Annotated in this window: 55 protein-coding genes and 1 tRNA gene (2 of these 56 only partly in view); 21 read left to right on the top strand and 35 right to left on the bottom strand. The window is 60.3% G+C overall.

The annotated features are described in order from the left end of the window. The 3 genes from ED655_RS00560 to ED655_RS00550 all read right to left on the bottom strand — a co-directional run. On the bottom strand, positions 1–438 hold the beginning of the coding sequence (locus tag ED655_RS00560; protein ID WP_122048680.1) for a pyridoxal-phosphate-dependent aminotransferase family protein. Its footprint begins 690 nt before the window's first position; the window shows 438 of its 1128 coding nt (coding positions 1–438); it begins with the start codon at positions 436–438; the stop codon falls past the left edge of the window. Positions 439–479: 41 nt separating this feature from the next. Next, a complete protein-coding gene (locus tag ED655_RS00555) occupies positions 480–1730 on the bottom strand; it encodes an allantoate amidohydrolase (RefSeq protein WP_240993426.1) in 1251 nt (416 codons plus the stop codon). A gap of 133 nt (positions 1731–1863) precedes the next feature. Then, complete coding sequence (locus ED655_RS00550; protein WP_162993327.1) at positions 1864–3027, bottom strand: FAD-dependent monooxygenase; 1164 nt, start codon at positions 3025–3027, stop codon at positions 1864–1866. Positions 3028–3124: 97 nt separating this feature from the next. On the opposite strand from ED655_RS00550, the gene ED655_RS00545 reads away from it, so the two are divergent. After that, the gene (locus ED655_RS00545; protein WP_122048586.1) at positions 3125–3775 is read left to right on the top strand and encodes a TetR/AcrR family transcriptional regulator; all 651 of its coding nucleotides are present in this window, start codon (positions 3125–3127) and stop codon (positions 3773–3775) included. 80 nt (positions 3776–3855) lie between these two features. Here ED655_RS00545 and ED655_RS00540 read toward each other — a convergent pair whose 3' ends face one another. The 9 genes from ED655_RS00540 to ED655_RS00500 all read right to left on the bottom strand — a co-directional run bounded on the left by ED655_RS00540 (position 3856) and on the right by ED655_RS00500 (position 14002). Next, a complete protein-coding gene (locus ED655_RS00540; protein ID WP_122048585.1) occupies positions 3856–4770 on the bottom strand; it encodes an FAD-binding protein in 915 nt (304 codons plus the stop codon). Between the two features lie 2 nt (positions 4771–4772). After that, positions 4773–5522 (bottom strand): electron transfer flavoprotein subunit beta/FixA family protein, encoded by a 750-nt coding sequence (locus ED655_RS00535; protein WP_062165572.1) that lies wholly within the window; start codon positions 5520–5522, stop codon positions 4773–4775. 59 nt (positions 5523–5581) lie between these two features. Then, complete coding sequence (locus ED655_RS00530; protein ID WP_205835955.1) at positions 5582–7225, bottom strand: electron transfer flavoprotein-ubiquinone oxidoreductase; 1644 nt, start codon at positions 7223–7225, stop codon at positions 5582–5584. A 24-nt stretch (positions 7226–7249) separates the two neighbouring features. Then, positions 7250–7963 carry a tRNA (guanine(46)-N(7))-methyltransferase TrmB gene (trmB, locus tag ED655_RS00525; protein ID WP_122048584.1) on the bottom strand — a complete coding sequence of 238 codons (714 nt, stop codon included), beginning with the start codon at positions 7961–7963 and terminating at the stop codon, positions 7250–7252. A gap of 9 nt (positions 7964–7972) precedes the next feature. After that, a complete protein-coding gene (metK, locus tag ED655_RS00520) occupies positions 7973–9160 on the bottom strand; it encodes a methionine adenosyltransferase (RefSeq protein WP_062165570.1) in 1188 nt (395 codons plus the stop codon). 146 nt (positions 9161–9306) lie between these two features. After that, on the bottom strand, positions 9307–10050 hold the full coding sequence (gene dapB / locus ED655_RS00515) for a 4-hydroxy-tetrahydrodipicolinate reductase (protein WP_122048583.1): 744 nt from the start codon (positions 10048–10050) through the stop codon (positions 9307–9309). Between the two features lie 5 nt (positions 10051–10055). Continuing rightward, positions 10056–11198 carry a molecular chaperone DnaJ gene (gene dnaJ / locus ED655_RS00510; protein ID WP_023978273.1) on the bottom strand — a complete coding sequence of 381 codons (1143 nt, stop codon included), beginning with the start codon at positions 11196–11198 and terminating at the stop codon, positions 10056–10058. Between the two features lie 182 nt (positions 11199–11380). Further along, the gene (gene dnaK / locus ED655_RS00505) at positions 11381–13285 is read right to left on the bottom strand and encodes a molecular chaperone DnaK (protein ID WP_122048582.1); all 1905 of its coding nucleotides are present in this window, start codon (positions 13283–13285) and stop codon (positions 11381–11383) included. Positions 13286–13414: 129 nt separating this feature from the next. Continuing rightward, positions 13415–14002, bottom strand: a complete 588-nt coding sequence (locus tag ED655_RS00500) for a nucleotide exchange factor GrpE (RefSeq protein ID WP_062165566.1) — start codon at positions 14000–14002, stop codon at positions 13415–13417. 261 nt (positions 14003–14263) lie between these two features. Here ED655_RS00500 and ED655_RS00495 point away from each other — a divergent pair, with 261 nt between their 5' ends. Then, positions 14264–14977 (top strand): response regulator transcription factor, encoded by a 714-nt coding sequence (locus ED655_RS00495; RefSeq protein WP_023978270.1) that lies wholly within the window; start codon positions 14264–14266, stop codon positions 14975–14977. A 6-nt stretch (positions 14978–14983) separates the two neighbouring features. Further along, positions 14984–16783 (top strand): ATP-binding protein, encoded by a 1800-nt coding sequence (locus tag ED655_RS00490; RefSeq protein WP_255493461.1) that lies wholly within the window; start codon positions 14984–14986, stop codon positions 16781–16783. Between the two features lie 11 nt (positions 16784–16794). Here ED655_RS00490 and ED655_RS00485 read toward each other — a convergent pair whose 3' ends face one another. The 7 genes from ED655_RS00485 to mlaD form a co-directional block, all read right to left on the bottom strand. After that, positions 16795–17148 (bottom strand): UrcA family protein, encoded by a 354-nt coding sequence (locus ED655_RS00485; protein ID WP_122048581.1) that lies wholly within the window; start codon positions 17146–17148, stop codon positions 16795–16797. Between the two features lie 438 nt (positions 17149–17586). After that, a complete protein-coding gene (locus ED655_RS00480; protein WP_062165564.1) occupies positions 17587–18087 on the bottom strand; it encodes a disulfide bond formation protein B in 501 nt (166 codons plus the stop codon). Then, entirely contained in the window at positions 18084–19427 is a 1344-nt protein-coding gene (locus ED655_RS00475; RefSeq protein ID WP_122048580.1) for an alpha,alpha-trehalose-phosphate synthase (UDP-forming), read from the bottom strand. The genes ED655_RS00480 and ED655_RS00475 overlap by 4 nt, the downstream gene beginning before the upstream one ends. Further along, complete coding sequence (otsB, locus tag ED655_RS00470; RefSeq protein WP_122048579.1) at positions 19427–20170, bottom strand: trehalose-phosphatase; 744 nt, start codon at positions 20168–20170, stop codon at positions 19427–19429. Before otsB ends, ED655_RS00475 begins: the two co-directional genes overlap by 1 nt. 193 nt (positions 20171–20363) lie before the next feature. Next, on the bottom strand, positions 20364–21266 hold the full coding sequence (locus ED655_RS00465) for a DUF2155 domain-containing protein (protein WP_162993326.1): 903 nt from the start codon (positions 21264–21266) through the stop codon (positions 20364–20366). A gap of 10 nt (positions 21267–21276) precedes the next feature. Next, positions 21277–21483 (bottom strand): hypothetical protein, encoded by a 207-nt coding sequence (locus ED655_RS00460; protein WP_062165560.1) that lies wholly within the window; start codon positions 21481–21483, stop codon positions 21277–21279. Further along, a complete protein-coding gene (gene mlaD, locus ED655_RS00455) occupies positions 21480–21980 on the bottom strand; it encodes an outer membrane lipid asymmetry maintenance protein MlaD (RefSeq protein WP_023978262.1) in 501 nt (166 codons plus the stop codon). Before mlaD ends, ED655_RS00460 begins: the two co-directional genes overlap by 4 nt. Positions 21981–22198: 218 nt before the next feature. Between mlaD and ED655_RS00450 the strand changes: the two genes are divergently transcribed. From ED655_RS00450 to ED655_RS00430, 4 genes are all read left to right on the top strand, one after another. Then, positions 22199–23749, top strand: a complete 1551-nt coding sequence (locus ED655_RS00450; protein ID WP_122048577.1) for a TSCPD domain-containing protein — start codon at positions 22199–22201, stop codon at positions 23747–23749. A 38-nt stretch (positions 23750–23787) separates the two neighbouring features. Next, positions 23788–24264, top strand: coding sequence for a RidA family protein (locus ED655_RS00445; protein WP_122048576.1), 477 nt, complete (start codon positions 23788–23790; stop codon positions 24262–24264). Positions 24265–24448: 184 nt separating this feature from the next. Beyond that, positions 24449–25618 (top strand): GNAT family N-acetyltransferase, encoded by a 1170-nt coding sequence (locus ED655_RS00435; RefSeq protein ID WP_122048677.1) that lies wholly within the window; start codon positions 24449–24451, stop codon positions 25616–25618. 190 nt (positions 25619–25808) lie between these two features. Beyond that, complete coding sequence (locus ED655_RS00430) at positions 25809–26045, top strand: hypothetical protein (RefSeq protein ID WP_122048574.1); 237 nt, start codon at positions 25809–25811, stop codon at positions 26043–26045. Between the two features lie 116 nt (positions 26046–26161). Here ED655_RS00430 and ED655_RS00425 read toward each other — a convergent pair whose 3' ends face one another. Together ED655_RS00425 and ED655_RS00420 are read right to left on the bottom strand one after the other, a co-directional pair. Continuing rightward, positions 26162–28201 (bottom strand): M1 family metallopeptidase, encoded by a 2040-nt coding sequence (locus ED655_RS00425; protein WP_122048573.1) that lies wholly within the window; start codon positions 28199–28201, stop codon positions 26162–26164. A gap of 216 nt (positions 28202–28417) precedes the next feature. Further along, positions 28418–29650, bottom strand: a complete 1233-nt coding sequence (locus ED655_RS00420; protein ID WP_240993425.1) for a glycosyltransferase family 32 protein — start codon at positions 29648–29650, stop codon at positions 28418–28420. A 416-nt stretch (positions 29651–30066) separates the two neighbouring features. Here ED655_RS00420 and ED655_RS00415 point away from each other — a divergent pair, with 416 nt between their 5' ends. From ED655_RS00415 to ED655_RS00405, 3 genes are all read left to right on the top strand, one after another. Continuing rightward, positions 30067–30465, top strand: a complete 399-nt coding sequence (locus ED655_RS00415) for a hypothetical protein (RefSeq protein WP_122048572.1) — start codon at positions 30067–30069, stop codon at positions 30463–30465. 82 nt (positions 30466–30547) lie between these two features. Then, positions 30548–32956 (top strand): TonB-dependent receptor family protein, encoded by a 2409-nt coding sequence (locus ED655_RS00410; RefSeq protein WP_240993424.1) that lies wholly within the window; start codon positions 30548–30550, stop codon positions 32954–32956. A 9-nt stretch (positions 32957–32965) separates the two neighbouring features. Continuing rightward, the gene (locus ED655_RS00405) at positions 32966–34327 is read left to right on the top strand and encodes a PepSY-associated TM helix domain-containing protein (protein ID WP_162993325.1); all 1362 of its coding nucleotides are present in this window, start codon (positions 32966–32968) and stop codon (positions 34325–34327) included. On the opposite strand, the gene ED655_RS00400 is transcribed toward ED655_RS00405, so the two are convergent. The 3 genes from ED655_RS00400 to ED655_RS00390 form a co-directional block, all read right to left on the bottom strand. Then, entirely contained in the window at positions 34313–34903 is a 591-nt protein-coding gene (locus ED655_RS00400) for an SCO family protein (protein WP_162993324.1), read from the bottom strand. The genes ED655_RS00405 and ED655_RS00400 overlap by 15 nt on opposite strands. 218 nt (positions 34904–35121) lie before the next feature. Further along, a complete protein-coding gene (gene ahcY, locus ED655_RS00395) occupies positions 35122–36411 on the bottom strand; it encodes an adenosylhomocysteinase (RefSeq protein WP_062165552.1) in 1290 nt (429 codons plus the stop codon). Between the two features lie 147 nt (positions 36412–36558). Further along, complete coding sequence (locus tag ED655_RS00390) at positions 36559–36930, bottom strand: hypothetical protein (RefSeq protein WP_122048568.1); 372 nt, start codon at positions 36928–36930, stop codon at positions 36559–36561. 209 nt (positions 36931–37139) lie between these two features. Here ED655_RS00390 and ED655_RS00385 point away from each other — a divergent pair, with 209 nt between their 5' ends. Next, positions 37140–38225 carry a CorA family divalent cation transporter gene (locus ED655_RS00385; RefSeq protein ID WP_035444349.1) on the top strand — a complete coding sequence of 362 codons (1086 nt, stop codon included), beginning with the start codon at positions 37140–37142 and terminating at the stop codon, positions 38223–38225. 134 nt (positions 38226–38359) lie between these two features. On the opposite strand, the gene ED655_RS00380 is transcribed toward ED655_RS00385, so the two are convergent. The 3 genes from ED655_RS00380 to ED655_RS00370 form a co-directional block, all read right to left on the bottom strand. Beyond that, positions 38360–38644 carry a hypothetical protein gene (locus ED655_RS00380; protein ID WP_122048675.1) on the bottom strand — a complete coding sequence of 95 codons (285 nt, stop codon included), beginning with the start codon at positions 38642–38644 and terminating at the stop codon, positions 38360–38362. Positions 38645–38705: 61 nt separating this feature from the next. Beyond that, on the bottom strand, positions 38706–39638 hold the full coding sequence (gene trhO / locus ED655_RS00375) for an oxygen-dependent tRNA uridine(34) hydroxylase TrhO (protein ID WP_122048674.1): 933 nt from the start codon (positions 39636–39638) through the stop codon (positions 38706–38708). Between the two features lie 351 nt (positions 39639–39989). Next, positions 39990–42338: a TonB-dependent receptor gene (locus ED655_RS00370; RefSeq protein WP_240993423.1), complete on the bottom strand. Its 2349-nt coding sequence runs from the start codon at positions 42336–42338 to the stop codon at positions 39990–39992. Positions 42339–42517: 179 nt separating this feature from the next. On the opposite strand from ED655_RS00370, the gene ED655_RS00365 reads away from it, so the two are divergent. From ED655_RS00365 to ED655_RS00355, 3 genes are all read left to right on the top strand, one after another. Beyond that, the gene (locus ED655_RS00365; RefSeq protein WP_122048672.1) at positions 42518–43348 is read left to right on the top strand and encodes a tetratricopeptide repeat protein; all 831 of its coding nucleotides are present in this window, start codon (positions 42518–42520) and stop codon (positions 43346–43348) included. Between the two features lie 98 nt (positions 43349–43446). Then, complete coding sequence (locus ED655_RS00360; RefSeq protein WP_122048567.1) at positions 43447–44316, top strand: aldose 1-epimerase family protein; 870 nt, start codon at positions 43447–43449, stop codon at positions 44314–44316. Positions 44317–44473: 157 nt separating this feature from the next. Continuing rightward, positions 44474–45421, top strand: a complete 948-nt coding sequence (locus ED655_RS00355; RefSeq protein WP_122048566.1) for a S1/P1 nuclease — start codon at positions 44474–44476, stop codon at positions 45419–45421. 60 nt (positions 45422–45481) lie between these two features. Here the strand turns inward: ED655_RS00355 and ED655_RS00350 are convergent, their stop codons facing one another. Next, on the bottom strand, positions 45482–47410 hold the full coding sequence (locus tag ED655_RS00350; protein WP_122048671.1) for an alpha/beta hydrolase family protein: 1929 nt from the start codon (positions 47408–47410) through the stop codon (positions 45482–45484). Between the two features lie 168 nt (positions 47411–47578). On the opposite strand from ED655_RS00350, the gene ED655_RS00345 reads away from it, so the two are divergent. From ED655_RS00345 to ED655_RS00335, 3 genes are read left to right on the top strand one after another with little or no spacing between them, the layout of a single operon-like run. Continuing rightward, on the top strand, positions 47579–48163 hold the full coding sequence (locus ED655_RS00345) for a DedA family protein (protein ID WP_122048565.1): 585 nt from the start codon (positions 47579–47581) through the stop codon (positions 48161–48163). Continuing rightward, positions 48160–49107: an SDR family oxidoreductase gene (locus ED655_RS00340; protein ID WP_122048564.1), complete on the top strand. Its 948-nt coding sequence runs from the start codon at positions 48160–48162 to the stop codon at positions 49105–49107. The genes ED655_RS00345 and ED655_RS00340 overlap by 4 nt, the downstream gene beginning before the upstream one ends. After that, complete coding sequence (locus ED655_RS00335; protein WP_240993422.1) at positions 49104–49412, top strand: hypothetical protein; 309 nt, start codon at positions 49104–49106, stop codon at positions 49410–49412. The genes ED655_RS00340 and ED655_RS00335 overlap by 4 nt, the downstream gene beginning before the upstream one ends. 176 nt (positions 49413–49588) lie before the next feature. Here the strand turns inward: ED655_RS00335 and speE are convergent, their stop codons facing one another. The 4 genes from speE to fbaA all read right to left on the bottom strand — a co-directional run bounded on the left by speE (position 49589) and on the right by fbaA (position 52654). Beyond that, a complete protein-coding gene (gene speE, locus ED655_RS00330; RefSeq protein WP_122038487.1) occupies positions 49589–50461 on the bottom strand; it encodes a polyamine aminopropyltransferase in 873 nt (290 codons plus the stop codon). A gap of 83 nt (positions 50462–50544) precedes the next feature. Next, positions 50545–51021: an adenosylmethionine decarboxylase gene (speD, locus tag ED655_RS00325; protein ID WP_023978244.1), complete on the bottom strand. Its 477-nt coding sequence runs from the start codon at positions 51019–51021 to the stop codon at positions 50545–50547. 206 nt (positions 51022–51227) lie between these two features. Then, positions 51228–51539: a hypothetical protein gene (locus ED655_RS00320; RefSeq protein ID WP_122048563.1), complete on the bottom strand. Its 312-nt coding sequence runs from the start codon at positions 51537–51539 to the stop codon at positions 51228–51230. A 5-nt stretch (positions 51540–51544) separates the two neighbouring features. Beyond that, complete coding sequence (fbaA, locus tag ED655_RS00315) at positions 51545–52654, bottom strand: class II fructose-bisphosphate aldolase (RefSeq protein WP_031240430.1); 1110 nt, start codon at positions 52652–52654, stop codon at positions 51545–51547. Positions 52655–52905: 251 nt separating this feature from the next. On the opposite strand from fbaA, the gene ED655_RS00310 reads away from it, so the two are divergent. The 3 genes from ED655_RS00310 to ED655_RS00300 all read left to right on the top strand — a co-directional run bounded on the left by ED655_RS00310 (position 52906) and on the right by ED655_RS00300 (position 55460). Beyond that, positions 52906–53568, top strand: a complete 663-nt coding sequence (locus ED655_RS00310) for a TetR/AcrR family transcriptional regulator (RefSeq protein WP_162993323.1) — start codon at positions 52906–52908, stop codon at positions 53566–53568. A 134-nt stretch (positions 53569–53702) separates the two neighbouring features. Beyond that, positions 53703–54488, top strand: coding sequence for a glutaminyl-peptide cyclotransferase (locus ED655_RS00305; protein WP_205835954.1), 786 nt, complete (start codon positions 53703–53705; stop codon positions 54486–54488). Positions 54489–54683: 195 nt separating this feature from the next. Beyond that, positions 54684–55460 (top strand): IclR family transcriptional regulator, encoded by a 777-nt coding sequence (locus ED655_RS00300; RefSeq protein ID WP_162993322.1) that lies wholly within the window; start codon positions 54684–54686, stop codon positions 55458–55460. A 140-nt stretch (positions 55461–55600) separates the two neighbouring features. On the opposite strand, the gene ED655_RS00295 is transcribed toward ED655_RS00300, so the two are convergent. Continuing rightward, complete coding sequence (locus tag ED655_RS00295) at positions 55601–55909, bottom strand: YggT family protein (protein ID WP_307723612.1); 309 nt, start codon at positions 55907–55909, stop codon at positions 55601–55603. A gap of 163 nt (positions 55910–56072) precedes the next feature. Here ED655_RS00295 and ED655_RS00290 point away from each other — a divergent pair. Next, positions 56073–56148 (top strand) — tRNA-Ala (locus ED655_RS00290). Between the two features lie 43 nt (positions 56149–56191). Here ED655_RS00290 and ED655_RS00285 read toward each other — a convergent pair. After that, positions 56192–57118: an aspartyl protease family protein gene (locus ED655_RS00285; protein WP_122048560.1), complete on the bottom strand. Its 927-nt coding sequence runs from the start codon at positions 57116–57118 to the stop codon at positions 56192–56194. A 5-nt stretch (positions 57119–57123) separates the two neighbouring features. Further along, positions 57124–57671, bottom strand: the 3' portion of a protein-coding gene (locus ED655_RS00280) for a tyrosine recombinase XerC (RefSeq protein ID WP_122048559.1). Its footprint extends 388 nt past the window's final position; only the last 548 of its 936 coding nucleotides appear in the window; the start codon falls outside the window, past its right edge; the stop codon is at positions 57124–57126.

Raw genomic sequence — 57671 nt, 5'->3', positions numbered from 1 at the left:
TGCACCGACACCTTCAAGCGGCTGCGCCGTGGTGGTGGAGGTGTCGCCATGAATGGCGGCAAACACGGCGGGACGATGCTCGGCCAAAGCGGCCTCGATCTGATCGAGCGTGGCTACCTGACCCCATTCCAGATCGATCGTGGCAATCTCGGCACCAAGGCGCTCGGCAATCTCGCCCAGCAACATGCCAAAACGCCCGGAGCGGATGAGCAGAACCTTGGCGCCCGGCTCGATCAGTGAGGTCAGGGCGGCCTCGATACCGGCGCGAGCTGAGCCATCGATCAGGAACGTCCAGCGGTTTTCGGTCATGAACACCTGACGATAAAGCGCCATCGTCTGGTTCATGTAATCGGTCATCTCGGGATCGAACTGGCCGAGCATGTCCGCCCCCATGGCCCGCAGCACGCGCGGATGCACATTGATGGGGCCCGGCCCCATCAGAAGGCGCTGCGGCGGGTTGATCTCACCGAAAAAACTGCTCACATCGTTTCTCCAAGTCGCGTGACGAAGGTCACCAGGGCCTGATGCGCCGCCTCGACATCGGCGTCATCGACAGATTCTGCGGGGTTGTGGCTGATCCCGCCCTTGCAGCGGATGAACAGCATGGTCATGGGGGCGAGATTGGCCATGATCATGGCATCATGCCCGGCCTGGCTGAGCAGCATGGGGGGCGTGGTGCCCTGCCGTTCTTCCACGGCGCGGCCAAGCAGGGATGTCAGGCGTTCATCGCAAAGCGCGCCAGCCAGATCCTGTATGCGCTCGATATCGAGACGGATGCGCCTGCGTGTGCAGATGGCCTGCAGCGTGTCACTGACTTCCTGGGCAGCGCTTTCACGCACACCGGGTGTCACCGCCCTGATATCGATGGTCAGAGCGACCTTGCCCGGCACGATATTGGGGGCGCCGTTCTCGACAGTCAGCCAGCCCACTGTGGTCACGAGATCGACCGGGTCCTGTGCGCCGATGCGCTCGATGGCCGAAATTGCCTCGGCGGCGGCGGCCAGGGCATCGCGACGTTCGTGCATGGCCGTTCCGGCGTGGTCGGCCTCGCCTGTCAGCGTGACGCGGAAGCGATATTGAGAGGCGATGCCCCGCACCAGGCCGAGCGGCAGACTGGCGCGCTCCAGATGGGGGGCCTGCTCGATATGCGCTTCGATATAGGCGAAGACGTTCTGCCGTCTGGCGGTATGAAAGCGCGAGACATCCAGCCCCCAATCCGCAAGGGCCTGACGCAGTGACACGCCATCGCGATCGGTGATGCTGTCATCGATCTGCTGCTTCATGCCGGCAGCAGAGCGCGAGCCCATCATATAGGTGGGAAAACGGGAGCCTTCCTCATCTCCAAAACCGATGACCTCAAGCGCAAAAGGCAGTCTGAGGCCGCGCTCGTTGAAATAGGCCACGGTCTCGATGCCGAGCAACACACCCAGCATGCCGTCATAGCGCCCACCATCACGCACGCTGTCCACATGCGAGCCAATCAGCAGAACGGGTGCGTCGGGTGTCACACCCGCATAATGCCCGACGAGGTTTCCCACGGCATCGGTTTCAACACTCATGCCCGCCTGGTCCATCCACTGGGCCAGTCTGCCAATCGTGGCCCTGTGCGCCGGGCCGAGATAGGGGCGAAAGAGTCCATCACTCTGGTCGCTATAGGGAGCGATACCGAGTTCGTCGCAACGCGCCCGGGCCCGGGCGCCGCCTGCCTGAATGTCCATGATCTGGGTCATGTATACAAGCATGTCCCATGCGACCCGGAAAAACAATCGAAAGCTGTCTTCAGAGAGAGATTCGGTCAATCAAGACGCATCCGCGTCATGAGCGCGAATGCAAGGGTAGAGATATCGCGGAAAAGCAGGGGCTTTAGCGAGCTGATTTCCGGTCGACTCTGCCTTCTTTATTCCTGAATCGACGCATGACCTGCCAGAGCATCCTGCGCGCCCGAAGCGACAGGATTGTCGAGGGGACGAAAAGCTCGGCTCTGATACGAACGAAGCGTTGATGCCTGCGGATGAAGGGACGCATTCCGGCTTCGAAAAACCTCAGGGCGGCTTCTGTATCGTCTGGGTACGCGGCGAGCGCAGCACCCAATGCGACACCGCCCATCATTCCGGCAGAAGCGCCCATCCCGGAGTAAAGTGTCAGACACCAGGCGGCATCTCCCAGGAGTATGACGCGACCTTTCGACCAATGGGGCATTTTGATCATCTGTACGTCGTCGGACAGGTAATCATCGCTTTTCTCGAGATCCTCGAGTGCTGCTGAAACGACACCACCGACATCGAGACCGCTGAATATCTTGCGCAAGGCAGATGCCGGTGCCTTGCGTACGAGAGGATCATCTTTTTTCCGACGATAGGAAAACAGGGCTGTGCTCGGTCTTCCTTCAAGAGGAAAAATGGTGAGTGTACGACGCGTATCGGCAATCATGAGTCCGTCGCCGGGCTCCAACCCGGGGACAGGACGCAAGAGAGGGAAAGCACAGAGGCTTGTTTTTAAAGGGTGGACGAACCTCCGATCCGGTCCGAAAATCATGCGGCGCACCTGTGAGTGGACACCATCTGCGCCGATAACGAGATCATATGTCTCTTCATCTGCGTCGGTGCCACACATGTTCAATCTTACGACCACGCCGTTCGGAGCTGCCTCGATCAGGGTCGGGTAGCTCTCGAAGCGGATCTCGACACGCCCTTCGATGGACTGCCAGAGAGCTTCTTCGATATCGCCACGCATCACGGCAATCGGCGTTTCTGTTTCACCTGTCAGGTCGGCAACAACCTTCCGGCTGCCATCCCTGCGGATATCCCAGAACCGCAAGCGCGCCGGGGTACGTTTTTCCATTCTGTTCAGAACACCGAGTTGACGTGCCGCTTCCCGGCCTTCGTCACGCAGGCCAATGAAATATCCGCCCTTGCGCCTGTCGGGAGCGCGTTCGGCAATAACCGGAACCCAGCCTTGCCTCATCAGCGCTATGGCCGCAGACATGCCTGTAATACCCAGCCCTACGATAAGCGCGCGTTTTGTCATGACAGCCTGTTCCAATCGGGGTTATCCCTTATCTGAACATTGAATAGATCGAGCATTACATCAATCTGAACGGTGTTCAATAGAGAGGAAGCAGACGTTGTCCCGTGCGCGTTATCATCATGGCGATCTGCGTATCGCCCTCATCGAGGCGGCAGAAGAAATCATCTGCGAAACAGGGGTGGAGGGGTTTACCCTACGCAAGGCGGCTGGCCGGGCCGGGGTTTCTCCCGGAGCGCCATCGCATCATTTCGGTGATATGAAGGGCCTGCTGACGGCAGTGGCTATTCGCGTATTCAACCTTCTTCGGCAGGCTCTCGATATTCTGCCGCAGACAGATCATCCAGCATCTGACCTGAAATGTCTTGCAGAGGGATATGTCCGCTTCGCGGCTGAGCACCCTGGTTTTTTCAGGCTTATCTGTCGTGTGGATCTAATCGACTGCCGAGATCCTGCTTTTCTGGAAGCGTCTTATACGGCCCTGTCGCCCCTCACCCGCGCCATCGCCGTCTATTATGGTCACGAGATGCCTGAGCGTTCTGACAGAAACGGTCAAAGCAAGAACGGGCGGTTGCTGCGGCCTTATCATGTCAGTGCCATGGCGACCGTGCATGGACTGGCGCATATGGTGCTTGAAGGACGGCCAGCCCTCGTGTTTGAAACCGAGGATCCGGTGCGCACCTTCATGGAGACGGCATTGCCGGATATACTTGCCGCATCCTGGCCGGACAGGGAGACCGTCTTGCGCTGAAAATCGCCAGCAGACGCTTCAGGACAGGCGCGGTAACATGAGCCTGCCCATCCCGGTGGGGCGGGCAGGCTCGAAGGCGATCAGGCGCCCAGTTCGGCCTTGAGCTGGGGCAGGATCTCGAACAGATCGCCCACGAGGCCATAATCGGCCACGTTGAAGATCGGGGCTTCGGGGTCCATGTTGATCGCCACGATCACGCGGCTGTCCTTCATGCCTGCCAGATGCTGGATGGCGCCTGAAAGACCGACAGCGATATAGAGATCGGGCGCCACGATCTTGCCGGTCTGACCGACCTGCATCTCGTTCGGGGCAAACCCGGCATCTACCGCCGCGCGCGACGCACCAATGGCAGCGCCCAGCTTGTCAGCCACAGGCTCGAGCAGCTTGAAATTGGCTGCATCCTTCAGGCCGCGCCCACCCGAGATCACCACACGAGCCGATTCCAGCTCGGGGCGGTCGGAATGAGTCAGTTCGATGCCAACATATTCGGCGTCCGGCACCTCGACTGCAGCAGAGACGGCTTCGATCGGCGCCGAGGCGTCGCCCAGCTTGGCGGCCTCGAAATTGGCGTTACGCACGGTCAGCACCTTGATCGCATCGCGCGACCGCACGGTGGAGAGTGCGCTACCGGCATAGATCGGACGCACGAAGGTATCGGCGTCGATGATCTCGACCACTTCAGTGATCGGCTGCACATCCAGCAGACCAGCCACGCGGGGCAGGGTGTTCTTGCCATAAGCCGTCGCGGCGGAAACGATATGATCGTAATCCTTGGCGCGATCGGCAATCAGGGCGGCAATGCACTCGGCCAGATGCGGTGTGGAGTCTGCATGAAGAACGCGGGTGATCCCCTCGATCTTCGCAGCTTCCTGGGCACCTTCTGCGCCGATCAGCAACACATCGACAGCACCGAAATGGCGGGCTGCGGCAACAGCAGAAAGGCTTGCCTTCTTGATGGCAGCGCCTTCGGCTTCGATCAGAACCAGAGTTGTCATGATCAGATCACCTTCGCTTCGTCACGCAGCTTGCCAACCAGCTCGGCAACGCTCGATACCTTGATACCGGCCTGACGCACGGGCGGCTCGACCACCTTCACTGTTTCCAGACGCGGCGTGATGTCCACGCCCAGCGTATCGGCAGCGATAGTTTCGAGCGGCTTTTTCTTGGCCTTCATGATGTTGGGCATGGTGGCATAGCGCGGCTCGTTGAGGCGCAGATCGGTGGTGACCACCGCCGGGAGTGCTAGGCGCACTGTTTCGAGGCCGCCATCGGCTTCACGCACCACTGTGATGCGCCCGTCCTCGACGGCAACCGAGCTGGCAAACGTGCCCTGCGGCCAGTTGAGACGTGCCGCCAGGATCTGGCCGGTCGCATTCATGTCGTCATCAATGGCCTGCTTGCCCATGATGACCAGACCGGGGTTCTCGCGATCGACAATGGCCTTGAGCAGCTTGGCGACAGCCAGCGGCTCCAGCTCGGCGTCGGTCTGCACCAGAATGGCACGATCGGCACCCATGGCCATGGCCGTACGCAGAACGGGCTGGGCCTCGGCCACGCCGATGGTCACCACCACGATTTCGGAGGCAGCGCCTTTTTCGCGAAGCCTGACGGCTTCTTCGACAGCAATTTCATCGAAGGGATTCATCGACATCTTCACGCCTTGCGTGTCGACGCCGCTGTTATCGGCCTTGACGCGGGGCTTGATGTTGTAATCCACCACCCGCTTGACCGGGACCACTATCTTCATCTGTTTCTCGCCGATCCTGGAATTTGTCGTCAGGGTTCATACCTTATTGCGACTCAAAATCACATACCGACAGGATAATTCGGTCCACCGGCCCCTTCGGGCACACACCAGTCGATATTCTGCGTCGGATCCTTGATGTCGCAGGTCTTGCAGTGCACGCAGTTCTGCGGGTTGATCTGCAGGCGCATGGTGCTGTTTTCCTCCAGCGCCTCATACACACCGGCCGGGCAGTAGCGGCTTTCAGGTGAGCGAAAAATGCCCCAGTTGACCGGCAGCCATTTCGACGGGTCACGCAGCTTCAGATGGACCGGCTGGTCCTCCTCATGATTGGTGCCCGACAGGAACACCGATGAGGTGAGATCGAAGGTCAGCGTGCCATCCGGCTTCGGATAGGCAATGGGCTTGCACTGCTCGGCAGGCTTGAGCGCTTCATGATCCGTATGACGGAAATGCAGCGTCCAGGGTGCGCGGCCACGGAAAATCAGGCTGTCGATCCCGGCATAAAGCGCGCCAAGGCGATTGCCCCAGCGGGCAAAGGCAGGGCGCACATTGCGCGCCTCGAACAGCTCCTTGAACAGCCAGGAGCTCTTGAAGCGTCGCGTGTAGCTCGTTGCCTCGCAGGGGCCTTCACCCCCCAGCGCCTCGGCCACAGCTTCGGCGGCCAGCATGCCGGATTTCATGGCTGTATGCGTGCCCTTGATCTTGGGCATGTTCAGGAAGCCTGCGGAATCACCCGCCAGAACGCCACCCGGAAAGGACAGGCGCGGCAGGGATTGAAAGCCACCCTCTGACAGGGCGCGCGCGCCATAGATCAGACGGCGACCGCCTTCGAGATGCTTCGCAAATTCAGGATGGGTCTTGAGGCGCTGCATCTCCTGAAAGGGAGAGAGCCAGGTATTGCTGTAATCCAGCCCGGTGACAAAGCCGTAGGAGACGAGGTTTTCGCCGAAATGATAGAGCCAGGCGCCGCCATAGGTGCCGTCATCCATCGGCCAGCCAAAGCTGTGCTGTACGAAGCCGGGCTTGTGCTTCTCGGCGGGAATTTCCCAGACTTCCTTGATGCCCAGCCCATAGGTCTGCGGGTCCACACCCTGACGCAGATTGAACTGCTTCATGACGCGCTGGCTGATCGAGCCGCGCACGCCCTCGGTCAGGATGGTCTGTTTTGCCCGCAGGATCATGCCGGGTGCGAAGTTCGGCCCCTGCTCGCCCTCACGCGTGACGCCCATATCGCCGGTGATAACACCGCACAGGCGGCCATCCTCGATATAGGGTTCGGCGGCGGCAAAGCCGGGGTAGATCTCGACGCCCATTTCCTCGGCCTGGGCGCCGAGCCAGCGGCAGACCTCGCCCAGGGACACGACATAATTGCCATGATTGGCCATGGCGGGCATGAGCTTGTCGATGAAGGGAATGGCGAAGCCGCGCTTTTCGGTCAGGAAAAGCACTTTTTCTTCCGTCACCGGGGTTTTCAGCGGTGCGCCGCGTTCCTGCCAGTCGGGGAAGAGCTCGGCCAGGGCGCGGGGTTCGATCACCGCACCCGAGACGATATGCGCCCCGATTTCGCTGCCTTTTTCAACAAGGCAGATCGTGGCTTCCGGCATGAGTTGACGCAGTCGGATGGCGGCGGAAAGGCCGGCGGGCCCTCCGCCGACGATCACCACGTCGAATTCCATTTCCTCGCGTTCGATTTGCGTGCTCATGCGGTGTTCCGATCCAACTCGGTATCAGGCACCGCGGCGCGTGAACGTCCAGTAGAACGGCACGCGGCCTTCGCGGTAGGCCTTGGCTTCATAGCGTGTGGGTGACCAGCCTTCGGGGCGCTCGCCTTTGGCAGGCGGGGGCGCCTCGAACAGATTCTGCGCGCCCATGATCTCGAACACCCAGTCCTGATAGACGGGATGATCGCTCGCAACGCGCCAGACGGCGCCGGGCTTCAGCAGGCGGGCCAGTTCGCGAATATTCTCCGGGTGGATGAAGCGACGCTTGGCATGGCGTGCCTTGGGCCACGGATCGGGGAACATCAGATAGGCGCGGTCGAGGCAGTTATCGGGCAGGGATTTCAGCAGCTGACGCGCATCATCGGGCCAGATACGGAAATGATCCGGCGGTGTGATCGTGTCCTCTTCGCCTTCCGGCACGATGCGGGACATGAGCGAGCACAGCCCGTTCTCGAAAACCTCGGCGGCAATATAGCCAACATCCGGATTGCGCTGTGACTGATCGAGCGCATGTTCGCCGCCGCCGAACCCGATTTCAAGCCAGACGCCCTGAACAGGAGCGCCAGTGAAGGCGGCCTGCGGAGCGGCGGCCTGATCGGGGTTCAGACGGAGCCTGGGCAGAGCCTCATCGAGAAGGCGCTGCTGGCGGGCGCGGAGCGGGTGCCCGCGCTGGCGGCCATAAAGCCGCTCAGGCTGGGACTTGAGAGAGGTGTCAGACAGTTGGGGACCTCAGCGGTTGAGGGCACCGCGCAGCGAGCTGACCAGATCGGTCTGCTCCCACGTGAAGTTGTCCAGCACCGGATCGGGCACGCGACCAAAATGGCCATAGGCCGAGGTCGGCACATAGATCGGACGGTTCAGGCGCAGATGCTTGCGGATGCCGCGCGGCGAGAGATCGACCATTTCGTTCAGCAGCTTGCCGAGACGGGCTTCGTCGATATCCTTGCCCGTGCCATCGAGATCCACATAGACCGAGAGCGGCTTGGACACGCCAATGGCGTAGCTGAGCTGGATGGTGCAGCGATCGGAAAGACCGGCAGCAACCACGTTCTTGGCCAGGTAGCGCGCGGCATAGGCAGCCGAACGGTCAACCTTGGTGGGGTCCTTGCCCGAGAAGGCGCCGCCGCCATGAGGGGCTGCACCGCCGTAGGTGTCGACAATGATCTTGCGACCCGTCAGGCCGGCATCGCCATCGGGACCACCGATCACGAAGTTGCCCGTCGGATTGACGTAGAATTCTTCTTCCGGGCACATCCAGCCTTCCGGCAGGACTTCACGGACCACTTCGCGCAGCATTTCGCGAATTGTGTTCTGGCGCATGCCTTCGATATGCTGCGTCGAGATCACGACCGAGGTTGCGCCAACGGGCTTGCCATCGACATAGCGCAGCGTGACCTGGCTCTTGGCATCCGGCAGCAGGCCGACGCCCAGAGCATGGCCGCTCTTGCGGTAGTCACGAACCTTTTCGAGGATCGACTGCGCGTAATAGAGCGGGGCCGGCATCAGGTGCTCGGTCTCGCGGGTGGCGAAGCCGAACATGATGCCCTGGTCGCCTGCGCCTTCGTCCTTCTCGCCAGCGCTATCGACGCCAACAGCGATGTCGGCGGACTGCGCGTGCAGCAGGGAGGTGATTTCGGCGTTCTTCCAGGAGAAACCTTCCTGGTCGTAACCGATATCCTTGATGGCGTGACGGGCGCGCTCGATCAGCAGCTCGCTGGTGATCGAAGCCGGACCACGAACTTCACCGGCCAGAACGACACGGTTGGTGGTGCAGAGGGTTTCGCACGCAACGCGGGCTTCCGGGTCTGCTTCCAGATAAGCGTCCAGAACGGTATCGCTGATACGGTCAGAGACCTTGTCCGGATGACCTTCAGAAACGGATTCCGATGTGAAGAGAAATTCGCCGTAGTTACGCACTCAGGGACCTCGCAGGGAATGAGTGAAAGAAAGGAGTACGGACGTGCGACAACCTGCGCCCGACCCGCAAGAGAGGGCTGTCCTTAGAGGCATACAGCCGCAGGGGTCAAGCGTTTGTTATGTTTCAGACGCAAGGCACGCCTGTTTCAGCCGCCGAATATTTCCGTCATCTCATATAACCCGGCAGGTTTACCTGCCACAAAGCGGGCAGCCTTAACAGCACCCTGGGCAAAGACCCGTCGGTCGAAGGCACGATGCGACAGGGTGATCTGTTCTGTGCCTGAAGTCAGGATCAGGCTGTGCTCGCCCACAATCTGCCCGGCCCGCAGTGAGGCAAAACCGATAGCCTCCTCACCCCGTACGCCTGAGCGATTGACTTCCATGACGTCGTTCAGCGCGACACCACGGCCCTCGGCAAGACGCTCACCAATGGCGAGGGCCGTGCCGGACGGGGCATCGCGCTTCTGACGGTGATGCGTTTCCAGAATCTCAGCATCATATTCATGGGCCGGAAGTCTGGCGCCGAGCTGACGTGCCAGATCGAGCAACATGGTCAGGCCGGGTGCAAAATTGGCAGCTCGCAGCACCGGGATCCGCGTTGCGGCTGTGCGAATGGCCAGTTCTTCCGCCGCGCCGAACCCTGTCGTCCCGATCACCCAGCCGCAGCCAGCCTCCGCAAAGGCTTCAGCATTGGCCAGTATTGCAGCCGGGCTGCTGACATCGATCACAACATCGCTGCACGCCGCCAACTGAGCCGGATCTGTCATGATACGCTTCTGCGGATCGGCCTTGCGTGCCAGCCCACCGGACAGCTCAAGCCCGGATGCCGCGACTTCCTCGACGCAAAGCGCCCCGAGGCGACCGGTGATACCTGCAATGCCGATACGCATGGCTCTTACTTCCCTTCGAAGAAGTCCTTGACCTTGGCGAAGAACCCCGTGTGCTCGGGATTGGCCTTTTCCTGCTCCTGAGCCTCACCAGCCTCGGCCTCGAAAGCCTCGAGAAGTTCCTTCTGGCGGGCGTTGAGGTGATGCGGCGTCTCCACGGCAACCTGGATATACATATCACCCCGTGCGCTGGAACGCAGCACCGAGAAGCCCTTGCCACGCAAGCGGAAATTCTCGCCCGATTGCGTGCCGGCGGGGATCTTCACCTTGGCGCGGCTGCCATCGATGACAGGCACCTCGATTTCCGTGCCGAGTGCCGCCTGCGTCATGCGAAGCGGCACACGGCAATAGATGTTGGCGCCATCGCGCTGGAAGATATCGCTGCCACCCACCGCGACATGCACATAGAGATCGCCCGGCTGGATACCGCTGCCACCGGCTTCGCCCTCGCCCGTCAGGCGGATTCGTGTGCCATCTTCCACGCCGGCGGGAATGGGAACCTCGATCGAACGTGTCTGCTCGGTTGTGCCGCTTCCCTTGCAGCTTTTGCAGGGATTGCGCACGACCTTGCCCGAGCCCTTGCAGGTGGGGCAGGGACGCTCGACCAGAAAAAAGCCCTGCTGTGCACGCACGGCACCAGCGCCATGACAGGTCGGGCAGGTAACATCGCCGGGGTTGCTGTCAGCCGATCCCGTACCATGGCAGCTTTCGCAGGCGACGCGGGTACGGATCTCGACCGGCTTCTTGACGCCTTCATAGGCTTCGGAAAGCGAGATTTCGACCTGAACCTGAATGTCGTTGCCCGTGCGACGACGACCGCCACCACGACGGCCCCCCATCATGTCGCCAAACATCTCAAAGATGTCATCGAGGCCACCGCCGCCGAATCCGCCCCCGAAACCACCACCGCCCATACCGCCATTTTCAAAGGCAGCATGACCGAAGCGGTCATAGGCAGCACGCTTCTGTTCGTCTTTCAGAACATCATAGGCTTCGTTGATTTCTTTGAACTTGTGCTCGGCTGTTTCATCGCCCGGGTTACGGTCGGGGTGAAAGCGCATGGCCTGCTTGCGATAGGCCTTTTTGAGCTCATCGGCAGAGGCTGTGCGGGAGACTTCAAGAACAGCGTAGAAATCGATCTTGGTGGCCATGGGAGTCCTCGTCAGGAGATCCAGGGATCAGAATATGCGGCCTGTAATGACCAGCGGGGGCAATCAAAGCAACGCGGGTAGAACCGCGCCGGGCTGAACGGCGAAACGCCCGCCCTTCCCTCAGGAAGGACGGGCGTCAAAAGCATCAAGCCTCTGGAGGGGCGAACCCCTCCTCGGGGAGATCAGTGCTTCTTGCTGTCGTCCACGTCCTCGAAATCGGCATCGACGACGTTTTCGTCCTTGGCAGAATGGGCTTCGCCACCGGCGGCACCCTCTTCAGCCTGAGACTGGGCATACACAGCCTGACCGATCTTCATGGCAGCCTGGGTCAGACGCTCGGTCGCCGATTTCAGGGCCTCAAGATCCGTGCCGTTCATGGCTTCACGGGTCGCAGCCACTGCCGATTCTGCCTCAGCCTTGTCAGCTGCCGGAACCTTGTCGCCAGCTTCGGTCAGCGACTTTTCAGTCTGATGGATCAGGGCCTCGGCGCTGTTGCGCTGCTCGACCATCTCGCGCTTGGCCTTGTCTGCCGTGGCATTGGCCTCGGCTTCCTTCACCATACGGTCGATATCGGCATCGTTCAGACCACCAGAAGCCTGGATCTTGATCTGCTGTTCCTTGTTGGTCGCCTTGTCCTTGGCCGACACGTTGACGATACCGTTGGCATCGATGTCGAACGTGACTTCGATCTGCGGCACGCCACGCGGAGCCGGAGCAATCCCGGTGAGGTCGAAATTACCAAGCAGCTTGTTGTCTGCCGCCATTTCGCGCTCGCCCTGATAGACCTTGATGGTCACGGCGCTCTGGTTGTCATCAGCCGTCGAGAAGGTCTGGCTCTTCTTGGTCGGGATCGTCGTGTTGCGATCGATCAGACGGGTGAAGACACCGCCCAGAGTCTCGATACCCAGCGAAAGCGGGGTCACGTCGAGGAGCAGAACATCCTTCACGTCGCCCTTGAGCACGGCGCCCTGAACAGCGGCACCAATAGCCACCACTTCGTCAGGGTTGACGTTGCGGGCCGGTTCCTTGCCGAAGAACTGCTTAACCGTCTCGATGACCTTCGGCATACGCGTCATGCCACCGACGAGAATGACTTCGTCGATTTCAGCCGGGGTAACCGAGGCATCCTTGAGCGCGGCGCGGCACGGGCCGAGCGTACGCTGCACCAGATCTTCAACCAGGCTTTCCAGCTTGGCGCGGCTCAGCTTGACCACGAGATGCTTCGGACCCGAGGCATCAGCCGTGATGAAGGGCAGGTTGATCTCGGTTTCCTTGGAGGAGGAAAGCTCGATCTTGGCCTTCTCGGCGGCTTCCTTCAGACGCTGCAGAGCCAGCTTGTCGCCGCGCAGGTCGATGCCCTGGTCGCGCTTGAACTCGTCTGCAAGGTAGCCAATGATACGGTTGTCGAAGTCTTCACCACCAAGGAACGTGTCACCGTTGGTGGACTTCACTTCGATCACGCCATCGGAAATCTCGAGGATCGACACGTCGAACGTGCCACCACCAAGGTCATAAACGGCCACCGTGCCGGAATCGCGCTTGCCAAGGCCATAGGCCAGAGCGGCAGCGGTCGGCTCGTTGATGATACGCAGCACTTCAAGACCGGCGATACGACCGGCATCGCGCGTTGCCTGACGCTGGGCGTCATTGAAGTAGGCCGGAACCGTGATGACGGCCTGGGAAACGGTCTCACCGAGATAGGCCTCGGCGGTTTCCTTCATCTTGCCCAGCACGAAGGCGGAGATCTGCGACGGGGCGTAGTTCTCGCCGCGGGCGCGGACCCATGCATCGCCGTTATCGCCACGTACGATCTCGTACGGGACCATTTCCTTGTCCTTGGCGACGGTCGGGTCATCATAGCGACGGCCGATCAGACGCTTGACGGCATACAGCGTATCGGAAGGGTTGGTGACAGCCTGGCGCTTGGCGGCCTGTCCAACCAGACGCTCACCGTTGGCGGTGAAAGCGACCATGGACGGCGTGGTGCGTGCGCCTTCGCTGTTCTCGATGACCTTGGTCTCATCGCCTTCGCGGATCGCGACGCAAGAGTTCGTGGTGCCAAGGTCAATACCAATGACTTTGCTCATATTTCAGTCCTTTCAGCGGCGTCATCCGGCCCATTCAGGCACCGGGCAACGCCCTTGTTTTCGTCTCCCTGCCTCGGCAGGGGCGGGTTACAGATAAAATCTAGGAGCGCATGACGAGGGTTTCAAGCCTCATTCTGCGGCTTTGTTGCCGCCCTTTGCCACAACGACCATGGCGGGCTTGAGCAGACGGCCATTAAGCGTCCAGGTGGGGGTCCAGGCCTGCATTACCGTACCATCCGCGTGTTCGTCGCTCGGCTGCTCGGCCATCGCCTGATGCAGATTGGCATCGAATACCTCGCCCACCGGATGCTGGCAGGTAATGCCATTGCGTTCCAGAATGCCAAGGAAAGAGCGTTCCGTGCTCTCGAAGCCCTCGCGCAGCTTGGCGACGAGCCCTTCTTCACCCTCGGCCTTGGGCGGCAGGGAGGCAAGGCCACGCTGCAGGTTTTCAGCCGCTTCGACCACATCCTTGGCGAATTTCTGCACCGCATACTGGCGGGCATCTTCCACTTCGCGCTTGGCGCGGGTGCGGTAATTCTGCATCTCGGCTTCGGAGCGCATCCACTTGTCGCGGAATTCCTCAACCTGGGCTTCCAGCTCGGCAATACGGGATTCAGGCGTCTGGCCTGCCGTATCGGTGGTGGCCTCTGCCGCTTCGGCGGTCTCGGGTGCCGGGGCGTCGTTCTGCGCGTCGTGCAGCGTGTTCTCAGTCGTCATCGTGGTCGCAACCTCGAAAAATCGGGCCCGGTCAGGCCGGGCAGCAAAAGGTCGGCTTCAGCGTACTCCCCCGCAACGGGGCGAGCATGACCGCCAGAAGCCACGGAAACACTCGGGTCGACCATCCAGCGATGTCCGACCGTTTTCGGCAGCCCCGTCTTGGGCGCAGCCGCGTGGTAAGATATAGGTGGCTGTGACAAGCCATATGCCAACCCCCCTTGGATTGGCAACAGGCAGAAATTGAAGGCGGATACATCGCGCATGGAGACGACAAAGCACACCATCGCCCTGGTGGATGATGACCGTAACATCCTCACTTCGGTCCAGATGACGCTGGAGGCCGAAGGGTTTGTTGTGCACGCCTATACCGATGGCGAAGCCGCCCTGCAGGGCATATTGGCGCGTCCTGTCAGTCTGGCCGTGCTGGATATCAAGATGCCGCGCATGGATGGTATGGAACTCTTGCAGCGCCTGCGGGCGCGCTCATCCCTGCCGGTCATTTTCCTTTCCTCAAAGGATGAGGAACTGGACCAGCTCATGGGTCTGCGCCTTGGGGCGGATGACTACATCACCAAGCCTTTCTCGCAGCGCCTGCTGCTGGAGCGCATCCGCGCCCTGCTGCGCCGGCAGGACGCCAGCCGCGCCGAGGGCAGCGGCACGTCAGGCGCAGGCGCCGCTATCGTGCGTGGCAGCCTCACCCTTGATGAGACGCGCCATCAGTGCCTCTGGGCGGGGCAGGATATCATGCTGACCGTCACAGAATTCCTGCTGGTCAAGGCGCTGGCTCTTCGTCCGGGCATGGTGAAATCACGCGACCAGCTGATCGATGCGGCTTACGGCGAAAATATCTATGTGGATGACCGCACCATCGACAGCCACATCAAGCGTGTCCGCAAGAAGTTCAGGCAGATCGATGACAACTTCAACCAGATCGAGACCCTGTACGGCATAGGATATCGCTACAAGGAAGACTGAGCCAGAATGCCGCAGCGTGAATCATTCGGCAGGCGGTCGCGGCGCGGTGCGCCGGGCGGTATGTCACAGGCCTTCAAACGCCTGCGTCGGCGCTCGTTTCGCCATGGTGACACGCTGGCGCTGGAGGCCGGACGCGAGAGCCGCCGGACGACACGTCGCTTCCGTCTGCCGCGTTTCGCCTCGCCGCTCATGCGGCGCATCTTCCTGCTCAACACGCTGCCTCTGGCCATTCTGGCCGTCACGCTGCTCTTCCTGAACGACTTCCAGAACAGCCTGCTTGAAACCGATGTGAATGCCCTGCGCGAGCAGGCCCATATCTACGCGGCGGCCATGGGGCAGATTGCCGTGGTGCGCGACCCGGCCCGTCATCCCTTTCCCGGTGCCGAATTCATGCTCGACGGGGCGCAGGCGCGGCCCTTGTTGCTTCGGCTGACGGAACCCAGCCCCAATGTGCGCGCGCGCCTTGTCGGGCCGGATGGTACGCTGGTGGCCGATAGCCTGAACGAAGCCGCCCTTGTGCGCCGCGACCGCAAGGGGCAGTCGGGGGCGGGCGAGCCCGCGCCGCCGCCACGCTGGCAGCCGCCACGCAATAACGGCATCGAAATTGCCTATGAATGGCTGCTTTCCCTGCTGCCGCTCTCCTCCCGCGAGGGGATTGTCATGCTGGAAACGCAGGACGCGCCGCCGCCTTTGCGCTCGGCAGGCGAATATCGGGGTGCCGAAGCCGCGCCCTATATCCGGCGCACCCCCGAGCATGAGCTGGTGATCACGGTGGCAGAGCCGGTCATCCATGACGGTCAGACCGTGGGGATCATCCAGCTTACACGCCAGGCCCAGGAGGTCGATCGTTCGCTGTTTGCCGTCCGGTCCTCCATACTCTCGCTGTTTCTGGCGGCAATGGCCGTGACGGTCCTGCTGTCATGGTATCTCTCGATCACCATCGCCCGCCCGCTGCTGCGTCTTGCGGTGGCGTCGCATGACATGCGCGATGTGGCCGGGCGCGCTGACAGCGTGCCGGAATCCCTGCTGGTACGCCGTGACGAAATTGGCGTGCTTGCGCGAGCCCTGCGTGGCAGCGTGCTTGCCCTATGGGCCCGCATGGACGCGATCGAGCGCTTTGCGGCCGATGTAAGCCATGAAATCAAGAACCCGCTTTCATCCATCCGCTCGGCCATCGAGACGTTGCCGCGTATCGAGAACCGTGAACGGCAGACGCGCCTGCTGGCGATCATCAACAACGATGTCCGCCGTCTGGACCGGCTGATTACCGACATTGCGGATGCGAGCCGTATCGACGCCGAGCTGTCACGAACACGCTCTGAACCCGTGGCGGTCGGTATGCTGCTCTCCATCCTGACGGAGATGCATCAGACAACGCGCAAGCCCGAAGACGCGATCATCATTCTTGATGACTCACACGACGATGCCAATCATCCGCTGCGTGTACTGGCTGTCGAGGACCGTCTTGTTCAGGTCCTGCGCAATCTTATTGGCAATGCCATTTCATTCTCTCCCCCGCGCGGGCACATAACGCTCTTCATGCGCCCCGAGGACAGACAGATCCGTATAACGGTGAGTGATGAGGGGCCGGGTATTCCGCCTCTCAAACTCGAGGATATTTTTGACCGATTCTATTCGGAGCGACCCCAGACCGAGAATTTCGGCCAGCATTCAGGCCTGGGGCTGGCGATCAGCCGCCAGATTATCGAGGCCCTTCACGGGACGCTCCATGCCGAGAACCGTTATGACGAAACGGGTCGGATCATAGGCGCCCGTTTCGTCATCCTGTTGCCACGCGCGCTGTAGCGCCTTTTCGCTCACGAACGGGCCAGACGCGTCTGGCCGGCCAGGGTGCGGCGGGCATAGATGTTGCGCATCTGCTGTACGCCGTTTTCATAGGCGGCCTGCGTGCATTCCTCGATATCGGCTTCGCGGCGATCGCTGGCGCCTACCGTGCGTTCACAGATATCGGCCGCCTTGACACGAATGGTATCGGCAACGCGATTCCAGTCGCGGTCAGATTTGAGGTTGGTGTTGGAAACATCAATCTGAGCCGTCTGGTTTGCTGCGGCCTGGACGTTCTCGACCACAATGTCTTTCGCCAGGGCAGGCTGGGCAGCAAGAGCGACGAGGCTGGCAGCGGCGATGAAGGACTTGGTGAATGCGAACATGATTGAAATCCCTATGTGCCTCAGGCCCTTTGCCTGATGGTCTGATTTCTTTCATGCAAGCACCGTGCCAAACTCGATTTACGGGCGTTATTCCGGAGTTTTTTTGTTGTTATGGCGATTTGTGTGCGACAAATCGCCTCTGAATGGTGTCATGAATTATAATATGGTGAAAAACACCCAATATTTTTGCGATCGCAATTGGGAGATAATACTCTCACCCGCCTAAGATGAAAATTTGCAGAACAGTGAACATGGACGGCGAGGTGCCAAATGCTTCAGCTCCGATGATCAGGGCGGGGATCGTAGGTGCAGGACCCGTTGCGGATAGAGGTTGACGCTCTTCCTGCGCGGCCTCGGCACCGGACAATCCCCTGAGCCCTGCCAGCCTCTATCCGTTTCGACAGGGATTGGGTGTCTCAGGCAGAAACAGCGACCGGTTCAGCGTGCCGCGTGCCAGCGCCGGGCCTGAAGCACGACGCTATAGCTGACAAGGATGAACAGCAGCGCGGCGGCAATACCGCCAAGGACCGTCATCGAAACAGGCAGATGAAAGAGATAGGTCGGGTCATCGCAGGGTTTGGCGGGGCGAAGAGGCATACTGGCCATACGCTCGCGAAAGCTGGCACCTGCGTGAAATACGGGTGCGTGACAGGCAGGAAGCGGGCTTTCCCACCATTTCTGCTCAACACCATTATGGAGCCCGGCCAGCATGACGGCTGCAGCGAGGGCTGGCAGACTCAGGACCGTGGCCCAGAACCCGACCATACCCGGGATGAGCAGGGCCAGAACGCCAAGAAAGGCGACGATGCGCCACGGCGCCCGTTCGATAAGGCAAAGCTCGCATGGGGCATAGCCGAGCACGTGCTCGGCCCACCAGGCGACGCCAATTGCGGCCATACCGGCGAAAAACAGTAATCCACCGGTCAGTCGAGCAATCATTCCTGTCTTTCGGTCTCTCTGAGCATTTCAAGAAAACGATCGGCCCAGTTTGCTGCGGTATTCTGGGTGACATCGTAATGCAGAGCCTGCCAGCGTCTTTGTCGCTCTTCAAGACTCATTGTGATCCCGGCATGGATCGCATCGGCAATGCCCTCGTGATCATACGGGTTCACCATGAGGGCCTGCTCCATTTCGGGCGCAGCGCCGGCGAGCGAGGACAGGATGAGGGCACCCGGGTTATCGGCGCTCTGCGCGGCGACGAATTCCTTGGCCACAAGATTCATGCCATCGCGCAACGGGGTGACCAGTGCTACATCGGCAATGCGGTGGAAACCGGCCAGAACCTCGCGCGGGACAGACTGGGTAAGGTAGCGAATGGGTGACCAGTCGAAATTACCATGCATGGCATTGATATGCCCTGCCATCTCATCAAGCTCGCGACGCAGCGCACGATAGCTGGCAACACCGGCGCGTGAGACGGGTGTGATCTGCAGGAGAACCGTCTCACCCTTATGCTCGGGGTAGCGGTTGAGAAAAGTCTCGTAGCCGTGGATGCGCTCCGGGATCCCCTTGGAGTAGTCGAGGCGATCCACACCAAGAATGAGCTTGCGGCCACGAAGGGACGCATGAAGGCGCTGAACCTCCTCGGCCATGACATTCTGTTCGGCCTGCTCGCTGAATTCGACCGGGTCGATGCCAATCGGGAAATGAACGGCGCGGTTGGGCAGATTATTGGCTTCGAAGCACCCGTTCATGTTGCGGGCGTCTTCCTCGGTCTGCACACCGATAAGGTCATAGGCAGCCATCTCACGCAGCATTTCCTCGGCGCAGGGAAGCACACGTGTCACGCTCCAGGGCGGGAATGGAATATGCAGGAAAAAGCCGATCTTGGCCTTTACGCCACGCCGACGCAGCTTCGCGCCCAGCGGGAAGAGATGGTAGTCATGCACCCAGACCATATCGTCATCACGCAGAAGCGGGACGAGCTGATCGGCAAAGAGGGCATTGACCTCGCGATAGACCTGATAATCGATCCGTTTGTAGTCGATGATCCCGATACGATAGTGGCAGAGCGGCCAAAGCAGTCCGTTGGAGAATTTCTCGTAGAAATGCTCGTACTCGCTGCGCGTCAGATCGATCGTGGCATAGGTGCAGCTCTCATGGGTGTCGAGCTTGGGTGTCTGCTCGCGGGACTGCGTGGTGTGGCGGCCTGACCAGCCAAACCAGAGGCTCTCTGTGCCACGCACGGCATCGCGTACGCCCACAGCCAGACCGCCTGCGGGCTGGCTGCGCTCACGCGGGGCAGGGACACGGTTGGAAACAACGACGAGGCGACCCATCAGGCAGTCTCCACATAACGGGCAAGCCATGCCCTGAATTCATGGGCGGTCGGGAAGTCATCAGGAATGAGATAACCGAACCCGCCAAGGGCCTTGGCGGCCCGAACGCCGTCCATGTCAGTCACGTCGTCACCGACAAAAACCGGCACGCGTCCGGCGAAAGGAGGCTGCGCCATCAGAGCCTCGACGGCATTGCCCTTGTGAATACCGGCAAGGCGGATTTCCCAGGCCATCTTGGACGGATGGATTTCAAAATCATCCTGACCCGCCAGCCATGCGATGATTTCCTGCTCGAAAAGGCTGCCAGCGTCGGGATTGCCGCGATAATGCAGCACGAGCCCCGCCTTCTTGCGTTCGAGCGCCGTATTGGGGAAACGCCCTGTCAGGGCTTCGGCGCGGCTTTGCCATTCCGGGGGCAGGGGCGTTGTGACAACAGGTTCTTCCTGTCCATCGAGGCTGCGGCGCAGGGTAAGCCCATGCTCGCCTGCAACAGCGGTCGGGATACCGGGCAGAAAATGGTCGATCTGTTCGATCGGACGCCCGGTAACGATGGCAAGCGCACCGCCGCAACGGTCTCTGAGGCGCAGCAGCGTCTCGATCAGGCCGGGCTCGACCTGAACAGAAGCCGGTGTGGGGGCAATATCGACCAAAGTCCCGTCGAAATCGAGCAGAAAGGCTGCGTGATCCGCAGAGGGTGCGATTGGGCCAGATGACGGAGTCGCCGTGGGAGAGGGGGTTGTCATGTGTTTGATAACTTCCTCATTGATACGCGGTTGCACCGAAATACAGGCACAGCTGCGTTATCAGCCCCAAATCTGATCAGAATATGGTCGTCATGTCATTTTGTTGCTTTGCGCCCGATCCGCGACACTGGATCGGTCCTGTCGGACGGCGTGGCGACTGGGCGCCACGCTGTCAATGGGCAGGCCTGCGATGTTACTGTCCGTAGGGCTGGGGGGGCGGAAGGGGCTGACCACTGCCATTCGATGGCGCGCTGTTTGATACCGGCCCGCCTGAAAGGGGCGCCAGTTGCATGGGACCACCCTGATCGGCGCCGGACGAAGGAGACTGGGGGGGACGAGGGAGCGATTGTCCCTGGCTCGTCTCGTTGCGGGTGGGCTGATTGTAAGCCCCTCCCATAGGGTGTGAGCTGTTTGCAGGGTCACCGAGCGGCGTGAGGCGGGTCGGCCCGGCCGAAGCGCCACTGGCCGGGTTGCCACCATTTGCCGGAAGTGTGCCGGAGCGCACAGGCAACGTGGCAGAACCCTGCGACGGATCGTTCAGATCGCCCGGCTGGCTCTGCGCGCTATCAGGCGTATTCGCGCCCAGAACAGGCACGACCGGCTGCGGCAGGGGGGCGAGTGTGGGGTCGGCCTTTGGGCCGGAGCATGCAACGACCGAAATGCCGTAGAGCGCGCTCTTATAGGTGCCGAGTGAAGGTTCCTGCGCCAGAATCCAGCCCGTGTAATGGGCACCGGGGTCCGTGTCGTCACTGGTGGTGATGAGGGCTGCCGCATTGCTCGGCAGGGTTTCGGGACGTTCGACGCAGCGCGTGACGCCAAGATGCAGGCTGCGATATTGCGCCTGCCCGCCAACCGGAATGGTCATTGTCTCGATATGGGAGTCGGTCCGGTTGAGAACGCGGATCACGGCCTCACCGCGACCTTGCCACAGACCAGCCGGATACATCACCGGAGGCGCCACGGCTTCCGCCGCCAGAGCGGGCATGGAAGAGGCGGTCATCAGGGCAATGACAGCCAGAGGCGCGAGGCCGGACAAACGCAGGACGCGCTTGTGGCCCTGTGTCTGGAAAAGAGCGTGTATCCCGGTGCGTTTCATAGGGCGCATTTCATGGATTGAGTTCTTCCAGCGCGTCGATCATGCCAGCCAGATGGCGGCGCATGACATCGGGGGCAACGCCCATCAGCAAGGCATCTTCGAAAACGTCCTGCAGCGTCTGGCGCAGCTCGGTGTCGTTTTCACGCAGGACCTTGAGTTTCTCCACGCAGGCAATGGGGGTGCCGTTGCGGTCGGTCCAGGGCGTCGCCTCGCTCATGGGGTGGCGGCCTTGCGGCTCTTGTCGAGCGAGTCCGTCACCGAGAAAATGAACTTGCTCAGAAGCTGTTCAAGGCTGATGGCCCCCTGGGTCTGCCCTACGACGGAGCCGGGTGTCAGGTTCTTTTCATCGCCGCCGGGGGAGAGAGCAATATACTTCCCCCCAAGCAGGCTGTCAGACGTCACGATGGCGGCGCTGTCGGTTGGCAGATTGATGCCATTGCGTACCGTGAAGCTGACCTGCGCACGATAGCTTTTCGGATCGACCTGCTCGGAGGTGACGTGGCCCACTGTAATGCCGGCCAGACGGACATCCGACCCGACCGAAAGACCATCGATCTGGTTGAAAACGGCCTTGAGCATATAGCCGTCGCTGCCACCCTGATGACGGCCCAGAACGGCAAGGGCAAGCAGGGCTGCCAGGATCGCAAGAACCACGAAGCCGGTCGTCAGTTCGAGAAGATCGCGACGGGGGCGCACGCCAGACAGTGAACTCATGAGATTTGGCAACTCGCAGGCTTGGACCCTGGAAAGGGTGCGCTGTTGAAAGACAACCCTGCCAGTCCTACAGGCTTCGCTCGCAAGCGTCTATCACCCTGCCCTGGCGGGGGGCGGGAATGTTATCCACCATATCCCCATTTTGCGGACCATTATCCCCTGTGGGCGGTGCCGAAACACCCTTTTCCCGGCCCGAGTCGATGCCTAGATTCAAGGGTATGACAACGCTTCTCCATTGGAACGGGGTGCGTATGCGCACAACGCATGTCGCTGCCGATCCGGACGATCTCGCCCTGCGCGCCGTAACCCTTCCTGCAAGCTGGGAAGACGAAGCGGCGATAGCGCTTTTGCAGCTTTCGGCATCGACTGGCGCCCTGCGCCTTTCGAGCGAGGCCGCACGCTGGCTCGACCGGCTGACCAGCCTGCCTGCCCTGCCGGGTGAGTCTGTGGGCAGCGCCGGTCTTGGTGCTGCGTTGGCAGCCGCGTTGCTGGAACGACAGATGGCGCCGATGGCACCGCTTTGGCAGGGGCAGGTCGATCGTCGCAGCGGGTTCGTGGTCAATCTGGCGGCTTTTGTTCAGGAGGGTGATTTCAACGGCGAGGCCTTTGTCACGCTCATTCGCCTGGCCTGTAGCGCCCTGCGCCGCCTCCATGCGGTCAATGGCCCCATGCTCAACGGTGAATTGCCGCTTTTCGACGGTCCTGCCACCGCAACACCCGAGCAGGAGGCTCAGGGTGGCCCCGCAGGGACGCTGCTGCTGACCAATCTGGATAGCTGTCTCGCCCTTATGGGGCTCGATTATGACAGTGAGACCGGGCGTGATGCCGCCTGCTATCTGTGCTGGCTTGCCACCTCCCTTGCGCGTCAGGGTGCAGGGCCGGTGCCGCTGCCTCCTGTCTCCTGCCCGATCCCGGGACTCGAAGTCACAGGGCGCCAGATACGCGACGAGATGGAGGATACGCTGCCCGATCTGCCCAACAGGGTGCTGATCGAGACCGGTTTTTCCCAGCCCGGCCCTGTCGATGCCCTGCTGGGCGTTGAAGCGTGTGGTCTGGCTCCCATCTTCTCGCCGTTGCGTGCCGATGGGACGCTGCGTGCAAGTGCCCTGTCACGGCTGGCTCATCGCGGGTTGACGCTGGAAGGTGCATTCGCCCGTGCGGTTCTGGGCGAAAACCCCCTGCCCCAGCCCGGACCCGATGCCCATCTGTTGATGCATCGCGCCCTGACCGGGTTTGTCGATCGTATGCCGGCGCGCCCTGACCCGGCGTCGCCCCTGCCTTTGCGTGCGCGTCTGGAGCGCGGTGTGCGTCGCCCCCTGCCGGCCCGTCATGGCGGGTTCACGCAGCGCAGCGCGATTGGCGGGCATCGGCTCTATCTGCGGACGGGTGAATATGAGGATGGCTCGCTGGGCGAGATCTCGCTTACGCCCGGTCGTGAGAGTGCGATGGTGCGTGGCCTTCTTGAAAGCGTCGGACAGGCCGTGACCATCGGCCTTCAGCACGGTGCCCCGCTGGCGGCGTATGTCGAGCAGTTTGCCCATACGCGCTTCGGGCCTGCCGGTACGGTCGAGGGCGATCCTGTGGCGGCTTATGCCTCATCGCTGCTTGATTATGCCTTCAGGGCGTTGTCAGATAGTTATCTGGGCAAGCGTCTGCCCGACAGCGCACCAGAAGATCCTCACGTGATCGAGGAGGATCCGATGTTGCCGCTCGATATTCCGGGTGATCTTCCGCCGCGTGAGCGTGGCAGGCTGCGACTGGTCAGCTGAGGGAGATCCCCTCAGCCCCTCTGCAAGGAGACAAGCCGATGTCACAGACCCCTGACGAAACCCCGACCGCACGTCTGACCGCTCTTGGGCTTGAACTGCCCAAGGCCGCAGCCCCGGTAGCAACCTATGTGCCTGTGGCACGCACGGGCTCGCTTCTGGTCGTTTCCGGGCAACTGCCGCTTTCAGGTGGTACGCTCAAGGCCACGGGCAAGCTGGGTGAGGATGTTGCGGCCGAGCTGGGGCGTGAATGTGCTGAGCTCTGCTTTCTCAACATTCTCGCACAGGTACAGGCCGAACTGGGCGATCTGGCCCGCGTGAAGCGTATTGTGCGTCTTGGCGGGTTCATTGCCTGCACGCCTGATTTCACGCAGCACGCCACCGTCATGAATGGCGCCTCCGATCTGGCGGTTGCTGTGTTCGGTGACGCCGGACGTCATGCCCGTTCCACCATTGGCGTACCCTCCCTGCCGCTGGATGCGCCGGTCGAGGTTGAGGCGCTGATCGAAATCGCCTGATCACCCCCTCAAAAAGCCCTGCGGGCGTGGCAAGCCTGTTGCCGCGCCTGACAGCGCTTTTCCGGACTGCCTTGCGTTCGTCCGGTACTTCTGACGAGCGCGCAGGAAGCGCAAAGCCACGTTTTGCAGCCTGACGATGCCGGGCAAGGTTGTTTTGTCTCCAGGCCCGGACCACATGCTGCCCATGACAGACTGGTCCCTGACGCTTCATGCGTCCATTGCCGAAATTGATGCCGCTCTCTGGGATCGCTGTGCCGGGGACGATAACCCCTTTCTGTCCCACGGTTTCTTCCTGACGCTTGAGGAAAGTGGCTCTGTCGGGGCCAGAACAGGGTGGCTGCCGCGTTATGCGGCGCTCAGGAACGGCGAGGCGCTGGTTGCCGTAGCCCCCCTGTTTCTCAAGGGTCATTCCTACGGAGAATATGTTTTCGACCAGAGCTGGGCGCGCGCCTATGAGCAGGCGGGAGGGGATTATTATCCCAAGCTTCAGATCGCCGTCCCGTTTTCTCCCGTCAGCGGGCCGCGCCTGCTCATCGACCCGGTCCAACTGACCCATGATCACCTGACGGAAGGGACAGTACGCGGGGTTTTTGGCGATGCGCTGCGTCAGGCCTGTCAGGAGCTGGGTCTGTCCTCCATTCACATGACATTCTGCACCGGTCAGGAGCAGGAGGCTCTGGCCTCACATGGCTGGATGGAGCGGCTGGGCCTGCAATATCACTGGCATAACAATGGTTATCAGGATTTCGAGCAGTTTCTCGAAGCCCTGGCCTCGCGCAAACGCAAGGCGATCCGTCGTGAGCGGCGTGATGCACAGGGATGCGGGCTGGAATTTCGCACCTTGCGCGGGCCGGAAATCACCGGCCGCGACTGGGACCGGTTCTATGGATTCTATCAGGCGACCATCGACCGCAAATGGGGACAGGCCTATCTGACCCGCGCTTTCTTCTCGGGTCTGTCAGAGCGTCTGGGTGAGAAAATCGTGCTGATGCAGGCCCTGCATGAGGGCGAGCCCGTGGCAGCCGCGTTGAATCTGGCAGGGCGCGATACGCTCTATGGGCGCAACTGGGGATGCGAGGGCGAGTGGCCCTTCCTGCATTTCGAGCTGTGTTATTACCGCGCCATTGATTTCGCCATAACGCATGGCCTGTCTCGTGTCGAGGCAGGGGCGCAGGGTGAGCACAAGATCCAGCGTGGCTACCTGCCGAGCCTGACCTATTCGTCCCACTTTATCCGAGATCCGGCTCTGGCGCGGGCTGTGCGGCCCTATCTGGCCGAGGAGAGACGGGCCATTCTCGAAGAGAAAGACGCACTTGCCGCTCTTTCGCCCTATCGTCATGAAAATAGTTGTTGAGAACGACTCTCACTATCATATAGGCTGACCCTGTTTCCGGGGTAATGCGGTTTTTCCCATGCCCCTCCGGCGGATTGAAATCCCGGGAGAGAACCCCCGCGACGACAATCCTTCGGCCGTTTTTTCCATGCGCCTTTGTCTGGCTGGGGAAATGCTCCGGTCGGGGGCGCAGTCGCAAGGGTCAGACTGAATGATCAGATATCTTTCGACCGGCGCTGCCGATCTTGCCCGTTTGCTGGCGCAGAGCCATGGCAGCCGGGGCCACGGCCCACAGGGTGCCGCACCCCACGGCCATATGGCCCAATCCTCACTCGTCTGGGCCGAGGCTCAGATGTTTTTTGGCTTCGACAGTGCTGAGCGCATTGAGGCATCGGCCTCGGGCAGCTCGACCCATTGGAGCGAGCGCACGGAAGGCCTCGCCATCTGAACGCGTTATTCCGGCAGGTACCGAAACGATCGGCCCTGCCAGAATGATGAATTCCCGTCCCTGACTTTCGCATTGGCCTGCCGAAAATCGGCAGGCTGTATTCAGGGATAGGGATTTCAGGGGTGAGCGGGTTCCTGCGGGGCGGTTGTCGTTGCCTGGGGTGACAGGCTCAGGCCGCTGCGATCGGGAATGGGCAGACCCTGATCAGGGTCGAGCGCGATCGTCTTGATTGCACCGTGATCGGGAAAGCTGAGGCTCAGTCGGTCATGAAGCGCCCAAGCCTCTGTCGGGATGAGACGCTCCTGATGTGACCCATCCTGCCAGGTTACACGCAGTAGCACAGGCAGAAGAAGCTTGCCCTCATTGCGCACGCCAATGGCGATGCTGCCGGGCTGCCCTTCCTTAGCGGGCTGTGTGGTCACGCCATCCAGACGGTATTGCGGCCACCAGTTCTCGAAATACCAGCCGCGCCAGAACCAAGTCAGATCCTCTCCCGCTGCGCTGGACATGAAGCGGAAGAAATCCGACGGCGTGGGGTGTTTGAAGGCCCAGGCCCGGATATAGGCCCTGAACGCATCATCGAAGCGCTCTGGCCCGAGGATTTTTTCCCGAAGCAGCATCAGCCCGTAGGCGCCTTTGAAATAGGTCACCTTGTGGCGGTATTTCTCCGGCACGAGCTCAGACGGCATCATCAGGGTTGGCGCATCGGTGGCGGTGAGCACCGAAACGATGTCCTTCGCCGGGTCACCTGTTTCCGGGGCGAATTCCGGGTCTTTCTTGGGCGCGTATTCACCGTGGTTGAAATGCTGTGAGGCATAGGCGTCGATGAAGGTATTGAACCCCTCATCCATGAAGGCATGGCGGCGCTCATTGCTGCCGACGATCATGGGGAACCAGCCGTGGCCCAGCTCATGCGTGGTGATCCAGAACAGTACATCGTTCCTGTCCTGCCAGCCATCGAACACGATGCCCGGATATTCCATTCCCGCCCCATGGCCGCCAAGATTGACGGCGTTGGGCCAGGGGTAGGGATACCATTGCGACGAGAAATACTCGATCGCGTGTTTGACATATTCCGTCGAGCGGTCCCATGCCTGCGGGCCTGCGCCTTCGCGTGGATAGACAGACATGGCCAGACGCGGCTGCGGTTTCTGGCCTTTGGCTGCGGGCAGGGCAGGCAGGTCGAGCCTGGCGGCGTCCCAGATGAAAACAGGCGAGGCCGCAAAGGCCACGTCGCGCGTGTTTTCCATATGAAAGCGCCAGGTTTTCTCGCCCGAGCGGGCGAGGTGGCTGGCAGGGTCGAGCACATCCTGCGCCGTGCGGATGAGAACGCGCTTTTCGCTTTTGGCGGCTTCAGCCAGACGCGCCCGCTCCGTCGGGGTCAGCACGTCCTGCGGGTTGGTGAGGGCGCCTGAGCCGATAACCGTAAAATTCCAAGGCACGGTCACGGCATAGTCTATGGTGCCGTATTCCAGATAGAATTCCTGCCCCAGATAAGGGAGCGTGTCCCAGCCGCGCAGATCGTCATAAACGCTCATGCGCGGATACCATTGGGCAATCTCGTAAATCTTCCCGTCCTTTACCGGGGTGACGGCAGTGCGACCGCCCCACAGGCCGGGAATGGTATGATGCCACGTGACATGTAGCCTGAGCTGCTTTCCGCCCGCGGCGAGAGGGGCAGGCAGGGTGATCTGCATGCGTGTGTCTGAGATACGGAAGGAGACCGGCTTTTCATGGCCGTTTTCTTCAATCGCAACATGCTCGATCACGAAGCCATCGGAGCTGGCGGGATGCCAGTCGGGATAGGCTACCCATGAGCGGGAGTCCTTGCGATACATGTTCTGGTCAAGTTGCAGCCACAAAACGTCAAGGGCATCGGGGCTGTTATTCGTATAGGTAATGGTTTCTGCGCCGCTCAGGGTCTGGCTGGCCGTATCGATGCGTGAATCGATGCGATAATCGGCGCGGTTCTGCCAGTAGCCGGGACCAGGATGACCGGAGCCGGTGCGGTTCCACAAACCCGGAGCATCGGGAAGGACCAGCGTATCGAAGACAGGTCGCATGGAGAGGGGCATGGACTGGCTTGGCGCAGGTCGCGCCGCCAGCGCGGTGCCCAGACAGGACGCCACACCAATAAGAGGGATAAGCAAGCGCATTGGAAAGAGACCTTGTCGACTGGGGATACCTGTTCCTCCAATCGTTTCACTTCCGATCTCATTAGACAAGACGGTTTTATCTGGCCTCGTGCAGCCAGTAATGCCGGATGGATTTCCGGCGCATCAGACGCAGAAAGGGCGCTTTCTCAAACTATATGTCAGTACCAGAGGTGGGTACCGCCATACAGCCAGTGAAAGCGCCCCTCAGGAGTCAGATCAGACTGCCTGCCAGTGCGGGGTGTGGTGCTTGTAGGGGGTGTCGAATTCCTCGATCAGGCGGCTGAACACATGGTGGTCATGCACGCTGGTCGGTGCCAGAGGCGCGAGACCCGATACGTCGCGATGGATCAGACGGTTCAGCGCACGGTTGAACACGCCCGGACCGGTCTTGTAGGCGATGAACAGGCCAGGATGGAGATAGCAGTTGCGGTAGATGTTCAGCAGGGCCTCGTTCAGCAGCGGGCTCTGGGCCACGGCGCCGAAGAAATCGTTATGGACAACGTTGTTATGTGTCAGGAACAGGACGTTCTGCTCGTGGCGGTCCAGCATGAATTGCAGGGCCTGCTCGTCACGGATGCGGATGTCGGCATCGAGCCACCAGCCGCCGAGTGCCTGAATGACATGGACGCGCAGGATATCGGCTGCTTCCGCCGGATGACGCGCACCGAGGAAAAGCGAACGGGCCTCGACACCATAGACGTCATAGAGCCACTGTTCGGCCTCTGGCTTGTCGAAAATCTTGACGTCGAGCCCGGAAATCTGGCGATGGAACTCGAAATTGCGCTGGATCTCCTCGGGTGGGTTCTTGTCCCAGTAGAGGAAAAGCTTGTTCGGGATGACGCGATGATCGGCGCATCCTTTGGTAAAGGGGAAGTTCGCCTGAAGCGCGAAGCCCAGATACAGGGAGTCGATTTCCTCACCTGTATGAAATTCCTCAAAGGCATTGGCTGTCAGACGCATGGCCCCTGTGGGGTCGCCTTCGCGCCAGGCCTTGTAGACACTCTCGATGAAATTGGCATGGGGAATGCACAGGGCGCGCAGTTCGGCCACTTCATGGGCGGGCAGATCGCTACCCGATTTCAGCAGGCAGAGCAGTCGCGCCTGAAGCAACGACTGGGCCAGAGGATATTCACCATGGCTTTTGGAATGCATGTCGAACGCCACACGATAGAAGCGCGACGCCTCCTGCACGCGGAAGCTCGTATGCAGGATATTGGCCAGGGTGAAGGCATGCATGACGGTCTTGCAGCCATTCTGGTGATAGAAACCGATGGCCTGCCCGTCATGAGCGAAGTCCTCGTCGGTAAGCGAGTCCAGCCCCGTGAGCGTGTCTGGCACAGCTGCCGCGTGATTTTCGGCGTTGACTGCGGGAGTATCGTCGGACCTGAGTTCATCCCATGCGTCGATATCGGCCGATGCAGGGTCTGATCCCGGATTCTTGCTGTCCATTGCCCTTCAATTCCCGCTTCTGTGACAAATTCTTAAGTGACCTATCTCACATCTGTATCCAGATGTCCATTCACAGATTACGATAGTAAAGAAATATAGTATCATTTTATTTCTACATATATAATATTCATATTGAAAAATGGCGTTGAAATATTTGGAAATGAAACACTCTCATACTTTATCGACCTGTCCGGATGACGATGATTGCGGATATCCCTCATAAGATAACTTTCTCTAAATAATGTATTTTGATACTATTGTGGATCGTACATATATTCATGCGTACATAAATGTTTTTTTGACGAGTTCCTGTCCAGGAACTCACTATGCCTCTCCGGCTGTGCCCTGGGCCTTGCGGTCTCAAACTCTTTCAAGACTATGGGCAAAGCCGCTGCGATAGCCTACTGAACACGATCATGGCATCTGCGCGGCAACTTACCGGGACAAGGGCGGTCTTCTGGCTGCTGAGCCTGTTTGCCGTAACGATACGTCTTGCTACGGGCTCGCCTGGCATGACGGCCGAACCGTCGTCTGACGATCCGCTCGACATATTGAGTGCGCTGGTTGTCTTTTGTGACAGTGCGGCATCAGTAGGTCCGGCCGGCAAGCATCATGACACCGCCTGCGCCGATAGTTCAGCCTGCCTCGTTACGGCAGTGGAGTTTCACGCTCCTCTTCTGACGGTGCTGATTTCTGTTATTGCCCTGACAGGGCCGAAACTGTTTCGTTGCGCCTGGTGCTTTCCGCCCATACGCGGGCCACCCTGCGACGGGTTTGCCACCCGCTATGCCCAGGGGCCACCCTCCCTCACCTGACCCATTTCGACTCATGATGTCTCAAGGCGCTGTTCCGCGCCCGATGACGCATGACCCCCGTTCCCTGTCAGGTTCATGGTCAATGTCCATTTTCCATCGCGCTGCCCTGCTATGCGGCAGCACACTCCCGGCCCTGTTTGCGTGGGGCTACGCACCCTCTTTCGCGTCTACTGTTCCGGCCACTGTTGCAGAATTGCCGGCGCATCATCTGGCGCCCCTCCCGTCTACCCACACGCGTCCAGCCGGGTCGTCTCACAGGCTCGATCGGCTGGCAGGCTCCCGGCTCGTCAGTCCGACCACGCATGGGAAAACAAGACCCATGCCTGAGTCCATCCTCGTCAGAGGACAGGCGCGCGGGCCTGTCACCCTCTCGCCAGTGGGCCAGACCACCTACAGCGCCGAGCGCAAGGATTTTGCCAGTCATGTGGCCCAGAACGTGGCAGACATGCTGGTGACGGTGCCGGGAGCGAGCTTCCTTCAGGGGAACGGCCCGCGTGATACCGTGGTCTCCATCCGCGGTTCAGGCGCCCGTCAATCCTACGGGCTGCGTAACCTGCAGGTGTCCGAGGACGGGTTTCCCGTCACCCAGCCCGACGGCACGGCGCGCGCCGATCTGATCGATCCTCATGCCTATGAGGGGGTCGATGTGTTTCAGGGGCCTGCCTCTACGCTTTACGGAAACTACGCCATCAATGGCGCGATCAACTTCCGCACGCGTAGCGGCGCGTCGATCCATGGGCTCGAACTCGGTTCCGATTTTGGCAGTTTCGGCATGTTCAACAATTACATGACGCTGGGCGCAGGTAATCGTGCCTATGACTTCATGCTTTTTGCCAGCGGTGTGCGCAGCGACGGATTTATTGCCAACAGCCAGTATGCAACCTCGACCGAGAACATGCGCCTGCGTGTATCGCTCTCCCCCAGCGACCGTCTTGTTCTGAAATTCATCAACAACGTGACCGATGCGTTCCTGCCGCTGCGGCTGTCGCTGAACCAGTATCGCCTCAATCCCTATCAGCGGGGATGCGCTACGGCTTCCGGGGCCGCTGCCGGATGCGGCACGGTTTCGCTCTATCGCAACGGCGCCTATGGCGCACAGACCGCCGTGACACCGCAACAGGCCAATCTGGGGCGCTTCGATAGGCGCAGTATCGTTGGGCTGCGATGGGAGCACGATTTCACGCCGCGCATGGTCTGGCGCACCCAGTTCACCTATGACCAGCGCCATGTCGAGCAGCCGACTTCGACCACCGCCTTTGTGGGGCCTTTCAACTCCTACAATGTCCAGACGGATCTCACCCGTCGCGACACGCTCGGTACAACGCCCCTTACCAGCTTTGTCGGGGCGAATTTCGACTACATGGATTACGGCTATCAGGTTTACGCTCTGTTGCCGCAGGCGGGGGCTACGCGGGGCAGCGAGACATCGACCTCTTATGGCCATCAGTGGAATATCGGCCTGCGTTTTGAGGAAGACTGGCAGTTTGCGCCCAGATGGCATGCGGTGATCGGGCTTGGTGGCACGCAATCCGATATTGGAGCGGTGCAGACCGTCTACAGCCGCAGCGCCACTGCCACGCAGGCGCAATACATCACGGCCAACCGGCGCTTTTTCAACCTTGCCCCTGAGGCCTCGGTCGTCTTCACCCCCGACAAGGCCTGGACCTGGCATGTGCGGCTCGGCACGGCCTATGCCACGCCGGGCTATTCCAGCTTTTTCGTCACGCCGCAGGGCAATTACGGCAACAATACCCAGCTCAAGAGTCAGAGCAGCCTTGGGATCGATCTGGGCACGGCATGGCACCCGTCGTCGGATGTGGATATCCAGGCGACCGGATTTTATGAGTTCTACAGGAACGAACTGGTAAGCCAGTCGGCTGGGGTGAATACCCAGGCAGGCAGCTACACTTTCAACGCGCCTGCCTCGCAGCATCGTGGCGTGGAACTCGCCGCTACGTGGCAGGCCCTTCCGCATAGCCTGCCGGGGGCGAAGCTGCGCCTGTCCTATACCTATGACAACCAGATCTACACGAATTACACCGAGATCCTGTCAAACAGCACGCTGTCACGCAGCTTTTCACGCAACGGGAATCTGATCCCCGGGGTCATGCCGCATTTCCTGAATGGGCGTGTGCTCTATGACCAGCCTTCAGGGTCCTTCGAGGGGCTTGGCGGATTTGCTGAAGTGACATGGCGCAGCGCTTTTTTTATCGACAACGCCAATCTGCTCAAAGTCCCCGGATATGGTCTGCTCAATCTGGAGGTGCATTACGACCCACCCGCAAGGCTGGGTTGGGTGCATCGTCTGCACAGCTATTTCGAGGTGCAGAATGTCGCCAATACTGTCTATGCCGCAGGGGCGACGACCATCAGTGACAGCCTTCTCGCCAATGGGCAGCACGCTGGAGCCTCCGTATTGGCTGCAAAGACAGGCTCGATCTATGCGGGCAGCCCACGCGCCTTTTTTGGCGGCGTGCGGGTACGGTTCTGAGGCATGACCATGACACAGAATTCCCGCTCCCCTCGTACCGCTTATTCCCGTCCGGTCTGGCCCGATCGTGCCATGCTCTGGCGCTGGCATTTTTTTGCTGGGCTGTTTTGCCTGCCTTTCGTGATCATGCTCTGCGTGACCGGATCGCTTTATCTGTTCAAACCCCAGATCGAGACCTGGCTCGACCGCCATATCGATCATGCCGTCACGCAAGGATCGCCGCAGACCGTGAGCGCCCAGCGTGCTGCCGCCCTGGCCGCCGTGCCGGGAGGGCATTTCATCGCACTGGAGATGCCGTTCCGCAAAACTCAGGCCACGCGTGTTCTGGTGGCTCATGGGGCAGATGTCGCGCGTGTCTATATCGACCCTGTCACGCTCAGGGTTCTTGCCCAGCGCGACGAGCAGACGCGTTTCGAGCGGCTGGTGTTCCGCCTGCACGGGCAATTGCTGATCGGCAACTGGGGGTCTGTGATCATGGAAATGGTCGCGTCCTGGACACTCGTTTTGATCGTGACCGGACTCCTGCTCTGGTGGCCGCGAAAGGCGGGTGCAGGCGGTACCATCCTGCCGAGGCTGGGCGCGAAAAATCGCCTGTTCTGGCGCGATCTCCATGCTGTCGGGGGGATGTGGATCTCGCTCGTCCTTGTGCTGTTTCTGGTGTCCGGTCTGCCCTGGTCCTTTGTCTGGGGCTCGGCCTTTGCTGCGGTCGAAAGCCGTATCGGCAGGCTGGTTGCCGTTCAGGACTGGGAGATCGGGGCGGTACCCATCGCGGCGACCCTTTCAGGCCATGCCACCATGCCTGGCATGTCGGACGCCGAGATGGCGGGTATGGCGATGGACACCGCGCCTCAGCCCATGTCGCCGCAGGCGGGACTGGACGCTGTGTATGAAACGGCGCGCCAGCTTGCTTTTCCTGCGCCAACCCTCATCACCCCGCCAGCCAGTGCCAAGGACGTATGGCACATACGCTCCGATGCCCAGAACCGCCCGAAGCGGGTCGAGGCCAGCGTGACAGCGCAAGGGGAGGTCACTCATGTCACCCGCTTTGCCGATAAGGGCCTGTCCGACCGGTTGATCGGCTACGGTGTCGCCTTTCACGAGGGGCATCTGTTCGGGGTCTTGAATCTGCTCCTGAACCTCATGGTCGCACTCTTGCTCACCCTCGCCTCTGTGGCAGCGCTCATGCTCTGGCTCAGTCGCCGCCGGCCGGGCCATCTCGATGCCCCGCAGAGCTCGCCGCGACCTATTGGCTGGGGTGCGTTGGCCGTTATGGGGGTTATGGGAATTCTTCTCCCCGAGCTTGGGGCCTCGCTGCTGCTGCTGGCATTGGCGGGGCGGTTTCTGGGCGGGCGGTTTTCAGCGCTGCGCTAGATAGGGTGCGAGATTATGGGCCACCGTGGCGGGGCTCGAATCAGCCGGCAGGATGGCCTGAAGGTGATTCTGGCCGTCCATCAGATAGAGCACGGAGGAATGATCGATCCGGTAATCCCCCATTCCCTCATCACCCCTGTCATGGCCTGCCATGGGGTCCACGGTCACATGGGACGTCACGTGAAAGGCCTTGGCGACAGCATCAATCTGGGCGGTTGTGCCTGTCAGACCGATGATCTCGGGTGAGAAGCGCCGCGTATAGACCCCGATATCCTCGGGACGGTCGCGCTCTGGATCGAGTGTGATGAAGAGCGGGACGGGGCGCTGTGTTCCGGGCGGAAGCAGCGTATAGGCCTGCGCCACTGTTGCGAGCGTCAACGGGCAGACGTCGAGGCAGTGTGTATAGCCGAAATAGATGAGGGTCTGACGCCCGGCGAAACGCGCCTGGGTGGTTGGATGATTGGCGCTGTCGATCAGGCTATAGGGCCCGCCAATTTGTGTTGTGTGCCGATGGGCGGTCAGGGTCTGCCATCCGATGATACCGGCAAACAGTCCGGCAATGATCAGCGTGGGCATGGCCCAGAGGCGTAATGCAGCCCATCGGGATCCGGGTTGTTTCGATTGAGCAGGTCTGGGGGCGGAGCGTTTTCGGGCCATGCACGTCTCCCTTGTGGAAGAGGCGGGGCTCTGCCCCGCTCCCCGGAAAGGGGTAACCCCCTTTCATCCCCGCTTAAAGGGTTGCCAGAGGGGCCAGCCCTCCAGCGGTTTGCAGGGCTGAGCCCTGCGTAACCCTCTTAGTAGCGGTATTCTTCGTGCTTGAACGGACCGGCAACCGGCACGCCGATGTAATCGGCCTGCTTGTCGCTCATCTTGCTCAGCTCGGCACCGACCTTGGCGAGATGCAGCGCGGCTACCTTCTCGTCCAGCTTCTTCGGCAGGGTGTAGACCTTGACGTCGTACTGGCCCGGCTTTGCCGTCCAGAGTTCGATCTGCGCCAGGGTCTGGTTGGTGAAGGAGGCCGACATCACGAAGGAGGGGTGACCCGTGGCATTGCCAAGGTTCACGAGGCGGCCTTCAGACAGCAGGATGATGCGCTTGCCGTCGGGGAATTCGATCTCGTCAACCTGCGGCTTGACGTTGTCCCACTTGTAGTTGCGCAGGGCCTCGACCTGGATTTCGCTGTCGAAATGCCCGATATTGCACACGATGGCGCGGTGCTTCATCTCGCGCATATGCTCGACGGTGATGATGTCGACATTGCCCGTGCAGGTCACGAAGATATCGCCACGCGGTGCGGCGGCTTCCATCGTCACGACCTCATAGCCTTCCATCGCGGCCTGAAGGGCGCAGATCGGATCGACTTCGGTCACGAGCACGCGGCAGCCTGCATTGCGCAGCGAGGCGGCCGAGCCCTTGCCCACGTCGCCGTAACCGGCAACCACGGCAACCTTGCCGGCCATCATGACGTCGGTACCACGGCGGATGGCGTCCACCAGGCTCTCGCGGCAGCCATAGAGATTGTCGAATTTCGACTTGGTGACGCTGTCATTCACGTTGATGGCCGGAACCTTCAGCGTGCCCTTCTTCGCCATTTCCCACAGGCGATGCACGCCCGTGGTCGTCTCTTCGGACAGGCCGCGCACGTCGTTCAGCATTTCGGGGTACTTGTCGTGCATGAGCACGGTCAGGTCGCCGCCGTCATCGAGGATCATGTTCGGCGTCCAGCCATCGGGACCCTTGATGGTCTGCTCGATGCACCACCAGAATTCTTCCTCGCTCAGGCCCTTCCAGGCGAAGACCGGCACGCCGGTCGCGGCGATGGCGGCAGCAGCCTGGTCCTGGGTCGAGAAGATGTTGCAGGACGACCAGCGCACGGTCGCGCCCAGAGCCGTCAGCGTCTCGATCAGCACGGCAGTCTGGATGGTCATGTGCAGACAGCCCGCAATGCGCGCGCCCTTGAGCGGCTGGCTGGCGCCGTATTCCTCGCGGAGCGCCATCAGGCCGGGCATTTCGCCCTCGGCAATGGAGATTTCCTTGCGGCCCCATTCGGCCAGGGCGATGTCGCGCACCTTGTAATCGGTCATTCTGAAACCCTTGTTTCTCTGGTGATGGGCATTTGTATAGAGCGAGTTCCTGCTTTGGGCCAGCGCGCATGAAAAAAGGCGCCTGACCCGCGCAGGATCAGACGCCTTTTGCTGATGCGCCAACGGCAGGGCCGTTGGGGACAAACCTTACTGCTGGGCCGATTTGTCTGACATCTTCATGCTTTTCATGCTGTGCTTGTGTTTGGAGGCCTTCTCATGCTGGGGCGATGAGATGGGCATTTTCTCCGAGGTCTGACCCGTCGGCGCTGCCGTGCCCGTGGGCGCGTTCGGTGCCTTGGGGTCTGGCTGCTCGTTCATCTGGTTCTTGAACGTCTTGTTCTGCTCGGTCGGGTTGTGGATCTGGGTCGACTGGTTCTTGAGCGTTTCTGCCTTCTGGGCCGAAGGTGCCTGCTCGCTGTCAGTGGCCGTGGTGGCCTGTGCGAAGGCAGGGACCGGGGTCAGAGCGGGGGCGACAAGCAGGGCAGAGACGGCCAGAGCGGCTTTGAATACGTGTTTCATGACAGGCTCCTGTCGAAAAACGGGGTAACGATGTCAGGCTTGATTGTTCGTTTTGCGGGACATCTTGATGAACTGGTAACAAACCGGCGGCGTTCCGGTTTCCTTGCGGCCACATTAAGCTTTGAAAGCGGTTGCCTGGGCTCCTCACCCATGCGAGACAGCGAACAGCGTTCGCCCAGAACAAAGATTTCCTCAGGATGGAGGATGGCATGTCCAACACACGCTCACAGATGCCGTTCTCCGTTGTGGCGGGCCAGGATATGAAGCCGTCAGGCGCGCTGCCCCATGGCATTGCCAATGGGCTGGTCTGGGCCGTAAGGGCCCGGCCGGGTGAGGACCCCTCGCCGCTTGAGCCGCATGAAATCGAGAGCCTGCTCAACGACCGCACGCCGCCCTCGAATTATCCCAAGCCCTCGGAAAGCTGGGCATGGCTCCATTTCGACACGGTGCACAGCTCGGCCAGACAGCATGTGGCGACCCTGCCTTGCCTGCCCGAGGATGTTAGTGCCATGCTGGCCGAGACGGAATATGGTGTCATGCTGGAAGCCATGCCCGGGCTGGTCTGGGGGGCCTTGCCTGCGTTTGACGATGCCGTTTCGGAAGAGGATCGCGATATCTGCGCCTGGCGCTTTGCCATGCGTCCCGATCTTCTTATCACCACGCGGCGCAACCCCATTCCCGTGCTCGGTGCGGCTTTTCGCACTCTTCGTGCGGACTCCATTCCCCGCAGCCCTGCGGGTGTGATCGACCGCGCCCTTCGCGAATTTACCGGCAGTGTGCGCCGTCAGATCGGCAAGCTGGATGACGAGCTGGACCGCGCCGAGGACGCGCTGCTGCTGATCGAGCGCCGCACCGATCTGGGTCATCTTGGCGGTATTGTGGGTAAGGGCCGACGCCGTGCCACCGAATTGCGGCGTGTGGTTACTCCCATCGATCGCGTATTGCGCGACGAGGATCTCGAATTGCCCGAATGGGCCGAGGATGAATTGCGTGACCGTACCGAGCGTCAGGTTCACGCTGCGCTCGATGACATGATCGCTCTGCTGGATCGTGCCCGCTCGCTGCAGGACGAGCTCGGGTCGTCACAGGCGGAAGAAACCAACAGGCGTCTTTATATTCTGACGGCGGCCACCATCCTCATGTTCCCAGCAACATTGGTGACCGGGTTCTTTGGCATGAATACAGGCGGGATGTATCTCGCGGGCGGCGCCTATGGGACGCTCGAAGCCGGAGCCGTGTGCTTTATCGCCATGATCCTGACCTGGGTGTTCCTGAAACTCGCCCGCCTGCTCTGATAGCCTCGCCTCGCAATTCTGAAAGACGGCGTTACTCCCGCGTCCTACCCCCGCAGACAGGTTTCCAAAGGACGACCGTCCTTTGGTGGGGTGTGGGGCGACGCCCCATACACACTATTCCGAGCGCCTGTTGATTACGGTGTTTCCCTACCCTTGAGCTCGCTCAGGCGCTGAAGCGTTGCCAAAAGAACGCGTGGTGCGCCACGACAGCCGTCATGGCCCTCCTCACGTATGACGCTCGCCATAGCCTCCATCAGACGATAGGCGGCGCCGTCACCGTTGAAGATACTGGCCTCGATAGCCTCCAGATCCAGGGTGAGGGTTGTGCGCCCCTTGTCGCGTTCCTCGATGAAGCGGTCGAGGGCGTTGGTGAACCATGGATCGGAGGCCCAGTGATACCCGGATGGCTCGTCAGTCATGGTGATCTCCTTCAGGCAGTGTTTCGTCAGGCGTTGTTCCGTCAGGGGATGTTTTGCCCGTTCAGGCGTCACCGCCGATGTGATGGGTACCGCGCGCACGGGCAAGATCTTCCTGATGCTGGCGCGCGGCATAACGCGCGCGCTGTTCATCGGTACGTTCGGCCGCACAGGCGGGGCACTGGATTCCGTCAATGAACAGCGGTGATGTCTTGTCCTGTGCCGATACCGGGCGACGGCAGGCGTGACACAGATCATAGGCGCCGGGTTCCAGCCCGTGGCGCACGGTCACACGCTGGTCGAACACGAAACACTCGCCTTCCCACAGGCTTTCAGCTTCAGGCACATCCTCCAGATATTTCAGGATGCCGCCCTTGAGGTGATAGACATCCTCAACCCCTTCGGAGAGGGCGAAGGCAGTCGATTTTTCGCAGCGTATGCCGCCTGTGCAGAACATGGCGATTTTAGGCTTGCGGCCTTCGGCTTTCAGCGCAGCGCGTCGGGCACGAAACCAGTCGGGAAATTCACGAAAGCTCTGAATGTCGGGATCGATGGCGCCCTTGAAGGTGCCTACCGCCACTTCATAGTCGTTTCGCGTATCGATGAGGATGGTATCGGGATCGGAAATCAGCGCGTTCCACTCGGTGGCGGGAACGTAGCGCCCTACACCGGCCAGCGGGTCGATATCGGGCTGACCCATCGTGACGATTTCGCGCTTGAGACGCACCTTCATGCGGTTGAAGGGCATGGTGTCGTCCCAAGAGAGTTTCCACTCCAGCGCATCGCAGCCGGGAAGGCTGCGAATATGGGCCAGAATGGACTCGATGCCCTCGGCGCTGCCTGCAATGGTGCCGTTTATCCCTTCTCGTGCCAGAAGCAGCGTCCCCCTGATGCCGTGCTGCAGGCAGGCCTCAAGCAGCGATGCCCGCAAAGCGGCAGGATCGGCAAAAGGGGTGAAGCGATAAAGGGCGGCGATGCAGACCGGCGGCTGCGACATGATGACTGTCCCTGAAACCTTGAAAATGACGTTGCCGGTTGCATAGCGCAGGTCGGGCCGCAACGCCTATCAAGAATGGCCGAGCCAGCCCGTCCAAGTCGGGCTTGGTGTCATGGTATCTTCATCGGATTGCATCCGATTCCAGCAAGGCGCCCGGAAAAAACATGGTCACCGGGTCTTTTCCTGGACGCGATCACAGGGGGATCTGGTCAAAAGGCATGAAGTCAGCCCTCGCGCATCAGGTGCATTCCGCGCGTCTCTATGCCTGATCTACCGCCCTGCAGGCTCCGAGCCGGCAATATCGCCCTTCCCACGGCGGCTTGACATGGGAAGGGATGAGACCTGACCAGATCAGTAGCTCATGCTGATCTGGCCAAGGAAGGAGCGGCCGGCCGAAGGGGTGGCGCGGTTGGAAAACAGGCTCTGGTAGTTCAGGCGATTGGCCAGATTGTAGCCATTCAGCGCAATTTTCCAGTGCTGGCCCAGACGATGGGAAATCACGGCATCGAAGTCCAGATTGGCCGGGACTTTTAAGGTGTTGGTCGTGTTGAGCCAGACATGCTGGCGCCATGTCATGCCGCCACCAAATGAGAGATTGTACGGCGTATTCGGGAAGGCCTCGTAGACCGACCAGAGAGTTGCCTGATTATGGGGCACATACTGCACCTGCTTGCCCACCGCAGCAGCCGTATCGGAAGCCAGGGTATCGCTGTCATACAGGGCGTAAGTGGCCGAGATGTTCCAGTGGCGTGTGATCATGCCACCGACGGAAAGCTCAAGCCCCTGATTACGCTGCCGGTCGCTTGATCCCTCAACCTGCCCGGTAACCGGGTCGGCGTTGATGGCGTTGTTCTTCTCGAGCCGGAAGAGCGAGGCCGTGAACCCCATGCGGTCATGAAAGGCGCTGTACTTCGCGCCGATCTCGTAGAGATTGGCTTTTTCCGGGCTGGCAAAGCTGTTTGTGCCGGGACGTATCGGCACGGAGCCGTTGGTGACATACATCCCGCTTGGCGTGGTCGAGGTCGCCCAGGTGAAATAATAGGTCTGATGCGCATCGGGCGTCGCGACGAGGCTGACATTGGGGTTAAAGACGCTGCTGACCTGATGATAGTGAATATCAGGATTGGTCGCGACATTGCCGCCCGTCAGATTATAGCTGGTCTGCCAGCGGTCCCAGCGGAAGCCACCCTTCACCGACAGCCAGTCAGTGAACCAGATCTGGTCATAGAAGAACAGGCCGGTATCAAAGCCATAGCCGTTTGAATGTGATTTGGCCCCCAGAGCACCGAGGCTGACCAAACCACCCGGATTCAGATCGCCAGGCACCAGAAGCAGATTGCCGACATAGGGGTTGGGGTTGACTAGCGAGGCATAGGGCTTTGCCTTGAGATAGGTCGATTGCGAGCGCACATCATTGACGCGTTCGAGATCGAAACCTGTCACGATCTGATGCTTGAGAAAACCCGTATAGAAATCAGCCACCATCGAGCCGACATTCTGCACCGACCAGCTTGTCTGCTGATAGGGCAGGGGTGCCATGGTGGTGCCTGGCCCCTTGCCGTTTCCGGCGCCGTTTGGGCCTGAGCGGGCAACGAGCGCTGAACCGGCATGACCGAGGAAGTAATTGTTTACGCAGGTCGTGTCGCAGGTGGCTTTTGAGGCCGCGAAATTCCGGTAGAACTGGCCACCGCGCAGATCATCGAAGAACTTGATATGGTCGTTGAGCTTGTACGAGAAACGCGCTGTTTCCATGTTGTCGTTGGTGGCGTTCTGATCGTTGTCCGTGCCATAGAAATTGGTGCGGCGAATGCCGTATTGCGTGATCGGACCGCCGGTTTTCGCACCGGGTGGCGTGACGACAGGCACACCGAAATCCGGGATCGAGTTCTCCTGCTGGTGCATGTATTGCAGTACCAGAGTGGCCTTGCTGCCCAGACCGAAGGCGATGGAGGGTGCAATGCCCCAGCGATGCGAATAGAGGAAATCGCGCCCGACAATATTGTTCTCGTTGCCCATGCCGGTGATGCGCAATGCCGTGTGGTCATCAAGCTTCTTGTTCACGTCGAGGACGCCCCGATAATACGAGCCCGACCCGCCATTGAACTCGGCGGCATAGTGGTCGCGCAGGGTGGGGGTCTTGGTCACCATATTGATGGCGCCGCCCGTCGTCCCGTTGCCGAACACCTCGGATGACGGACCCTTGATGACCGAGATCGTCTCGAGATTGAACGCATCGCGGCTGTAGACGCCAAAATCGCGTAACCCGTCCTGATAGATATCGTTCTGGGCCTGAAAGCCGCGGATCAGGAACTGGTCGCCATTCATGCCGCCTGCACCCTCGCCAATTGAGGATGTCACACCCGGCACGTTACGCAGGGCCTCATCCACCGATTTCACATTCTGCTGCTTCATCAGCATCTGCGGTACGATATTGATCTGCTGCGGTGTGTGCAGCGCATCCTGCGGCATGCGCGACAGGCCGATCGGGTCCTTGAGCGTATTGAAACCGTTGCCGAGCACGGTGATATGCTCATCTGATTTTTCCGCGGCCTTCTGCTTTTCGATCTTCCGCTGCCGCTGGGGTTTTCTGTCCTTGCGGTCCGCTGGGCTGTTGTCAGCAGCATGGGTTTGAGTCGCACCGAGAACGATCCCGGTGAGCATCGGTAACAGGGACAGGGATTTGCGCGAGAGGGACCGCATCGGGCGCGACGCTCCATTCAGTTGCGAAGATTTCGCAACTCATTAATGAAAGCGCGACTAAGTCTCAATTGATTTATTGCGAAACATGTGTAGTTTTTTGCGAAATGTTTAAAACGTTCCTGCTGGGTATCGACGCATCAAGTCTGATCAGGCCCTTTAATCGTCTGCTGACAGTCGGCATGGCACATATCAGGCAAGTTCGTATCGGAGCGCGTGGCAGGCGTCGTGCCGCCCTAGGGCACAGAGAGACAGCCGCGCGTTGCGGTAATCTGCCTGAGGCCATCGAAAGGATCCGTCAACGAGCCTGTGCGGGCCATGTACTCGAACAGGTGCAATGGGGGCAGGTGTTACGCGATAGCGTGTATATGCCCCCCCGCCCTGACCTTGCATTCAGATGGTTTGAAGGGGCGGCGCTTGCCGGGTTTGGACCCGGCCTGAATATGCTTGGGCGATGTTACCAGTTCGGCTGGGGGTGCACGCAGGATCTGACCCGTGCTGCTGCCTGCTTTGAGCAAGCCGCTCTCAAAGGCGATGCCTGGGGATGTTACAATCTGGCAATTCTGACCATGCGCGGCATGGGGGTGGCGCGCGATCTGGCGCGGGCACTCTCCCTTTTCAGGGCAGGCGCAAAGGCGGGGCACGCCAAATCAATGAATCTTTATGCGCGTTTTCTTGAGGAAGGCTGGGAAGTGCCTCAAGACAGGGCGCAGGCCGAAGCATGGTATCGGCGCTCTGCAGAGGAGGGCGATTACCGGGGGCAACATAATTATGCGACCCTGCTTTGCGATCGTGGTGACGATCAGGAGGCACTCATGTGGTGGCGCAAGGCTGTGCATGAGGCGACATCGGATATTCTGCTGGCCATGCAGGCGCGGCTCGAATCCCGTGTGCAAGCGGCAGGGGCGCTTTGTCACGAGGAGGAAAGCGCGCTGCTCGATCTGGTCAGGCAGCGTCTGGCCGGGCTGGAACTCGACGTCGGGTTACCGCTCCCTCACGAAACAGTCTCTTGATCTGCGATGGTTTTTGGGGAAGGTCGTTTGACCTTTAGCCAGATCGCCTCTTGCCGGGTGATCGCTGCCGCAGGCCGGAAACAGGAGCGCGATGAGTGATGTCCGACAGCCATGTCTTCAGCAATGGACGATTTACGGCGCGTGTTGCCGCCCATGGTGCAGAGCTTTGTTCGCTTTGTGACGAAACGGGGCGCGAACTCATCTGGACCGGGGGCGCCTGGCCACGCCATTCTCCCGTCCTGTTCCCGATTGTAGGGCGCCTACGCGACAATCATGCCCTGATCGATGGTCTCGACTATACCCTCACGCAGCATGGTTTTGCCCGTGATCGCGTCTTTCGCTGGGTCGAACGCCATGAGACGGGTTGTACGCTGGTGCTTGAGGATGATCCGACCAGCCGGGCGATCTTTCCCTTCGCCTTCCGGCTCACGCTGCAATACACGCTCGATGAAGATGGCCTGCATCTTGCGTATACGCTGGGCAATCCGGACAGCCGCGGCCTTCTCCATGCGTCGCTCGGGGCTCATCCGGCCTTCATATGGCCGCTTGTGCCGGGAACAGCCAAGACGGACCATGTGCTCGAATTCGAGGCTCCCGAGCCAGAGCCTCTCGCCGTTCTTGAGGAAGGGCTGATTGCCCCGGGGGAGCGTCCCAACCCGGTCAAGGATGGAATTCTGCCGCTCGATGACAGCCTGTTCGACCATGACGCGCTGATCTTCCTGCATCCGGTCAGCCGCAAGCTGCGGTTTTATGCCCGTACGGGCGAGGCGCTGGTTTTCTCCTGGCATGGTTTCGAGCAGCTTGGCATCTGGATGAAGCCCGGCTCCGATTTTCTCTGCCTCGAACCCTGGATGGGATATTCCAGCCCGGCCGATTTCGATGGCGCTTTCGAGGAAAAGCCGGGATTGCTGCATCTTCAACCCGGCGAAAACTGGTCGGCTGGCTGGTCGGTTCGACTGGGCGACTGATCGTCCGGGCGACCGAACGGAGTCTTTCCGGGTGGCCCGTCACCCGCGCTGTCATCAAGAGTCGAGAGACGCGGGTGTCATCATAACATCCCTTGCATCCTCGGTCCGGGAGTGAAACGGTAGTCGCACTTCCTGCTGCTTTCGTTTCCGAGGCCTTATGACACGTCGCTCGCTCTTCGCCCTCCCGGCACTGCTTTCCGTTGCCGCGCTGACCCTAGCCACAAAGCCTGCCCAGGCATGGGGCCCCTATGGGCATGCCATCGTCGCTGATATCGCACAGAGCCGCCTTACGCCGCAGGCTGCCAGTGCCGTGACGCAGCTTCTTGCGCTTGAGCATCATCAGAGCCTCGATCAGGTGGCGTCATGGCCTGATACGATCGGGCATGTGCCGCCGGAAAAAGGCGGCCTGCCCCAGACGCTGCCGTGGCACTATGTCGATACCGATGCTTCTTTCGCGACCTATGACAAGGCGCGCGATTGCGGCAACGATATCTGCGTCACCGAAAAACTGCCTGAGATGGAACACGTGCTGGCAGACCCGAACGCGACGCCCGAAGCGCGTCTTGCCGCCCTGAAATGGGTGGTGCATCTGGTGGGCGATCTGCATCAGCCCCTTCATGCTGCCGAGCGCGACCATGACAAGGGCGGCAACATGGTGAAGGTCTCGTATTTCGGTCAGGACCGGAACGGCCATGAGAACCTCCATTCATTGTGGGATGAGGGGATTATGGACCATGAGCGGCATCTGGTCGTGGGGCCGCATTATACGATCGATTTTGCCAAAGCCCGTGAGGAGGCCGACCGGCTGAACAGCCAGATCACCCCTGGCCAGGCTGAATTCTGGTCCGGCGCGCTTTCTCCCGACACCATGCATGAGGCTGTTGTGCAGTGGACCGATGAAAGCCACGGTCTGGCCCGTTCCATTGCCTATGGTGCCCTGCCCGGCGGCAGCAGAAAGGATCTCGGCGCGGCTTACACGGATATTGCTTTTCCGGTGATCGAAACGCGCCTGCAGCAGGCGGGGGTGAGGCTTGCAGATGTCCTGAATACGGCCCTTTCTGCGCCCGTCAGCGCAATGGGTGCCCCCTCCTCCGCAACACCCTGATCGTTTTCAGGATCGAGGCGCATTCTGCGATGCGCCTCGACCGGGCCGTATACGTTTCCGTCAGGCCTTTTGCGATGACGCAAAGATCTGCTGGTAGAAGGCCAGTTCGCGCGTGAAGCTGTCCTGCAGAGTCTGCTGCTGACGAAAACCGTGACCCTCACCGGGGTAGATGTGCAGGGCGGACTGCCGCCCCCGCGTTACAAGCGCATCATGCATGGCCTGTGCTTGCGCCAGAGGCACGACCTTGTCCTGGTCTCCGTGCAGAAACAGTGTGGGAGATCTGATCGTCTCGACATGGCTGATCGGTGAGCGTTGCAGATAGAGAGCGGCCTGCTCGGGGTAAGGGCCAATCAGCCTGTCGAGATAACGGGATTCGAATTTATGCGTCTCCTCTGCCAGGGCGCGCAGATCGGTCACACCGTAAAGCGAACAACCCGCCGCAAAGACATCGGACATCGCCAGCGCCATGAGAACGGTCAGTCCTCCCGCACTGCTGCCCCGTATGACGCAGCGTGCGGGGTCGACCAGCCCCTGTGCGACGACATGGCGCACGGCTGCTATGCAATCCTGCACATCGACCACACCCCATTGCCCTTCGAGGGCTTCGCGGTAGGGGCGCCCGAACCCGGTCGATCCCCGGTAATTGACATCGAGCACGGCAAAGCCGCGGCTGGTCCACCACTGCACCTTGAATGAAAAGGCTGTGCTGGCCCGTCCCGTGGGGCCACCATGCGCCATGACCACCAGAGGCGGCTTTTCGCTGCCAGCAAGACTGTGATGCCGGTTCGCTGGGGCATAGAAAAGCGCGTGAGACAGGACACTGTCCTCGCCGGATGCATCATGGCCGACAGGGAAAGTGATCGGTCGGGCTATCGCACAATCCTGCGCATCGATGCCCGGTGGAAAATCGAAAGCGCGTCTTATGATCCGTTGCGGGTGACCAATGACGATGGCCGGGGGTGCATCGGGGGCAGTCTCGATCCAGGCAGGTTCGTCACCAAACCAGACGGGTACCTGAGCGGCGTCTATATGCGGCCATGTCGTCCAGACCCCATTTTCAAACAGGGCGGTATGGCTCAGACCCCCTGTAATGATCTGGGCCATGACACGCCCCTGACCGATGGGCGACAGGCTGCGCTGACCGAAAACCCAGTGCGGAAAGCCTGTCTCTCCTCCCGGATCTGGCAGATAGTTGGGGCCGACTGGTGTGTCTGTCTCATTTGGGATGAAAAAGCGGCAAGGCCGCCAGCTGCCCAGCGCGTCCAGACTGACCAGAAGCGTGTCAGCGCTTTCCCAGACAGGATCGACACAGCTGCATTGTGTATCATCGCCTGCGAGTATGCGTGCTGCGCCACTATGCGGGCGCCGTGCCTGCCATGATAGCGGTGCGATGAGGAGTCTCGTGGCATCCCAGGGCATGTCGGGGTGGGACCAGCTTATCCATACCAGATGCCCGTTACCGGGCGCGGGGCGCGGTGCGGCGTAGAAATCATCACCTTCGACCAGAACGATTTCGTCCTGCCTGTCGAGCCAGACAATGGCGGCTTGGGGTTCGCCTTCCCCGCGATGATCTTCCCGGACGCAGAAAACGCCGCGGCCAGTGGCATCGAAACTGAAATCTGCATAGGCGCAGCCCGCTGTGCAGGCCATGGGGGTGATGCTGCCATCGGGATGATAGAGCGAGACTGCCCCGGTCTTGCGATCGCTGAAAACGACTTTCTGACATGACGACACCTCATAGGCGCCGCCACCATATTCATGGACATTTGTGCCGATTTGGTAATCGATGGGGAGCAAATCCCGTGGCGTTTCGCCGCGTTTGAGGCTGACAAGGGCCGTGCGCCCCCCTTCCTGCGGTCTGCCTTCGAGCCAGTATAACCTGTCTCCCTGTGCCCGAAGCTCGGAAAGGGACACGCTACGCCCTGCAACGAGGTCGGATGACACCCAGGAAGGCCAGGAACCGGAAGGGATCGAAGATGGATTCGTCATGGGATTCAGGATAATCCGGGAGAAACCATCTGACGAGTTTTCCTGGGAGCGGCTTTCAGGCATCAAGTCGATCTCTTTATCGCTACGCCTGCAAGGATCAGAGCCCTGCTGCATTATCTGGAACATCTGCTCAAGGAATATGGCTACGGCATTGTCGGCGTCGTCGTCATGCTCGAGAGCATGGGCCTGCCGCTCCCTGCCGAGAGCCTGATTATCGGGGCGGCCCTCTATGCCGCGACCACGCATCATCTTGAAATCCGATGGGTTGCCGTTGCGGCCGTGACGGGTGCCATCATGGGTGATAATTTCGGCTATCTGATCGGTCGTTCGATCGGGTTCAAGATCCTGCAAAAGCATGGCGGCAAGGTTGGCCTGACCCATGAGCGCCTGCTGCTGGGTCGCTACCTGTTCAAGCGTCATGGCGGAACCGTTGTTTTTGTCGGGCGCTTTGTCGCGATCCTGCGCGTATTCGTGGCCCTCCTTGCCGGGGCAAACCATATGCCCTGGCGCTCCTTTCTCTGGCACAATGCGCTTGGTGGTGTGGTGTGGGCCGGTGGGTACGCTATCGCGACCTATTTCCTCGGCAAGGAAATCCTGAGTCTATCCGGGCCCCTGGCCATCGGTATCGGCTCACTCGTCGTGATCTTTCTCGGTGTCTGTCTCTACTTCCTCAAGAAGAACGAAAAGCGTCTGACCGATGAGGCCTTAAAGGAGGCCAAGGCCGAGGAACGCTCAGGAAAGGCCAGGGCATGAGTGACGTTTATCCTTCCTGCCGGGGTAAAACGGCGATCGTCACAGGCGCAACGGGCGGACTTGGCCTTGCAACGGCTCTTGGCCTGGCCCGCACTGGTGCCGAGGTTATCGTGACAGGGCGCAATGCCGAAAAGGGACGAGCTGCGCTGGCGACAATCCAGGCGGCTCTTCCCGATGCCGTCTTGCGCTTTGAGGGGCTCGATCTTGCCTCGCTGGCCTCCATTGCACGTTTTGCCGAGCGTATGGCCGACCAACCTGTGCATGTGCTCATCAATAATGCCGGGGTCATGGCACCTGCGCAGCGTCGCACCACACAGGACGGATTCGAACTCCAGTTCGGCACAAACCATCTTGGGCACTTTGCGCTGACCGGCCGGCTTCTGCCTTCGCTCATTGCCGGTCAGGCCCATATTGTCACGGTGGCGTCTCTCGCTGCATGGCGGGGCGATATTCCGCTCGATGATCTGAACGCTGCCGGGCGTTATCGCCGCTTCGACCGCTACAGTCAGAGCAAGCTGGCCAATCTGATGTTCAGCCTTGAGCTCAACCGGCGCGCTCACGAGGCGGGGGCGCCTTTGCATGTTCGCACCGCTCATCCTGGCTGGTCCACCAGCTCCATCATTTCCAACAGCGCCGCGCTGAGTGGGGCGCAGACGCCCGTTTCACGCCTGCTGGCTTATGGGCAGGATCGTGTCGGCAATGCCCTGTTCCGGCTGCTGGGGCAGGATGTTACTGCGGGTGCCGAGCCTATTCTCCATGCGGCCCTGTCTCCCAAGGCGCGTGATGGGGGCTATTACGGGCCGCTCGGTCGTGGGGAACGACGCGGGCCACCGGGGCCTGCCATTATTCCACCCAGAGCCACGGGGCTTCCCCTTGCGTCCAAGCTCTGGCAGGCTTCCGAGAATATGACCGGAGTCCGGTATGACTGGGAGGTTGTCCGATGAGCATGACCCTGTCCGTATTCAAGGAAAGCCTGCAAGACGGTATTCCGCCCGATCCTGTGTCACCAGCGCTGCTTGCACTGTGGTGGGCCAAACGGGAGGACTGGGCGGCCGCCCATGAGATCGTGCAGGCCAATGAGCGTGACCCGGAATGTAACTGGGTTCATGGCTGGCTTCATCGCGTCGAAGGTGACACTGACAATGCCCGCTACTGGTACCGGCGCGCCGGTTACGCGATGGGCCATGGTGATCTGATGGAAGAATGGCAGGCTATCGTTATTCGCCTGCTGAGCGGTTCGGGCTATTAGAGCCCGGTCAGAGCGGTCCTGACAGGAGGCGCTGCCCCATGCCCCGCCAAAGGACAGTCGTCCTTTGCAAATCTGATCAAGAGCCGAAGCGGGGCTCGAAGGGGCAAATCCCTCCGCGGGTGCAGGGCAGAGCCCTGCATACCCCGGACATACAGATGTCTGTCCGGGGACGCCGATCAGCCTTCCTGCTTGGGCAGGTTCTCAGCGATATATGGCGGCAGGTTGAAGCTGCCGACATGGATTTCCGGGGTCCAGTAACGTGTCGTGCCCAGAATACCCGCGGCCTCTGCGCGGGTACGCACGTCCTCGACGGTCTGCTTTGTCGGGTTCACGCCCTTCGCAGCAACGCCAAGCGTCATGAAACCACCGACATAGGTCGGCACGGCGGCAACATAGGCCGAGACATGCGGGAAGAAGCTGGCACGGCGCAGGCTGGTTTCACGCAGTTCATCCGCCTGCATGAATGGCACGCCGCACTGGTTCACGATCAGACCCTGAGCGGAGAGGATGCGGGCGCAATCCTTGTAGAAGGCATCGGTGAAGAGCACTTCGCCCACGCCGATCGGATCGGTCGAGTCGACGATGATGACATCGAACGAGCCGTCCGCTGCCTTGGCGACATAGTCGATACCATCGCCGACGATGACATCGGCGCGCGGGTCATTCCAGGCGTCGCCAGCGATATTGGGGAGATGCTGCTTGGAAAGCTCGATAACCGCTCCGTCGATCTCGACCATGACGGCCTTTTCAACGGTCTTGTGCTGAAGCACGCGACGGAGCACGCCACCATCGCCTGCGCCGATGATCAGTACGCGCTTGGCATCGGGGTGGGTCAGAAGCGGGACATGCGTGAGCATTTCCTGATAGACGAATTCATCGCGCTCGGTGATCTGGATGACGCCATCGAGAACGAGCACGCGGCCGTGGAAGTCGCTTTCAAAGACGACGATGTCCTGAAAGTCGCTCTTGACGCGTGCGAGCTCGCGCGTGACGCGAAAACGCTGGCCCCAGTCGGGGTAGAGGGTTTCGTTGATCCAGGATTCAGACATGAGGCGGTCTCTCCCAATTTTATCAAAAAAAAGGCCGGGCAACGGGCCCGGCCTTATCTGCCTTTGAGCGCAGCGTAACGCGCTCAGCCTGCAGGCGAGATCTTTTCACGACCACGACGCACTTCGTCAGAGACGACGCGACCGGCCTGGAAAAGACGCTGCATGACCGGAATCGTCAGATTCGGGTCGCAGGCGCCGCACATGAATACGTCAACGGCGGCAAAATTGCGCTCGGGCCATGTGTGGATCGAGATGTGGCTTTCGGCCAGCACGATCACGCCCGACACGCCGCCATTGGGCGTGAAGTGATGGAAGTGGCTGTGCAGGATTGTTGCCCCTGCGGTAACCGCTGCCTCGCAAAGCGTGGCGTCGATCGCTGCGGGATCGTCCAGATTCGTGGCGTCCCAGAAATCGATCAGCAGGTGATGACCGGCGAAGCGTTCACCATCACGCTCAATGAAGTAATCCTTGCACACCTCTTCATGAGATGTGTTCGATGTGACAGTCTGGTTATCTCTCGGGAGTCCCGATACCATCCCCAGTTGAGCAAGTGCGTTCATCACGTACCTCTAAACCAGTAGACAGCCTGTTGGGCAACATGCCCCCTTGGGCCAAGGCCGCCCGATTAAAGGTCATGCCCCCCGGATGCAAGGACTTTCTGCCCGATTCATCCGATTTTCTTCATAGTGTTACTTGACCCGGCCATGGCTGTGTCGCTGCGACAAGACGCAGTGCGTTTGCCCCTCCCGTAAGCCGGAAGATGGCCTCAGGCGGTTGTCACGACCCGAAATGCCCCGATGAAATGCCAGTCCTGAAGCAGGGGCGAGCAGGCCTCATTGAGGGCTGCAAAGGCATCGGGATGATCCTTCTGGAAATCCAGATAGGCCTGGTGCGATGTCCATTCATCGATGGCGATATAGTCGCCTGGCTTGTCGAGATCGGCAATGAGGCGCGTGCCGAGATAGTCGCGGACATTGCGGTAGAGCCGTACCCACGGGCCTTCCGGCCCGTAGGTGGATTCGAACAGCGCGGTCTGGCTTGGCACGACGCTGAACGCCCTGACGATCTCGCAGGTCACGGCCTTCAGTCCCTGGTAGCGATGGATCTGCCTTTCGACCCGAGATCGGCAAATGCCTCCTCCAGACGGTCGACGATGCTCTTTTCACCAACGCGCAGCCATTTGCGCGGGTCGTAGAACTTCTTGTAGGGGGCGTCGGTCTCGGGGTCGATCTGGTGCAGGAAGGCCTTGGAGTGATCGAGCACGTATTGGCCAATGCCATTGGCAAACGCAAACTGCACATCGGTGTCGATGTTCATCTTGAACACACCATAGGACACGGCAGCGGTGATCTTGTCCTTTTCCGAACCCGATCCGCCATGAAAGACGAGGGCGAGCGGCTTGGGGCCAAGGCCGGTTTTTTCAGCGACGTGCTCCTGCGAATGGAGCAGGATCTCAGGCCGAAGCTGCACGTTGCCCGGCTTGTAGACGCCATGCACATTGCCGAAGGACGCCGCCACAGTGACGTGACCGAGCGGCGAGAGACGGTTCCAAGCGGTCAGGACGTCCTCGGGCTGCGTATAGAGATGGGCATTGTCCTCATGATCTTCGAGATCATGGCCCACACCGTCTTCTTCACCACCTGTAACACCCAGTTCGATTTCCAGGCTGATCCCGAGCTTGGCCATGCGGGGCAGAAGGCGCGCACATTCAGCCAGGTTGTCCTCAAGTGGCTCGGCGGAGAGATCGATCATGTGCGAGGAGAAAAGAGGTGGGCGTCCGGCGGCAACCTCAGCTTCACTCAGATCGAGCAGACCTTCCACCCAGGGGATGAGCTTGCGATCGGCGTGGTCTGTGTGAAGGATCACGCAGATGCCGTATTCCTTGGCCAGAAGATGGACATGGCGGGCCATCGAGGCAGCGCCCAGCACGCGGGCCCTGTGCTGATCAGCCAGACCCTCGCCGGCGTAGAAACGTGCACCGCCATTGGAGCACTGAACGATGACATCGGAATTGTTTTTCGCTGCGGCTTCGAGCACGGCATTGACACTGTCGGTGCCCACAACATTGACGGCAGGAAGAGCATATCCGCCCTGCTTGCAGGCCTCAATCAGGGTGAGATAGTCATCACCTGTGACAACTCCCGGGGGCAGGGCTCGGCTGGGGCGCGACGCATTCGGGTTTGTAGGGGTCATAAGGATCTCATGTCTCTGAAAACGGGTCGTCTCAACCGATTTATCGCGATCCGCAGGCGCAATGCCTAGACCTTTCCTGGACACATTGAAGTCATTCTCGTTGCAGTTCTGAAGGATTGGCGCGTATCGGGCAGTTTTGGCTTGCACTGATCGACCCGTTCGGTCAGTTCTGAGGGTCCGCCATCGGGCCGCCCTTGAGTTTTGCGCGTTGCCCACCGGCATCAGACCAATGCGTCAGACGGATGGACCGGTTGAACAAGAACGACATTATTGCCTCGCCCGACAATGAAGACCACGCCAGGGAGAGTGCGGCCTGCAACGCCAAGCGCCGCCAGATTCTCGATGGGGCCGAGGCGATCTTTCTCGAATCCGGCTATGAAGGGGCTTCCATGTCCCAGATTGCCTGTCGCGCCGGTGTGTCGAAAGGGACACTCTACAACCATTTCGAGAACAAGGCAGCGCTGTTTGGCGCTGTCATCGAGGATCTGAGCCGAGGTAAGCTGGCGCCCGCCATTTGTCAGAGTCACCTGACGGCCATGACATGTGAGGAAGCAGCCACAAAGCTGGCCGAGCGCTTTATCACCGTTCTGCTTCAGCCTGGCCCGCTGCGTCTCTATCGTATCATCGTGTCCGAAGCGCCGCATTTTCCGGTTCTGGCCGATACATTCTGGCGTCATGGCTTCGGACGCACGCTCAAGACCATGACGGAGTGGATCGAGCACTGGGTCGAGCGTGGTGCGATCGTAACCGATGATCCGCTTTTTGCAGCCGAGCAATTCATGGCGCTGTGTCAGACACGCCTTGTCCAGCGCAAGCGTTTTGAATTGCCGGTTGATTGCAGTGAGGAACAGATCCACGCCGTGGCAAAGCGTATCGGCAAGGCGTTCATGGCGATAAACGGCCCACCAACCTGACCAGGCCTCACGATCCGCCTCCTCGCACGAGACAGGATAAGCCTGCCGGTTGATGGATCGAGAGAGGGTGATTGTTGGAAACTGGCTGGCGGGCGTATAGCGAGCGCGTAAGCCTGCCAGCAAGAAGCTCCGCCATGCGTCTGTTCTCTCCCTGTATTATCCAGTTTTTTAGTCTGGCAATGACAGCGTCTCTGTTTGTGACAACAGGTTATGCCAGTACCCCTGTCGAGCCAGCGCAGATTATCGCCCGTTTTCCCCATGACCCCTCGGCTTTCACCGAGGGATTGTTTTACCGCAACGGTATGCTGTTCGAGAGTACGGGGCTGTCGGGGCGCTCGGTCATTCGCCGGGTTGAATTGCACTCAGGTAAAACCCTTGCACAGGTTACCGTGCCGGATGGGCATTTCGGTGAGGGTATTGTTGACTGGCAGGACCGTCTGATCAGCGTCACATGGCGTAGTGGCAGCGGCTATGTCTGGGATTTTCCTTCGCTGACGCTGAGGGGGCGATTTCACTACGAGGGCGAGGGGTGGGGCCTGACCCATGATGACAAGACACTGATTCTTTCGGATGGAACGCCGTGCCTCAAGCGTCTCGACCCTGTATCATTACATGTCATCAGCAAGCTTTGCGTAACTGCTGATGGTGTTCCAGTAAACAGACTGAATGAGCTGGAATATATTCATGGTGAAATATGGGCCAATATATGGATGACTCCAGAAATAGCCAGAATCGATCCCGTAACGGGTCAAGTGAAATCATGGGTCGATGTGACGAACCTGGAAGAAGAGGTCGCTCTCGATGATCCGGATGCTGTACCAAATGGCATCGCCTATGATCGAGAGAATGATAGATTATTCGTTACCGGGAAATATTGGCCGACACTTTACCAGATAAGAATTTCTTCCTATAAACACTGATTTGACAAAAAATGTGAACTACCCACGTCTTGATTACATAGATGTGACCGGAAAACGAAGATAAGTGTTTATTCGCCCGTGAATAACGCTATGAGATGCTTCTATGCCTCCCTTGCGGAGCAATAAAAAGTCTCAAAAGCGAACGAGAAGCCCTTTCAAAGTCCAAGGCACCGTTCAAAGAACATGGAGCGGCATGTGGCATATTCGGATAAAGACTGGCCCCAGGGTACCCAGACGCTGGGCCGTGGTTTGTCTATCATTCTGGCTGTCAGGGCTGGCGTCGATACGCTTTCCGAATTGGCGCTCGAGATCGGCTGCACACGCAGCACCACCCAGCGCCTCACCGCCGCCCTGTTGCAGCAGGGCTGGTTACGCCTGAAATCCATGGGGCGTTATGGTCTGGGTGAAAAACTGACCTCGCTCACGACCCAGACACAGCTTGTCACTCCCCTGCTGGGGCTTGCTGCCCCTTTGCTGCAAACCCTCAATGAGACAACCGGTCGCATGGTCCATCTGGGCGTTCGTGCAGACAGCGCCGTAATCTATCTGATGCGTCTGGAAGGGCGCATGCCTCTTGCAGTCCGTAGCCGGACAGGTCAGCACCTTCCCCTTGCACGCACGGGCACGGGGCGCGCGCTGATTCTGGATGAGCCGGAAGCTGAATGGACGCGTCTTTATCGCACCAGTTATCGCCATATGCCTGCCGGGCTGTCGAGCTGGATCAATCGCATGCGCTTTTATCGCTCGACCGATTGCGTGTTCGATCTTGAAGATGACGAGATCGGTATTCACTGCGTTGCGTCGCCTGTGCGTGACGCGTCTGGTTGCATTGTGGCGTCAATCAGCGTGACGGGTGGGGCAGGTGAGATGCCGCTCCTGCGTATGAAGGCGCTGGCCCCTCAGGTGCGTCAGACGGCATCATTGCTGTCTGCCAAGCTTGGCTGGCACGAGCTCAGCGACGTTGCCGACTAGGTTTGCCGCTTGATATTGGCCGGATCAGAATCTCCGGCCAGTTTCCGGTTTGGAGAGGCCGGTAAGTCGACGATGGTCGGTCGTGACTGACACGCCTGTCAGCGTGGCCAGCTATCGCAAGGCGCGCTGGCGATACGTCTTTAGAAACTGCCATGCAGTGAGGCAAAAACCAGTCGGTTGAGCACTGGCACGACAAGATACTGGAGCCCCAGCAGGACGGCGAGCGGGCTCAGATCAAGGGCGCCGAATTGCGGCAGGATCGAGCGTACGGGGTTCAGCACGGGCTCGACAATGCGACCAAGAAAAATCACGACATTGTAGACGAAGCGGTTGCCTGGATCGAGAATCCGGAAACCCACCAGCATGCTCATCACACAGTAAAGCAATAGCGCCCATGTGAAGAGCTGAATCAGCATCATGATGATGTTGTAGACGGTGATGATCAGCAAATCCGGTCTCTTCGAAAAACGATGGAATGCCTAGCTTAGCGTTTGGCAGGGCCATGAGACAACATGTGAGCTGCGCAAGCGCTCTGGCCAGTGGCGGAAGTGACCATAAAGCAGGCGAATCTTGACTTTGGGACAGGACCGTGTAGCTTCCGACGCGTTCCGTGGGGCTGTAGCTCAGATGGGAGAGCGCCTCGTTCGCAATGAGGAGGTCAGGGGTTCGATTCCCCTCAGCTCCACCACGGAACACTCCCCGACTTTCGATATGTCCCGATGTGCGGCGGCTTAACGCACCCAGACCTGTCCGGTGCCGAACGAGATCCAGATATCATGCTGGGCAAACCAGTCGGCTCCGAGTAGCATGTCGGCATTGTCTCGCATGTCGGACACGGTCAGTACCGGGTCTTTCCACACCGGATTGCCGGTACCGGGCTTTTCTTCCTGCAAGTGCAGTTCGTGAAAATGATGCCAGTGATACCAGCGTGCATTGAGATCCACGCCGCTTGTCACGCCGCCCTGATCCCGGCGCAGGATATCGTCGCTGATGCCCATGGCGTTGGCAAAGCGCCGTGAGAGTATGTGAGAGCGTGCGCCGCTATCGAGCAAGGCAAGCCCGTCATGACCGTCCAGCGTGAAAGACAGTGCCAGACGGGCACCCTCGCGCCTGGCCCGCAAAGTCGTGTAACCGGCAGGCCATGAAGGCGCGATGGGGCAGCGTGCGTCGCGTGAGGGTGAACGCCATAGCGTAAGGCGTTTTTGCGGTACATTGAACTCGACATCCATGCCGCGCAGCAGATCGACGCCCATGAGACCGGCAATCGGGGGTGTGAGAGCCGGAAGTCCCGGCAGGGCGCCGAGTGGTATCGAGCGCGAGCCCAGAGGGAGCAGCCCGATGGACAGAGCGCGTATCATCATGTTGGGGGCGAGCTGACCACGCCCGTTTGGCCCCTGTATGACGGTCAGATGCGCCGGATCGGCTGCGAGCTTGAGAGCCGAGGCGGCCTCTGGCGTGATCAGGCTGCCTTCAGAACCCGTATCGACAATGAATCGCGCCTGACGTCCATCGAGCACGACAGGGGCATTCAGGAACAGCCCGTCATTATGGAGCGGAATGTCGGCAATGCGTTCGGGCGTGCAGGGGCCGGCATGGGCACGAGACAGGCCTGAGCCCGCCAGCATGATGGCGAGGAGAAAGGCAACAGGGCGCATCATTCTTGTTATTTCCTTGCGCGTGGATGGGCCTGCCAGACGGCAAGGAGGTGGCGTTCATCGGCCAGCGTATAGGCCTGCGTCGTAGAAAGGCTGGCGTGACCCAGGAGTTCCTGGATGGCACGCAGATCCGCACCGCCCTCCAGCAGATGGGTGGCGAAGGAGTGACGCAGTGCGTGAGGGGTGGCGCTGTTGTCCAGACCGCTCTGCTCACGCCAGACCTGCATGACACGGCGCGCCACGGCGGGTTGCAGACGCTTGCCGCGTAACCCCACGAAGAGCGGCGCCTCCGGGGCCGGGCAGGGGTGCTGGCTGCGCCATAGGGCCAGTGCCTTGAGGACATTTGGCAGAAGCGGCACAAGTCGCTCCCGACCGCCCTTGCCGGTAACGCGCAACCCGGACTCCGCAGCGCGGTCGCAATCACGCAGATCGAGCGCCAATGCTTCGCCAATACGCAGGCCCGCGCCATAAAGCAGGGTGAACAGGGCTTCATCGCGCGCTGCGCAAAGCGGGTGCTTCTCAAGGGCTGCAATATCGGAGGCTGCACTGCGTGCCA

The organism is Asaia bogorensis, from assembly GCF_900465345.1.
Taxonomy (GTDB): domain Bacteria; phylum Pseudomonadota; class Alphaproteobacteria; order Acetobacterales; family Acetobacteraceae; genus Asaia; species Asaia bogorensis_A.
The sequence above is the reverse complement of the archived record's forward strand: the minus strand, read 5'-3'. Positions and strand labels throughout refer to the sequence as shown.

Coding starts and splice junctions, on each gene's coding strand:
- ED655_RS00555 (WP_240993426.1), bottom strand. CDS start 1,730: ATGACCCAGATCATGGACATTCAGGCAGGCGGCGCCCGGGCCCGGGCG.
- dnaK (WP_122048582.1), bottom strand. CDS start 13,285: ATGAGCAAAGTCATTGGTATTGACCTTGGCACCACGAACTCTTGCGTC.
- ED655_RS00490 (WP_255493461.1), top strand. CDS start 14,984: ATGCCGCAGCGTGAATCATTCGGCAGGCGGTCGCGGCGCGGTGCGCCG.
- ED655_RS00460 (WP_062165560.1), bottom strand. CDS start 21,483: ATGAGCGAGGCGACGCCCTGGACCGACCGCAACGGCACCCCCATTGCC.
- ED655_RS00480 (WP_062165564.1), bottom strand. CDS start 18,087: ATGATTGCTCGACTGACCGGTGGATTACTGTTTTTCGCCGGTATGGCC.
- ED655_RS00365 (WP_122048672.1), top strand. CDS start 42,518: ATGGCACATATCAGGCAAGTTCGTATCGGAGCGCGTGGCAGGCGTCGT.
- ED655_RS00435 (WP_122048677.1), top strand. CDS start 24,449: ATGACAGACTGGTCCCTGACGCTTCATGCGTCCATTGCCGAAATTGAT.
- ED655_RS00400 (WP_162993324.1), bottom strand. CDS start 34,903: ATGCCCACGCTGATCATTGCCGGACTGTTTGCCGGTATCATCGGATGG.
- ED655_RS00360 (WP_122048567.1), top strand. CDS start 43,447: ATGTCCGACAGCCATGTCTTCAGCAATGGACGATTTACGGCGCGTGTT.
- ED655_RS00530 (WP_205835955.1), bottom strand. CDS start 7,225: ATGAGCACGCAAATCGAACGCGAGGAAATGGAATTCGACGTGGTGATC.
- ED655_RS00405 (WP_162993325.1), top strand. CDS start 32,966: ATGACACAGAATTCCCGCTCCCCTCGTACCGCTTATTCCCGTCCGGTC.
- ED655_RS00350 (WP_122048671.1), bottom strand. CDS start 47,410: ATGACGAATCCATCTTCGATCCCTTCCGGTTCCTGGCCTTCCTGGGTG.
- ED655_RS00550 (WP_162993327.1), bottom strand. CDS start 3,027: ATGACAAAACGCGCGCTTATCGTAGGGCTGGGTATTACAGGCATGTCT.
- ED655_RS00285 (WP_122048560.1), bottom strand. CDS start 57,118: ATGATGCGCCCTGTTGCCTTTCTCCTCGCCATCATGCTGGCGGGCTCA.
- ED655_RS00335 (WP_240993422.1), top strand. CDS start 49,104: ATGAGCATGACCCTGTCCGTATTCAAGGAAAGCCTGCAAGACGGTATT.
- ED655_RS00445 (WP_122048576.1), top strand. CDS start 23,788: ATGTCACAGACCCCTGACGAAACCCCGACCGCACGTCTGACCGCTCTT.
- ahcY (WP_062165552.1), bottom strand. CDS start 36,411: ATGACCGATTACAAGGTGCGCGACATCGCCCTGGCCGAATGGGGCCGC.
- ED655_RS00410 (WP_240993424.1), top strand. CDS start 30,548: ATGTCCATTTTCCATCGCGCTGCCCTGCTATGCGGCAGCACACTCCCG.
- ED655_RS00390 (WP_122048568.1), bottom strand. CDS start 36,930: ATGAAACACGTATTCAAAGCCGCTCTGGCCGTCTCTGCCCTGCTTGTC.
- dnaJ (WP_023978273.1), bottom strand. CDS start 11,198: ATGGCCACCAAGATCGATTTCTACGCTGTTCTTGAAGTCTCCCGCACA.
- ED655_RS00380 (WP_122048675.1), bottom strand. CDS start 38,644: ATGACTGACGAGCCATCCGGGTATCACTGGGCCTCCGATCCATGGTTC.
- ED655_RS00535 (WP_062165572.1), bottom strand. CDS start 5,522: ATGAAGATAGTGGTCCCGGTCAAGCGGGTGGTGGATTACAACATCAAG.
- ED655_RS00340 (WP_122048564.1), top strand. CDS start 48,160: ATGAGTGACGTTTATCCTTCCTGCCGGGGTAAAACGGCGATCGTCACA.
- ED655_RS00425 (WP_122048573.1), bottom strand. CDS start 28,201: ATGCGCTTGCTTATCCCTCTTATTGGTGTGGCGTCCTGTCTGGGCACC.
- dapB (WP_122048583.1), bottom strand. CDS start 10,050: ATGCGTATCGGCATTGCAGGTATCACCGGTCGCCTCGGGGCGCTTTGC.
- speE (WP_122038487.1), bottom strand. CDS start 50,461: ATGTCTGAATCCTGGATCAACGAAACCCTCTACCCCGACTGGGGCCAG.
- speD (WP_023978244.1), bottom strand. CDS start 51,021: ATGAACGCACTTGCTCAACTGGGGATGGTATCGGGACTCCCGAGAGAT.
- otsB (WP_122048579.1), bottom strand. CDS start 20,170: ATGACAACCCCCTCTCCCACGGCGACTCCGTCATCTGGCCCAATCGCA.
- ED655_RS00415 (WP_122048572.1), top strand. CDS start 30,067: ATGGCATCTGCGCGGCAACTTACCGGGACAAGGGCGGTCTTCTGGCTG.
- ED655_RS00450 (WP_122048577.1), top strand. CDS start 22,199: ATGACAACGCTTCTCCATTGGAACGGGGTGCGTATGCGCACAACGCAT.
- ED655_RS00430 (WP_122048574.1), top strand. CDS start 25,809: ATGATCAGATATCTTTCGACCGGCGCTGCCGATCTTGCCCGTTTGCTG.
- ED655_RS00420 (WP_240993425.1), bottom strand. CDS start 29,650: ATGGACAGCAAGAATCCGGGATCAGACCCTGCATCGGCCGATATCGAC.
- ED655_RS00345 (WP_122048565.1), top strand. CDS start 47,579: ATGCTCGAGAGCATGGGCCTGCCGCTCCCTGCCGAGAGCCTGATTATC.
- fbaA (WP_031240430.1), bottom strand. CDS start 52,654: ATGACCCCTACAAACCCGAATGCGTCGCGCCCCAGCCGAGCCCTGCCC.
- ED655_RS00475 (WP_122048580.1), bottom strand. CDS start 19,427: ATGGGTCGCCTCGTCGTTGTTTCCAACCGTGTCCCTGCCCCGCGTGAG.
- ED655_RS00385 (WP_035444349.1), top strand. CDS start 37,140: ATGTCCAACACACGCTCACAGATGCCGTTCTCCGTTGTGGCGGGCCAG.
- ED655_RS00485 (WP_122048581.1), bottom strand. CDS start 17,148: ATGTTCGCATTCACCAAGTCCTTCATCGCCGCTGCCAGCCTCGTCGCT.
- ED655_RS00465 (WP_162993326.1), bottom strand. CDS start 21,266: ATGAAACGCACCGGGATACACGCTCTTTTCCAGACACAGGGCCACAAG.
- ED655_RS00500 (WP_062165566.1), bottom strand. CDS start 14,002: ATGACGACTGAGAACACGCTGCACGACGCGCAGAACGACGCCCCGGCA.
- trhO (WP_122048674.1), bottom strand. CDS start 39,638: ATGTCGCAGCCGCCGGTCTGCATCGCCGCCCTTTATCGCTTCACCCCT.
- ED655_RS00495 (WP_023978270.1), top strand. CDS start 14,264: ATGGAGACGACAAAGCACACCATCGCCCTGGTGGATGATGACCGTAAC.
- ED655_RS00355 (WP_122048566.1), top strand. CDS start 44,474: ATGACACGTCGCTCGCTCTTCGCCCTCCCGGCACTGCTTTCCGTTGCC.
- ED655_RS00305 (WP_205835954.1), top strand. CDS start 53,703: ATGCGTCTGTTCTCTCCCTGTATTATCCAGTTTTTTAGTCTGGCAATG.
- mlaD (WP_023978262.1), bottom strand. CDS start 21,980: ATGAGTTCACTGTCTGGCGTGCGCCCCCGTCGCGATCTTCTCGAACTG.
- ED655_RS00540 (WP_122048585.1), bottom strand. CDS start 4,770: ATGACAACTCTGGTTCTGATCGAAGCCGAAGGCGCTGCCATCAAGAAG.
- ED655_RS00370 (WP_240993423.1), bottom strand. CDS start 42,338: ATGCGGTCCCTCTCGCGCAAATCCCTGTCCCTGTTACCGATGCTCACC.